Annotated in this window: 63 protein-coding genes and 1 tRNA gene (2 of these 64 running past the window's edge); 35 read left to right on the top strand and 29 right to left on the bottom strand. The window is 61.1% G+C overall.

The window, feature by feature from the left end; all coding sequences use genetic code 11:
- Positions 1–514: the 5' portion of a DUF1134 domain-containing protein gene (locus QN219_RS10655; protein ID WP_283999626.1), read on the bottom strand. The gene continues 71 nt to the left of window position 1, outside the view; the window shows 514 of its 585 coding nt (coding positions 1–514); its start codon is at positions 512–514; its stop codon lies beyond the left edge, outside the window.
- Between the two features lie 354 nt (positions 515–868).
- Here QN219_RS10655 and chpT point away from each other — a divergent pair, with 354 nt between their 5' ends.
- Both chpT and QN219_RS10645 read left to right on the top strand, forming a co-directional pair.
- Complete coding sequence (gene chpT / locus QN219_RS10650; RefSeq protein WP_173509218.1) at positions 869–1513, top strand: histidine phosphotransferase ChpT; 645 nt, start codon at positions 869–871, stop codon at positions 1511–1513.
- A 346-nt stretch (positions 1514–1859) separates the two neighbouring features.
- Positions 1860–2222: a PleD family two-component system response regulator gene (locus QN219_RS10645; RefSeq protein WP_283999625.1), complete on the top strand. Its 363-nt coding sequence runs from the start codon at positions 1860–1862 to the stop codon at positions 2220–2222.
- A 292-nt stretch (positions 2223–2514) separates the two neighbouring features.
- Here the strand turns inward: QN219_RS10645 and ctrA are convergent, their stop codons facing one another.
- Complete coding sequence (gene ctrA, locus QN219_RS10640) at positions 2515–3216, bottom strand: response regulator transcription factor CtrA (protein WP_136508054.1); 702 nt, start codon at positions 3214–3216, stop codon at positions 2515–2517.
- 444 nt (positions 3217–3660) lie between these two features.
- Between ctrA and QN219_RS10635 the strand changes: the two genes are divergently transcribed.
- Positions 3661–4011, top strand: coding sequence for a flagellar export protein FliJ (locus tag QN219_RS10635; protein WP_136508053.1), 351 nt, complete (start codon positions 3661–3663; stop codon positions 4009–4011).
- Between the two features lie 387 nt (positions 4012–4398).
- On the opposite strand, the gene QN219_RS10630 is transcribed toward QN219_RS10635, so the two are convergent.
- Positions 4399–4680: a GNAT family N-acetyltransferase gene (locus QN219_RS10630; RefSeq protein ID WP_283999623.1), complete on the bottom strand. Its 282-nt coding sequence runs from the start codon at positions 4678–4680 to the stop codon at positions 4399–4401.
- Positions 4681–4893: 213 nt separating this feature from the next.
- Complete coding sequence (locus QN219_RS10625; protein ID WP_003527546.1) at positions 4894–5169, bottom strand: DUF1153 domain-containing protein; 276 nt, start codon at positions 5167–5169, stop codon at positions 4894–4896.
- Between the two features lie 481 nt (positions 5170–5650).
- Here QN219_RS10625 and QN219_RS10620 point away from each other — a divergent pair, with 481 nt between their 5' ends.
- From QN219_RS10620 to QN219_RS10565, 12 genes are all read left to right on the top strand, one after another.
- Entirely contained in the window at positions 5651–6397 is a 747-nt protein-coding gene (locus QN219_RS10620; RefSeq protein WP_283999621.1) for a LuxR family transcriptional regulator, read from the top strand.
- A 188-nt stretch (positions 6398–6585) separates the two neighbouring features.
- The gene (mnmA, locus tag QN219_RS10615; protein ID WP_283999620.1) at positions 6586–7782 is read left to right on the top strand and encodes a tRNA 2-thiouridine(34) synthase MnmA; all 1197 of its coding nucleotides are present in this window, start codon (positions 6586–6588) and stop codon (positions 7780–7782) included.
- Between the two features lie 134 nt (positions 7783–7916).
- A tRNA-Met gene (locus QN219_RS10610) sits at positions 7917–7993 on the top strand.
- Positions 7994–8279: 286 nt separating this feature from the next.
- Positions 8280–8732: a helix-turn-helix transcriptional regulator gene (locus tag QN219_RS10605; protein WP_283999618.1), complete on the top strand. Its 453-nt coding sequence runs from the start codon at positions 8280–8282 to the stop codon at positions 8730–8732.
- 146 nt (positions 8733–8878) lie between these two features.
- On the top strand, positions 8879–9133 hold the full coding sequence (locus tag QN219_RS10600) for a type II toxin-antitoxin system RelE/ParE family toxin (RefSeq protein WP_283999617.1): 255 nt from the start codon (positions 8879–8881) through the stop codon (positions 9131–9133).
- 11 nt (positions 9134–9144) lie between these two features.
- Positions 9145–9525 carry a helix-turn-helix transcriptional regulator gene (locus QN219_RS10595; protein WP_283999615.1) on the top strand — a complete coding sequence of 127 codons (381 nt, stop codon included), beginning with the start codon at positions 9145–9147 and terminating at the stop codon, positions 9523–9525.
- 220 nt (positions 9526–9745) lie between these two features.
- Complete coding sequence (locus tag QN219_RS10590) at positions 9746–9964, top strand: helix-turn-helix domain-containing protein (RefSeq protein WP_283999604.1); 219 nt, start codon at positions 9746–9748, stop codon at positions 9962–9964.
- Between the two features lie 2 nt (positions 9965–9966).
- Entirely contained in the window at positions 9967–10419 is a 453-nt protein-coding gene (locus QN219_RS10585; RefSeq protein ID WP_283999603.1) for a type II toxin-antitoxin system HicB family antitoxin, read from the top strand.
- Positions 10420–10433: 14 nt separating this feature from the next.
- Entirely contained in the window at positions 10434–10796 is a 363-nt protein-coding gene (locus tag QN219_RS10580) for a hypothetical protein (RefSeq protein WP_283999602.1), read from the top strand.
- 340 nt (positions 10797–11136) lie between these two features.
- On the top strand, positions 11137–11505 hold the full coding sequence (locus QN219_RS33960; RefSeq protein WP_309486584.1) for a transcriptional regulator: 369 nt from the start codon (positions 11137–11139) through the stop codon (positions 11503–11505).
- Positions 11502–11681, top strand: a complete 180-nt coding sequence (locus QN219_RS10570; RefSeq protein ID WP_283999600.1) for a hypothetical protein — start codon at positions 11502–11504, stop codon at positions 11679–11681. Before QN219_RS33960 ends, QN219_RS10570 begins: the two co-directional genes overlap by 4 nt.
- A 59-nt stretch (positions 11682–11740) precedes the next feature.
- Positions 11741–12148 (top strand): helix-turn-helix transcriptional regulator, encoded by a 408-nt coding sequence (locus QN219_RS10565; protein ID WP_283999599.1) that lies wholly within the window; start codon positions 11741–11743, stop codon positions 12146–12148.
- Positions 12149–12152: 4 nt separating this feature from the next.
- Here QN219_RS10565 and QN219_RS10560 read toward each other — a convergent pair whose 3' ends face one another.
- The 4 genes from QN219_RS10560 to QN219_RS10545 form a co-directional block, all read right to left on the bottom strand.
- A complete protein-coding gene (locus QN219_RS10560) occupies positions 12153–12596 on the bottom strand; it encodes a hypothetical protein (protein WP_283999598.1) in 444 nt (147 codons plus the stop codon).
- A 1-nt stretch (position 12597) separates the two neighbouring features.
- Entirely contained in the window at positions 12598–12792 is a 195-nt protein-coding gene (locus tag QN219_RS10555) for a hypothetical protein (protein ID WP_283999596.1), read from the bottom strand.
- Between the two features lie 97 nt (positions 12793–12889).
- Entirely contained in the window at positions 12890–13174 is a 285-nt protein-coding gene (locus QN219_RS10550; protein ID WP_283999595.1) for a hypothetical protein, read from the bottom strand.
- Positions 13171–14025, bottom strand: a complete 855-nt coding sequence (locus QN219_RS10545) for a glycoside hydrolase family 108 protein (protein ID WP_283999593.1) — start codon at positions 14023–14025, stop codon at positions 13171–13173. The genes QN219_RS10550 and QN219_RS10545 overlap by 4 nt, the downstream gene beginning before the upstream one ends.
- A gap of 241 nt (positions 14026–14266) precedes the next feature.
- On the opposite strand from QN219_RS10545, the gene QN219_RS10540 reads away from it, so the two are divergent.
- Positions 14267–15199 (top strand): site-specific integrase, encoded by a 933-nt coding sequence (locus tag QN219_RS10540; RefSeq protein ID WP_309486572.1) that lies wholly within the window; start codon positions 14267–14269, stop codon positions 15197–15199.
- A gap of 809 nt (positions 15200–16008) precedes the next feature.
- Here the strand turns inward: QN219_RS10540 and QN219_RS10535 are convergent.
- On the bottom strand, positions 16009–16626 hold the full coding sequence (locus tag QN219_RS10535; RefSeq protein ID WP_283999592.1) for a hypothetical protein: 618 nt from the start codon (positions 16624–16626) through the stop codon (positions 16009–16011).
- A gap of 75 nt (positions 16627–16701) precedes the next feature.
- Between QN219_RS10535 and QN219_RS10530 the strand changes: the two genes are divergently transcribed.
- Together QN219_RS10530 and QN219_RS10525 are read left to right on the top strand one after the other, a co-directional pair.
- Positions 16702–17172 carry a hypothetical protein gene (locus tag QN219_RS10530; protein ID WP_283999591.1) on the top strand — a complete coding sequence of 157 codons (471 nt, stop codon included), beginning with the start codon at positions 16702–16704 and terminating at the stop codon, positions 17170–17172.
- Positions 17159–18250, top strand: a complete 1092-nt coding sequence (locus QN219_RS10525) for a nucleotidyltransferase family protein (protein WP_283999590.1) — start codon at positions 17159–17161, stop codon at positions 18248–18250. Before QN219_RS10530 ends, QN219_RS10525 begins: the two co-directional genes overlap by 14 nt.
- 39 nt (positions 18251–18289) lie before the next feature.
- Here the strand turns inward: QN219_RS10525 and QN219_RS10520 are convergent, their stop codons facing one another.
- The 6 genes from QN219_RS10520 to hutF form a co-directional block, all read right to left on the bottom strand.
- A complete protein-coding gene (locus QN219_RS10520) occupies positions 18290–18874 on the bottom strand; it encodes a HutD family protein (RefSeq protein WP_283999589.1) in 585 nt (194 codons plus the stop codon).
- Positions 18871–20358: a histidine ammonia-lyase gene (gene hutH / locus QN219_RS10515; RefSeq protein WP_283999587.1), complete on the bottom strand. Its 1488-nt coding sequence runs from the start codon at positions 20356–20358 to the stop codon at positions 18871–18873. The genes QN219_RS10520 and hutH overlap by 4 nt, the downstream gene beginning before the upstream one ends.
- Positions 20351–21178 (bottom strand): betaine/proline/choline family ABC transporter ATP-binding protein, encoded by an 828-nt coding sequence (locus tag QN219_RS10510; protein ID WP_283999586.1) that lies wholly within the window; start codon positions 21176–21178, stop codon positions 20351–20353. Before QN219_RS10510 ends, hutH begins: the two co-directional genes overlap by 8 nt.
- Positions 21171–22028, bottom strand: a complete 858-nt coding sequence (locus QN219_RS10505; protein ID WP_283999585.1) for a proline/glycine betaine ABC transporter permease — start codon at positions 22026–22028, stop codon at positions 21171–21173. Before QN219_RS10505 ends, QN219_RS10510 begins: the two co-directional genes overlap by 8 nt.
- A 150-nt stretch (positions 22029–22178) precedes the next feature.
- The gene (locus tag QN219_RS10500) at positions 22179–23213 is read right to left on the bottom strand and encodes an ABC transporter substrate-binding protein (protein ID WP_283999584.1); all 1035 of its coding nucleotides are present in this window, start codon (positions 23211–23213) and stop codon (positions 22179–22181) included.
- Positions 23214–23247: 34 nt separating this feature from the next.
- Positions 23248–24624 carry a formimidoylglutamate deiminase gene (hutF, locus tag QN219_RS10495; protein ID WP_283999583.1) on the bottom strand — a complete coding sequence of 459 codons (1377 nt, stop codon included), beginning with the start codon at positions 24622–24624 and terminating at the stop codon, positions 23248–23250.
- Between the two features lie 135 nt (positions 24625–24759).
- On the opposite strand from hutF, the gene hutC reads away from it, so the two are divergent.
- Together hutC and QN219_RS10485 are read left to right on the top strand one after the other, a co-directional pair.
- Positions 24760–25503, top strand: coding sequence for a histidine utilization repressor (gene hutC / locus QN219_RS10490; protein ID WP_283999582.1), 744 nt, complete (start codon positions 24760–24762; stop codon positions 25501–25503).
- A gap of 31 nt (positions 25504–25534) precedes the next feature.
- On the top strand, positions 25535–28462 hold the full coding sequence (locus QN219_RS10485; protein ID WP_283999581.1) for an aminotransferase: 2928 nt from the start codon (positions 25535–25537) through the stop codon (positions 28460–28462).
- 55 nt (positions 28463–28517) lie between these two features.
- On the opposite strand, the gene QN219_RS10480 is transcribed toward QN219_RS10485, so the two are convergent.
- Positions 28518–29459, bottom strand: a complete 942-nt coding sequence (locus tag QN219_RS10480; RefSeq protein WP_283999579.1) for an AraC family transcriptional regulator — start codon at positions 29457–29459, stop codon at positions 28518–28520.
- 220 nt (positions 29460–29679) lie between these two features.
- On the opposite strand from QN219_RS10480, the gene QN219_RS10475 reads away from it, so the two are divergent.
- Positions 29680–30720, top strand: coding sequence for an NAD(P)-dependent alcohol dehydrogenase (locus QN219_RS10475; protein ID WP_283999578.1), 1041 nt, complete (start codon positions 29680–29682; stop codon positions 30718–30720).
- Between the two features lie 21 nt (positions 30721–30741).
- On the opposite strand, the gene QN219_RS10470 is transcribed toward QN219_RS10475, so the two are convergent.
- Together QN219_RS10470 and QN219_RS10465 are read right to left on the bottom strand one after the other, a co-directional pair.
- On the bottom strand, positions 30742–31206 hold the full coding sequence (locus QN219_RS10470) for an Lrp/AsnC ligand binding domain-containing protein (RefSeq protein ID WP_136508815.1): 465 nt from the start codon (positions 31204–31206) through the stop codon (positions 30742–30744).
- 25 nt (positions 31207–31231) lie between these two features.
- On the bottom strand, positions 31232–32395 hold the full coding sequence (locus QN219_RS10465) for a M20 aminoacylase family protein (protein ID WP_283999577.1): 1164 nt from the start codon (positions 32393–32395) through the stop codon (positions 31232–31234).
- Between the two features lie 331 nt (positions 32396–32726).
- Between QN219_RS10465 and QN219_RS10460 the strand changes: the two genes are divergently transcribed.
- Together QN219_RS10460 and QN219_RS10455 are read left to right on the top strand one after the other, a co-directional pair.
- Entirely contained in the window at positions 32727–33767 is a 1041-nt protein-coding gene (locus QN219_RS10460; RefSeq protein ID WP_283999941.1) for a D-alanyl-D-alanine carboxypeptidase family protein, read from the top strand.
- Positions 33768–33870: 103 nt separating this feature from the next.
- Positions 33871–35022: a GTP-binding protein gene (locus tag QN219_RS10455; protein ID WP_283999576.1), complete on the top strand. Its 1152-nt coding sequence runs from the start codon at positions 33871–33873 to the stop codon at positions 35020–35022.
- A 45-nt stretch (positions 35023–35067) separates the two neighbouring features.
- Here the strand turns inward: QN219_RS10455 and QN219_RS10450 are convergent, their stop codons facing one another.
- From QN219_RS10450 to QN219_RS10425, 6 genes are all read right to left on the bottom strand, one after another.
- A complete protein-coding gene (locus QN219_RS10450) occupies positions 35068–35538 on the bottom strand; it encodes an isoprenylcysteine carboxylmethyltransferase family protein (RefSeq protein ID WP_283999575.1) in 471 nt (156 codons plus the stop codon).
- 98 nt (positions 35539–35636) lie between these two features.
- Positions 35637–35873, bottom strand: coding sequence for a sulfurtransferase TusA family protein (locus QN219_RS10445; RefSeq protein ID WP_283999574.1), 237 nt, complete (start codon positions 35871–35873; stop codon positions 35637–35639).
- Positions 35873–37315 carry a murein L,D-transpeptidase family protein gene (locus tag QN219_RS10440; protein ID WP_283999573.1) on the bottom strand — a complete coding sequence of 481 codons (1443 nt, stop codon included), beginning with the start codon at positions 37313–37315 and terminating at the stop codon, positions 35873–35875. The genes QN219_RS10445 and QN219_RS10440 overlap by 1 nt, the downstream gene beginning before the upstream one ends.
- Before the next feature lie 214 nt (positions 37316–37529).
- On the bottom strand, positions 37530–38483 hold the full coding sequence (locus QN219_RS10435; RefSeq protein ID WP_269281710.1) for an acetyl-CoA carboxylase carboxyltransferase subunit alpha: 954 nt from the start codon (positions 38481–38483) through the stop codon (positions 37530–37532).
- Positions 38484–38546: 63 nt separating this feature from the next.
- On the bottom strand, positions 38547–39500 hold the full coding sequence (gene xerD / locus QN219_RS10430; RefSeq protein ID WP_283999572.1) for a site-specific tyrosine recombinase XerD: 954 nt from the start codon (positions 39498–39500) through the stop codon (positions 38547–38549).
- On the bottom strand, positions 39497–39646 hold the full coding sequence (locus QN219_RS10425) for a hypothetical protein (protein ID WP_173509242.1): 150 nt from the start codon (positions 39644–39646) through the stop codon (positions 39497–39499). The genes xerD and QN219_RS10425 overlap by 4 nt, the downstream gene beginning before the upstream one ends.
- Positions 39647–39695: 49 nt before the next feature.
- Between QN219_RS10425 and QN219_RS10420 the strand changes: the two genes are divergently transcribed.
- Genes QN219_RS10420 through QN219_RS10405 form a run of 4 tightly spaced genes read left to right on the top strand, consistent with a single transcriptional unit; the run spans position 39696 to position 42904 of the window.
- Entirely contained in the window at positions 39696–39887 is a 192-nt protein-coding gene (locus QN219_RS10420; RefSeq protein WP_283999571.1) for a hypothetical protein, read from the top strand.
- Entirely contained in the window at positions 39884–40474 is a 591-nt protein-coding gene (locus QN219_RS10415; protein WP_283999570.1) for a shikimate kinase, read from the top strand. Before QN219_RS10420 ends, QN219_RS10415 begins: the two co-directional genes overlap by 4 nt.
- Positions 40467–41600: a 3-dehydroquinate synthase gene (gene aroB, locus QN219_RS10410; RefSeq protein WP_283999569.1), complete on the top strand. Its 1134-nt coding sequence runs from the start codon at positions 40467–40469 to the stop codon at positions 41598–41600. Before QN219_RS10415 ends, aroB begins: the two co-directional genes overlap by 8 nt.
- Positions 41597–42904 carry an HlyC/CorC family transporter gene (locus QN219_RS10405; RefSeq protein ID WP_283999568.1) on the top strand — a complete coding sequence of 436 codons (1308 nt, stop codon included), beginning with the start codon at positions 41597–41599 and terminating at the stop codon, positions 42902–42904. The genes aroB and QN219_RS10405 overlap by 4 nt, the downstream gene beginning before the upstream one ends.
- Before the next feature lie 7 nt (positions 42905–42911).
- On the opposite strand, the gene QN219_RS10400 is transcribed toward QN219_RS10405, so the two are convergent.
- Positions 42912–43193, bottom strand: coding sequence for a BolA family transcriptional regulator (locus QN219_RS10400; protein ID WP_173509247.1), 282 nt, complete (start codon positions 43191–43193; stop codon positions 42912–42914).
- Positions 43194–43425: 232 nt separating this feature from the next.
- Here QN219_RS10400 and QN219_RS10395 point away from each other — a divergent pair, with 232 nt between their 5' ends.
- The 4 genes from QN219_RS10395 (at position 43426) to QN219_RS10380 (ending at position 48253) form a co-directional block, all read left to right on the top strand.
- Positions 43426–44061 (top strand): DnaJ domain-containing protein, encoded by a 636-nt coding sequence (locus QN219_RS10395; RefSeq protein ID WP_283999940.1) that lies wholly within the window; start codon positions 43426–43428, stop codon positions 44059–44061.
- Between the two features lie 76 nt (positions 44062–44137).
- A complete protein-coding gene (gene cobS / locus QN219_RS10390; RefSeq protein WP_136508830.1) occupies positions 44138–45133 on the top strand; it encodes a cobaltochelatase subunit CobS in 996 nt (331 codons plus the stop codon).
- Positions 45134–45209: 76 nt separating this feature from the next.
- Positions 45210–47138 carry a cobaltochelatase subunit CobT gene (gene cobT, locus QN219_RS10385; protein WP_405052124.1) on the top strand — a complete coding sequence of 643 codons (1929 nt, stop codon included), beginning with the start codon at positions 45210–45212 and terminating at the stop codon, positions 47136–47138.
- Between the two features lie 119 nt (positions 47139–47257).
- A complete protein-coding gene (locus tag QN219_RS10380; protein ID WP_283999566.1) occupies positions 47258–48253 on the top strand; it encodes an esterase-like activity of phytase family protein in 996 nt (331 codons plus the stop codon).
- 81 nt (positions 48254–48334) lie between these two features.
- Here QN219_RS10380 and QN219_RS10375 read toward each other — a convergent pair whose 3' ends face one another.
- Together QN219_RS10375 and rpmB are read right to left on the bottom strand one after the other, a co-directional pair.
- The gene (locus QN219_RS10375) at positions 48335–48973 is read right to left on the bottom strand and encodes a VUT family protein (RefSeq protein WP_283999565.1); all 639 of its coding nucleotides are present in this window, start codon (positions 48971–48973) and stop codon (positions 48335–48337) included.
- A gap of 141 nt (positions 48974–49114) precedes the next feature.
- Complete coding sequence (gene rpmB, locus QN219_RS10370) at positions 49115–49405, bottom strand: 50S ribosomal protein L28 (protein WP_136508834.1); 291 nt, start codon at positions 49403–49405, stop codon at positions 49115–49117.
- Positions 49406–49793: 388 nt separating this feature from the next.
- Here rpmB and QN219_RS10365 point away from each other — a divergent pair, with 388 nt between their 5' ends.
- Together QN219_RS10365 and QN219_RS10360 are read left to right on the top strand one after the other, a co-directional pair.
- A complete protein-coding gene (locus QN219_RS10365) occupies positions 49794–50570 on the top strand; it encodes a DUF3108 domain-containing protein (RefSeq protein WP_283999564.1) in 777 nt (258 codons plus the stop codon).
- Positions 50571–50675: 105 nt separating this feature from the next.
- The gene (locus QN219_RS10360) at positions 50676–51566 is read left to right on the top strand and encodes a DMT family transporter (protein ID WP_283999563.1); all 891 of its coding nucleotides are present in this window, start codon (positions 50676–50678) and stop codon (positions 51564–51566) included.
- Positions 51567–51569: 3 nt separating this feature from the next.
- On the opposite strand, the gene QN219_RS10355 is transcribed toward QN219_RS10360, so the two are convergent.
- Together QN219_RS10355 and gloB are read right to left on the bottom strand one after the other, a co-directional pair.
- Positions 51570–52013, bottom strand: coding sequence for a cupin domain-containing protein (locus tag QN219_RS10355; RefSeq protein WP_283999562.1), 444 nt, complete (start codon positions 52011–52013; stop codon positions 51570–51572).
- The gene (gene gloB / locus QN219_RS10350; protein ID WP_283999939.1) at positions 52013–52783 is read right to left on the bottom strand and encodes a hydroxyacylglutathione hydrolase; all 771 of its coding nucleotides are present in this window, start codon (positions 52781–52783) and stop codon (positions 52013–52015) included. Before gloB ends, QN219_RS10355 begins: the two co-directional genes overlap by 1 nt.
- A gap of 99 nt (positions 52784–52882) precedes the next feature.
- Here gloB and QN219_RS10345 point away from each other — a divergent pair, with 99 nt between their 5' ends.
- Positions 52883–53653, top strand: a complete 771-nt coding sequence (locus QN219_RS10345; protein ID WP_283999561.1) for a class I SAM-dependent methyltransferase — start codon at positions 52883–52885, stop codon at positions 53651–53653.
- Between the two features lie 79 nt (positions 53654–53732).
- A protein-coding gene (hisC, locus tag QN219_RS10340) for a histidinol-phosphate transaminase (RefSeq protein ID WP_283999560.1) crosses the window boundary here: on the top strand, positions 53733–54099 show its start. Its footprint extends 740 nt past the window's final position; the window shows 367 of its 1107 coding nt (coding positions 1–367); the start codon lies at positions 53733–53735; the stop codon falls past the right edge of the window.

The following is a 54099-nucleotide window of genomic DNA, read 5'->3' as shown; positions in this document are numbered from 1 at the left end:
TGCCGGTGCGGATCGGCACGACAACAACGTGGTCGTCGGTCAATACCGTCATGCCGACGCCGGCGACGACATAGGCAGAACCGGAGACGCCGCCGAAGCGCTTGTAGAGCGCCGGAACGCTGGGCAGATTGTAGACGAGCATCATGGCGCGGCTCCCTTGGCCGCCCCAATCGAGCCCGAGAGAGGGACCCTGCCAGAAGACCGTGTGTTGGCCCACGTTCTTCGTATAGAGTTCGCCTTCGCCATAGGTGAGGCCGGCGATGAAGGCGCCGGAGCCTTCCTGCCCGAGGATGTAGCCATTCGGCAAGCCGTAGCGCTCAAAGGCGCGTTCGACGACCTTGGCAAGTCCGCCCGAGGTTTCGCCGAAGAAGCCGTGGCCAGCGTCCACGATTTCCTGCATCGTATACTGGCTGTTCGGGGACTGGGCGTGGGCGGCAGACATGGTGCCGGCTATCAGCATCATCGTCAGGATAGCGCGAACAACCATCGTGGTTGCCTTCATGAACGGCTGCATCGTTTCCTCCGTCAGGCACGAAAGTGACCTGCGCCGGCTGTCATGGCCGGCATTTGCATCGGTTGCGCGTCCGGCGCGGGTCTGGTCCAATTCCAGGGGCGGGCGCGGAAAAGTGTGAAAACTGGTTCCGGCCGCGCATCCTCCAGCGATTCAGGCTGAATTCGGGATGCTCCAGCAATTTGAACCGATCATCTTAACAATCGGTTTACCAAATGTGATGTCATTATGGCCTATTGATTACCGGCCGCGCCCGCGCGATTCATGGCCCATGCCATGGTCGTGCGGCAGCTTTGGTTGCGGGGCAAGAACGCGCGGCGGTGGCGCCGGCAGACGGATAGCGAACAAGGAAGAATGATGGCAAAGAATCCGAACCTGACACTGACGGGACCCGATCTGGCCGCACTGCTCTGCAGCCGGGTTTGCCATGACATCATCTCGCCAGTCGGCGCCATCAATAACGGCCTTGAACTCCTGGACGAGGGAGGGGCTGATGCCGATGCGATGGATCTGATCCGCACCAGCGCGCTCAACGCTTCCGTCCGCCTCAAGTTTGCGCGCCTTGCCTTCGGCGCCTCCGGTTCGGTCGGCGCGTCGATCGATACGGGCGAAGCCGAAAAGGCGGCCAAGGATTTCGCCGCGGCGGAAAAGAAGACTGAGGTCAACTGGAACGGCCCGCGCGCGATCATCGCCAAGAACCGCGTCAAGCTTCTCCTCAATCTCTTCCTGGTCGCCTACGGCTCCATCCCGCGCGGCGGCTCGATCGATATCACGCTTGAAAAGCCCGAATTCGACGCGACCTTCACGCTCGTGGCCAAGGGGCGAATGATGCGGGTGCCGCCGAAGCTCGTGGAACTGCTCTCCGGCACCCCGGAAGAGGCCGTCGACGCGCACTCGATCCAGCCCTATTACACCGTCCTGTTGGGCGAGGAGGCCGGAATGACGATCGACGTCGTTTCGACCGGCGAGGCGATCGTGTTCACCGCCAAGGCCGAGGCCTAGAGCATCCCGCTTTAGGTGGATTCACCGAAAGCGGATAAGATGCTCTAGAATCAAAGTACTAGAGCATCCTTTGTGCGTTCATTTGAACGCCCGGCGCTCAAGAGTATCCCTCTTTCATCGAAACGGCCCGCATCCGAACCCTCCGAAACGTAAGTCTGCCGGAGGGTTTTTCGTGTGCGGTCTTGGCGTTGCGCTCGCCTCTGCGCGATTAAGAAGCGTTGATGGATCGGCGCCAAGCCGAAAGGAAGTATTAAGCAATCGTCGTAACGGTTTCTTTGCCAAATCTGTATAGGCTTTGTTTCTTGGATGCGGGTGCGCGTGCAAGTAGGCGTGAAGGAGTTTGGACATGCGGCGCTTGATGATTGCTGACGGCTCGGATGTTGTCAGGAAGGTTGGGAAACGCATCCTCTCGGGCATGGGATTTCTGGTTTTGGAGGCACCAAGCAGCCTTGATGCGCTGGTGCGCTGCGAAGCCGAGTTGCCGAACATCCTGATCGTCGATGCCGCGCTGGACGGCGCGCTCGATCTGATCGCCAATATCCGGCACCTGCCGAACGGCACGTCGGTTCGCATCTATTATTGCGTTGTCGAGGCGGACCTGAGGAAGATGATGGCGGGCAAACGTGCCGGCGCCGACGACTTCCTGCTGAAGCCCTTTGACCGTAAGATCCTGACGAGTGTCTTCGCCAGCCAGTCGATGGCCGCCTGACGAGCGTTGAGAGCCTCGTTAGATCATTGGTGAAATAAACCAGTTGTTTGAAACACGGCCGCGGCAATGCTGCGGCCTTTTTTTGCGTGCGCCCTCTCGGCATGCCCGGCGCCGACCCGACATGAGACAGCATGGACGGGGGAGGAGGCGCTGCCGTCTCTTCATCGTATCGTGAGCGGGCAACCTGCCGCCAAAGAAAAACCCGCCCGAGAGAGGGGCGGGTTTTCGATCCGATAATAGCCGTCAGAGCGGACGAGGAAATGCGGGTTCTCGACCGCGATGCTATGGAAAATCAGGCCGTTTCCAGGTAGTCGTTGCCGTCGGGCTCGCGCAGCACGTAGCCGCGGCCCCAGACTGTCTCGATATAATTGGCGCCGCCGGCAGCATTTGCGAGCTTCTTGCGCAGCTTGCAGATGAAGACGTCGATGATCTTCAGTTCCGGCTCGTCCATGCCGCCATAGAGATGATTAAGGAACATTTCCTTGGTAAGCGTCGTGCCCTTGCGCAGCGAGAGGAGTTCCAGCATCTGGTATTCCTTGCCGGTCAGATGCACGCGCTGACCACCGACTTCCACAGTCTTGGCGTCAAGGTTGACGATCAGCTCGCCGGTCGAGATGACCGACTGGGCGTGGCCCTTGGAGCGACGGACGATTGCGTGGATACGCGCAACCAATTCGTCCTTGTGGAACGGCTTGGTCATGTAGTCGTCAGCGCCGAAACCGAGGCCCCGCACCTTGTCTTCAATTCCCGCCATGCCCGACAGGATGAGGATCGGGGTCTTTACTTTCGACAGGCGCAGCGTTCTCAGGACCTCGTAACCGGACATATCCGGCAGGTTCAGGTCGAGAAGAATGATATCGTAGTCATAAAGCTTGCCGAGATCGACGCCTTCTTCACCGAGATCGGTCGTGTAAACGTTGAAACTCTCGGACTTAAGCATGAGCTCGATGCTTTGAGCTGTCGCGCTATCGTCTTCGATCAGTAGAACCCGCATGTTTTTCCCCTTTTCCGCCGCCCAAGGTACGTCGTGGCCCCCTTACGCGATACGGATCCAGTCGTTGCCTGATTTGGAGGCTGCCACCAAATGGTTAACAAATTCTGATTCACTCTGGCAAGGTGTATCGAGAATGTTAAATATTTTTAGCAGTCTCCTGATTCAAAAGGTGAATCTCAAATGGCATCTCTCATGTAATACATGAGGAAATACCGCTATCTGACTCTTCCGACTCGTTAATGCGCGAAGTGCCACATTTCATGCTTCAGCATTTACGGAGCCTTAAATCATCACCCCTATGATTAACGATGCCCGTAAACGAAAGGTTACCAGCGGTAGGCCTTTGTTAAGGTCGCTTCTATTTTTTGTTTCCGGCCGCCACGGGGCCGGCACGACGGGTCAGGATCAGTAACCGGGGTCTCGCAATCCACGGGAGTATTGCGTATGAAAGCACGTGAGAGCCTTGTCCGCCTGAAGGAATTTCAGGTCCGGGAGAAGCAGCGTCAGTTGAACCAGCTTCAGATGATGATGGCTGAGTTCGAGCGAATGACCAAGGATCTGGAAAGTCAGATTGTATTCGAAGAGAAGAAGTCGGGAATTTCGGATCCCGCGCATTTTGCCTATCCCACCTTCGCCAAGGCCGCCCGCCAGAGAGCCGACAATCTCCAGGTCTCGATTCGCGAGCTGAAGGCGCAGCAGGATGCGGCCGAACTCGCGCTCGAGGAGGTTCAGGCCGAGTACGCGAAAGCGGCGGCGCTCGAAGAACGAGACACAGGCGCCCGCATGCGCGCCTGAGTCATTATGCTCCCTCGAAGTGTTACAGCGATCTTTCCGTATCTGATAAGACGTGCGGCGCCGCCGTCCCGCGTCATGCAGTCTGCTTGACGCGGGAGGCGTTTCTATTGCCGCCTGGAGCAGTTCCAGGAAAAGTATGTACGGTTTTCCGTCCGGAATTGTGTGGTTCCAAAGAGTTAGATCATTTCATTGTTTCAAGGGAACAATGAAATGATCTAGTCGACCCGCCTTGCATGCTCGGATGCCGGGCGTATCAAGTCGTCGATGGACGATCGACTCGTCGGAATGCAAAGGCGGACATGGACGGAAGAGCGCGTCTTCACGACCTCGCCTGCTTGTGGGCGCGCGGTACGCTGAGCCTCGAAAACGCCGGTCGCGCGGGCCCGTTTACGCCTGGATGACGTCCTGCCACTCCGGATGGCGCATCGCTTGCGCGCGCATGAAGGGGCAGAGCGGGATGATCTTCCAGCCGCCTTTTCGCGCTTCGTCGACTGCGTGCTTTGCGAGCGCTTGTCCGACGCCCTTGCCGCGCAATTCATCCGGCACCAGCGTGTGATCGATGATGATCAGTTTCGGTGAGGACCGCGAATAGGTCATCTCGCCGGTATGGCCCTCCACGGTCGCCGAATAACGGCCCTTCGAATTGATTTCCTCGTTGACGATTTCCATCGATCTTCGCTCCGCATCTGTTGCTGCCGGCGGGAATGCTACAGCATGTTTTCCGCGATCGGAAACATGCAGCAATTCAGAGTGCTACGCGTCCTTTGCGCGTCTGATGAGACGCGTGGCGCGGTAGCGGCGTCATGCGATCCAAAACAACACCGGCGGCTGCGGGCAGATCCCGAAGCCGCCGGTGTCGAACTATGGCCCTGTCGGGTGAAATCAGTGGCGATACTGTTGGATGCGCGTGGTCCGCAGGCCGGCGAGACCATGATCGTTGATGGAGGACTGCCAGGAAAGGAATTCCTCCACGGTCAGGGTGTACCGTTCGCACGCCTCCTCGAGGCTCAAAAGGCCACCGCGCACGGCGGCGACGACTTCAGCCTTCCGGCGGATAACCCAGCGCCGGGTGTTGGCCGGTGGCAGATCCGCGATCGTCAGAGGGCTGCCATCGGGGCCGATGACATACTTTACGCGTGGTCGCATCATTTCGGTCATGGGACTCTCTACACAAACTCAAGACCATATGACCGCGACCTTAGCTTGCCACATTTAACATTTGCCTAAGCCGCCGGTAACAATTTGCTCATAATTTGAGACACTTCGAAGCTGCGGCGTAACACCGGACGCCACAGAGGAGACCATTGCCGGGCGCGTTGTCTCGTTGCCGATATCTGCTGGCCTACGCATGGAAAAACCTAGGTTTCGCGTGGTTTTCACATGGGAGCCATGCAATTACCACATTTCACTTCAACTAAAATTTTTGATAGCGAGGCGCACAGCAAAGAATGAGCGTTCGCGTGTACGCTCCCGGAATCATCTCCTGGGCACAACATATTTTCTTGATCGGCCGCGTTGCTTGCGCGACCAGCTGATCGGTGCCGGCTGTATTGCAGCCGCCAGTTGAAGACTGTGCCGGGGTTGCAAGGACCATTCAATTCTCGACCAGGCGAACCCGCCGGCAACGTGGTGATAAGGTATGAAGGAATCGAGTGAACCGGCCTCGCGGCGCGAGGCTGATGACGACATGCTTTCGGAGTTTGATCCCGCATCGGTGCGCACCGAATACGAGCTGCTGCACCTGATGCGGCGACTGATTGCGCGCTACCGCTTCAGCCGCTTCATGATCGCGCGGCTGCCGCTGGCCGAGCAGCAGCGGTTCTCCGAACGTCTGGTGCTCAGCAATTGGCCCGCCGAACTGGTGCGCCAATACGACGCCTCCGGGGCCTTTCAGGCGAGCCTCCTCGTTGAGCGGCTGCGCCAGACGAAACTGCCGGTCGTGGGTGGCGCGGAGCTTCTGGACGTCGCACGCAAGGATGGAGAGGCGATGTCCGTCCGCCACCTTCAGGCCCATCCCGACATGACGCGTCATTTTTCCTTGCTTTTGCATACGACGTATGGGGAGCCGTTCGTCGTCATGCTTTCGGGCACGCGGGAGGAGCCGGTCGGCACGGAATGCGCAATGCTCTATCTGACGCTCGTGCAGCTCTTCGAATGTCTCGAGCGCACCTTCGATACCGGGAGCGCGGTGCGCGAAAAACTGTCCAGCCGTGAGATCGAGTGCCTGCGGTGGGCAGCGGCCGGCAAGAGCAGCGACGAGATCGCCATCATTCTCGGCATTTCCGCCTACACGGTCAGCAGCTATTTCAAGAGCGCGACCCGCAAGCTCGATGCGGTCAACCGCATGCAGGCGATCGCGCGCGCGATGCGGATGAAGCTGATCTGACGGCTTGATGCGGCTGATCCGCAGCCAACCTCCGCCCTTGCCGCAGGGCGGACAAGTTTCTATATGTCGCGGCACAGAAAGCTTTGAAATGCCGTTTGGCGCCGTTTTACGGAAGGCCCAAGGCATGAGCGTGAAAACAGGGCGGCGCAGGCGATCGACGCGTGCCCCGCAATGCCGGATTGGATCCCGTGAACAGTCTCGATTTTGATCGCAAGCCCGAAGATACGCGCGTCGTCGTCGCCATGTCCGGCGGCGTCGATTCCTCCGTCGTGGCTGGCCTGCTCAAACGCGAGGGCTATGACGTGCTCGGCATCACGCTGCAGCTCTACGATCATGGCGCGGCCGTGCACCGCGCCGGCTCCTGCTGCGCCGGCCAGGACATCGACGATGCGCGGCGCGTCTGCGAGACGCTCGGCATTCCGCATTATGTACTCGATTATGAAGCGCGCTTCCGCGAAACGGTGATCAATCCCTTCGCCGAAAGCTACATCGCGGGCGAGACGCCGATCCCTTGCGTTGCCTGCAACCAGACGGTCAAGTTCGCCGACCTGCTTGCGACCGCCAAGGAGCTCGGCGCGGATGCGCTCGCCACCGGCCATTACATCCGCTCCCGGCCGAGCCCGAAGCCGCGCTATGCCTGGCAGCGGGCGCTTTACCGGCCGACGGACGCCGAGCGAGACCAGAGCTATTTCCTATTCGCGACAACGCAGGAACAGATCGACTATCTGCGCTTTCCCCTCGGTGGTCTTTCCAAGACCGAAACGCGGGCTCTGGCCGAAGACATGGGCCTGATCGTCGCCAAGAAGGCCGACAGCCAGGACATCTGTTTCGTACCGCAGGGCAAATACAGCGACATCGTTTCGAAGCTGAAGCCGAATGCGGCTCTCGCCGGCGAGATCGTCCATCTCGACGGGCGCGTGCTCGGCAGCCACGACGGCATCCTGCACTATACGATCGGCCAGCGGCGCGGCATCGGGGTCGCCACCGGCGAGCCGCTTTACGTCGTCTATCTCGATGCCCGCTCGCGCCGCGTCATCGTCGGCCCGAAGGAGGCGCTGGAGACGCGCCGCGTCTATCTGCGCGACGTCAACTGGCTGGGCGACGAGGAACTCGAGGACGCGGCCGCCCGGGGCTTCGACTGCTTCGCCAAGGTGCGGTCCACTCGCCAGCCGGCGCCGGCGGTCCTGAGAAGCGACGCAGAAGGTCTCTACGTCGAGCTTGCCGAAGGGGAGGCCGGCGTCGCGCCTGGGCAGGCCTGCGCACTTTATTCCGGCACCGGCGAAGACGCGCGCGTCTATGGCGGCGGTTTCATCCGCAAATCCGAACGCGAGCCCGGCGCGGAAGCGGCGCTCAAGGCGCTTTTGCAGGCACCGGCGGCGGCTTGAGCAGGTGCGACCAGGAACGTCGGGAAAAGTTCACATTTTCCCGCAGACTTTGCTTGACACTAGCCGGAACAGCACCTTATAAGCCGCCCGTCCAGCCGAGACGGGCTTCCTTGGGGAAGCTTCACGGTGCCGGCGGCGGAGTAGCTCAGTAGGTTAGAGCAGAGGAATCATAATCCTTGTGTCGGGGGTTCGAATCCCTCCTCCGCTACCATCGAATTCCCTAAGAAATACAGCGGTTTAGAAGAAAAAGGCTCCGGGATTTCCGGGGCCTTTGTGCCATCTTTGTGCCTTGGAATTTCCCTTATTTTCCGGGGTTTCCTTTTCGGTCCCGGCAAGTCACTGGCACAAAGAATGGCACAAAGCGGCACAAAGAATCGGCCGCGACCGATGCGCCTTTTCACTCTAGCTAAGGCGCCGCCCTAAATTTCTACGGTTGCCTCAATGATGATGCCGGGAGGATGATCCGGGGTTTAGCCGCCAGGAAAACGGAGGAAAGAATGAAGCGCTTTTTCTTTAAGGAGTGGAGGGAGAACGCCGGGTTCGCGTCTCAGAAGGCGCTGGCAGAGGTGATTGGTTTCACGCCCGCGATGGTATCCCGTGTTGAAGCCGGGAAACGTGATGGCAGCGTCGATTACCTCGTTGCGTTCGCCAAGGCGTGTGGATGCAGGCCCGGTGACCCTCTTAATCGACCGCCGTCAAGCCTTAACCTCACCGAAGCGCTTAGTCGAGTGCCACCGCAAATCGCGAAGACCTTTCACAATGCTGTAGACGGACTCGTCAAAGCAGCGCTTGAACCGGAGGCGAGAGAAGTCCCGCCGCTGTCAAGGAGGATCGAGCCGGACATTGCAGTGATCAATAAGAAGAAGGGCATATGTTTCGAGTTTTTTTTCAAACAGTACCAATCGGCGTTCAAACATAGAGAAGAAAAGTTCATTAGCCCGTTTGGATAAAGAAAAAGGCCCCGCCGGGAGTGGCGGGGCGAGGTGGGCGCGGGCGCCAGGAGGGTATACCTGCCCGCGCCGCTGGGAGCCAAATTAGTTAGCTACTTGCAAACACCTTGATTGCAATTATGTTTGCTATTTGCTAATGTCGAAGTATGAAAACGATCCGCTATTCCCGCGACGCTCTCAAGACCTTAATGCAGATTCCAGTGAACGTCGCTAAGCGGCTCCGCTCGAAAATTGAGCAATATGCTTCGGACCCAGCGAGCCTTGCCAATAACGTCAAGGCTCTCAAGGGGCAGCAAGGTACGTACCGGCTGCGGGTAGGCGACTGGCGGATAGTCTTCACCGAGGACGGTGAGATTATCGCCATCATCAGGATCGCCCCTCGCGGCGGTGCGTACGATTAGGAGGGCAAACCATGGCGCTACAGTTCATCACTACTCCGGCCGGTGACCGCATGGTGGTCATGCCGGAAGACGAATACAGGAAGCTCGCCAAGGCCGCCGAGATGGCAGAGGATGAAGCCGATATTGCCGCCGTCGAACGCTTTCATGCTCGTCTGGCAAGCGGCGATGAGGAGTTGATCCCGGCTGAGTTCGTCAACCGCATGCTCGACGGCGAAAATAGGATCAAGGTTTGGCGAGAATATCGAGCAATGACGTTGCGTGACCTCGCCGCCAAAGCCGATGTAAGCCCGGCCTATCTCTCACAAATCGAGAGCGGCAAGCGCGATGGAACCTTCGACACTATAAAGAAGATAGCTGCTGCGCTGGACATCACCGTGGACGAGCTGGCTTGAGCGATATCATCCTCGCCCAACGATGGTTCCCCTTGGGGTACACCTTCGAAACCATGGGGCAAGCCTAAGACACTGGTAAACCGTGGGATCGGGCCGCCGCCCCGCCGAGGCGTGGTGCCCAAGGGGTAACATTCTAACCATTTGTTTTTATTGGTTGATTTCCGTCCGGGTTATTTTGTATCTTCCGAGTGTCCGACGACGGCAATCAACGGGAGAGGCAATGACCGACGACAACGACGGCTATCTGACAAGCAGCAGTGTCCTAAAGCGTTTCGATAATATTTCACGCAAAACACTGCGGCGATGGGTCCGCGATCCCTGTCTCGGCTTTCCGCAACCACTAATCATTGGGGATCGCTGGTATTTCAAGAAAATCGAACTGGATGCGTTTGAGGAACGTCGAAAAAGAGAAGTCGCGGTTCTGAGGGAAGGAGCATAACTATGGGGCGCCTGACTGTCGATATCAGTGATAGCCTGCACAAGCGCGCGCGGCTCGATTGCGCAAGGGACGGCAAATATCTTTCCGATGTAATTCGGGCTTATCTCTATAAGGAATTCCATAATTCCAAACGCTCCGATCAAAAAGAGGCGGAAATACAAAGGTTGATGGAGCCGTTTAAGATGAAGACCTACATTGCACTTGTAGAGCCGGGCGACAAAGCGACCGCCTACGGCATTTCGTTTCCTGATCTTCCCGGCGTTTACTCCGCCGCCGATGACGAAGGCGGCATCCTCCACAAAGCAATCGAGGCGTTGCAGTTGTGGGCGGAAGACGAGAGTATGCCGGAACCGTCAACCATGGCGGCGGTCTTGCAGCGCAAGGAAGTCCGGGCGGCGATGAAGAAAGGCTGTTACCCTTTGGCGGTTCCCTTCATCGAAAACGACAAAGGTTGATGGAGCGGTTTAAGATGGCGCTGGAAACAATCCGTTTCGACATTCAGGATTTCCTCAAAACCCCGGAAGAACAGGCCGGCATGCTTGAGGCCGCTCTTGAAGACGGTGACCCTGAGCTGATCGCAACCATAATCGATGAAATCGCACGTGCACGGGGGACGACCATGGTAGAGCAATGGGTGAAGGACATGACCGAAGAGGTCCTGGGGAAATCCAGTATGGAGGTCGGCAAAACAGTCCGTCACCCTGACGGGCGTAACGTGCTGATCGTCAGCGGCCAATATTGGGGCACCCACGGGCTCTCAAATTTCTGGCACTGGAAAGAGGTCCGTGAAGACGGAACCTATGGACCCGAGGAGAGCGGTTACGGGTGGTGATCCGGCATGAGCCGTCAGCCGGGAAATGGGGGTTGTCATGGATGAGTTGCAGGAAATCGCTCGCGACATGGCAGAGGTTCGGCGGCTGTTGATGACGGTTGCCGAAACCGCCGAGCGCATGACTAGCGACGTGCATGCAATGCGCGCTGATACGCGGTTGAAGGACGAAATTCGGGCCGTGTTCAAGAGCGAATTGGCAAGCCTCGACAAGCTAGCCGAGCCCACTTTCGCCCGCATGGATGCGCGGCTCGCCGAGGTCGATGCCGCCCTTGCCGACATTTTGGGGCGGGTATCGGCGGCCGGGGGGAGGGTTAATCGGACGGGTAGAAAGGACGCTCAAATGACGACATTACATGTTCGATTGGGTGGCGGTATCGATGAAATGCGCCAGCAGTTTATAGAGACAGCGAAGCGTATCGATGCCGGTGAGAATGTCCCGGATGCCGAGTCGTCCTATTATTTCGGCAGTTACGACGACATGCATCGCATTCTGACACCATCTCGGCTTGCTATTGTCGTGACGCTCGCCGGGCAGGGGCCGCTGTCGATCCACGAAGTCGCACGGCGAGTCAATCGCGACGTAGAGGCGGTCAAAGGTGACGTGACCACGCTCATCAACACAGGCGTCATCGACCGGACGGCGGACGGCGTTGAGTTCCCATATGACCGCATTCATTTCGAATGGTCCGCCGGAGATCAACGAGAATGATGGGACATCGAGAAAAGCTGAAAGGCGGCGACGAGTGGGACGCCTTCACCGGTTGGCGCAAGGTCATGTGCTACCTTGACCGCCCGCGCGTCAAGCATAGCATCAAGAAAAAGTTCTCCCGCCGCGTGCGGAAGGACGCGAAGAAGACCATTGAGGAAAAGTTAACTTTTGATTGATTTACGGGTCTAGCCCGGCAACCATGACGGCTGTCGAGTTTGAGTAAAGGACCCGCATGATGCAGAAGGTTTCCAGAACCCGCGCCCCACAAGGCGCCCGCTCAGAAGAGCGAGAAAAGCAAATCAGCGTTCTCGTCGGTCAGAATATAAGAACGCTGCGCACCCTCAACGACATTTCACAGACCGCGCTCGCCGAGAGGCTTGGGGTTACGTTTCAGCAGGTGCAAAAATACGAAAGCGGCATGAACCGCGTCAGCGCCCCGAAACTCCTGTTGATGGCCGAAATCTTCAACACGCCGATTTCCACCTTCTTCTCCAATATCGAGACAACAGAGCCGCAGGACGCCGCACTGCCGACCTTCGGGAAACACGGGCTCCGCGCTGCTCGGATAGTCGAGACAATGCCGCCAAGGGTCCAGGGCACGGCGCTCCGGGTCTTGCAGTCACTTGCCGATCCCGGCGAGTGATCAATCAGCGGGGAGGCGGGACCGCCGCCTCCATCCTTTGAAGCGTTTGGTTCGTCAACGCAATCTGCGTCGAGATCGATGAGAGCTGAGTCCGCATATCGGCGAACTGGTTGCTGTAACTTTCCGCGATGCGATTGACCCGCGTGTCCATCGCCTCGATTCCCTTCTCATTAGTGGTGATGCGGTACGTTAGCTGATCCAACTTTGCCAGGTCGGTGCGCAACGCGCTGATCTGCTGTTCGATAACGGCATCTTGAGTGCGGATGTTTGCCGCCAGATCACGGTGCACCGCCTCGTGACCCAGCTTCCATTCTTCCAGTTCACGGATCGCGGATACAGATGTGCCCCAGGCGACGCCGATCATGACAAAGGTGGCGAGGAAGCCAGCGACAGAAATCACCGTGTTGATGTTGACTGTCCGCGTATCGACTTGGAGTCCGGTCTGCATTTTAGATGGCAACTCCTAGAAAGCGCAGCGAGTACAAGATGATCACGAGCACCGCGACGACGATCACGAGGTATTCGGCCCATTGTCCGAACGGCGCCGGGATGAACGGCGCGCGGCGAATGGGGAAGACGATCAGGCCGGTGACAAGCCCGACAACGAGAATGGAAATCGCCAGTGCTATAAGACCTTCGATCATGGTTGCCTCCTATTTCCAGCACTTCTGAGCCCGCCCGAAGGCGTTGTGTCCGGCGATGCCCCGGCCGGTCGGGATCAGTTCAGGATCGCCCGCCAGCTTAGCGGCGCCGCCCGGCGTTACGTCGATCTTCCTCCACCCCGCGCAGTTGAGCGCACTCGTCGTGCACCCCACCACCAAGAAGCTCGTTGCACAGAGCAATACCGTCCAGGCCGTTGACCCTTTCATCGACTCGCTCCCTTTTCTCGATTGCAGCGATTGTGTCCTTGAGCTGTTCGACGCGGCTATCAGATCGCCCCTTCCAATAGCCGGCGCCCAATAGAGCGATGACGAACGCGGCCACTGCCAAGGCTTTGCCGGCCGGACCCGTGAGGAAGGCAATCATACCGGCACCTCATCAAGCGCATCGGCGAGCCGGGTTTGCTGCCGCTTGGCATACCAGCGGTAAGCGATGCCGCCGGCAGCGAGCAAAGCGCCACCAACGGCGAGAGCGACGACCAGATTGGTAATCCAATCACCGGCCACTCTGAACGGCGTGAGTTGTTCCTGGAGCCCCTGCAATGTCCCGGCAATGCCACCCGCGCCGACTCCGCCGCCGGTCGCCGCGTCGGCCGGTGCCCTCGATGGCGCTCTGCGTGCGTCCTCGATCAGCGCCTTTGCGTTCGCATTCGGAATTTCGACCGCCTTCAAATCGATTGTCTGACGTTCCACATCCGCCTTTGCCATGGCCCGGACGCTGGCAACGCGCTTTTCCCAGCCGCGTCCGAACGTGCTCCATGTTTTTAGAGCGCGGAGGAATGCCATGCGGCGGTCGCAGATGCGGTCAATAAGCGCGGCGTGATTTGCCGTGGCATCGAGCGCGGCGAAGGTTGCTATCCCCATCACGCCGTCGATCTGACCTTGATAGGCTGCGCCTAACCCCCTCTGTAGCCACTTAATTGACTGCTTGGGGCCGGAGTGCACGGCTCCGTCCATCAGCACGTAATCGATGCCCGCCGGCAGCTTGTCGCCCTTGATCGCATCCCAATATTGCCGCTTGTAGATCGCGTCCCGTTCAGCCGCGACCATTGCCTTGACGGAGCGCGTGCGCTGCTTTTTGCTCCGCCGATAGGCGTCATAGGTCCGCTGAGTAACACCCTGATTTGTGGCTCCGCCGGGATCACGCGGATGATCGACAAAGCCGCCTTCATGGACGAGCACTCGCGCGAGTGCCGCCTTGAAGCCGCTGGCTGTCATGGCTGACTCCTGTTTAGGATTTCTTAGAGAAAGTTGATGTTTTGAACCCGGCGCTTGGCCGTAACCGGCTGCGGCTCAGAGCCGGGCAATTCCGGCTGGAAATCTGCCTCGTCGGGGCCGAGCACGGCATAGACGGTCACTATGGATCGCAACCGGCGAGGGGGAGGGGCTTGAGCGGAGCACCATCGATCAGCGAAAGCGCCACCTGAAATTCCACATCGAAGAGTTCATAGGCGATACTTTGGTTTCCAAGCTGTCAGTGCCGTCGATACGGGAGTTTGAAGACAAGCTCAGGGAGAACGGACGCTCAGCGGCGATGATCAAGAAAGTGCTCGTCTCGCTCGGCGGTATTGTGGGGGATGCAGTTGAACGCGGGCTTGCGACGCGGAATCCCGTCAGGGACATGCGTCAGAAGCACGGCGGCAAAGAGACCCGGATCGAGAAGCGTCACAAGGTGAAGCTAAAGGTCGGGGTGCATATTCCAACGCCGGCCGAGATCAGGACTGTCCTCTCTGTCCTCGATAGCATGGGTCATTGGCGTCCGCTGCTGATAACCGTGATCTTCACCGGCATGCGTTCCTCGGAGCTGCGCGGATTGCGTTGGGAGGATGTCGATCTGGAGGGGCGCTCTATTAGCGTTACCCAGCGGGCGGATGAGTACGGCAAGATCGGGCGACCGAAAACAGAAGCGGGAGAAAGGACAATTCCGATCCCACCATTCGTCGTCAACACCCTCCGGGAATGGCGCCTCGCTTGCCCACGTCGTGACACCGGCCGGGTTGATGCTGCCGACAACCCGATTCGTGAGCTTCACTATGTCTTCCCCAACGGGAACGGCAACATTGAAAGCCACGCTAACATCATCAACCGGGCGCTAATTCCGGCGATGATCAAGGCCGGCGTTTCCTATCCTTCGGAGGAGTTTGATGACGACGGTAAGCCGATCACGGTTATCCGGGCGAAGTACACCGGCCTTCACTCACTTAGGCACTTCTTCGCCTCATGGTGCATCAACCGGAAAGTTGACGGCGGCCTGGAGCTGCCGGTCAAGTCGGTGCAGGAACGGCTTGGTCACTCCTCGATACAGATGACTCTAGACACCTACGGGCACCTGTTCCCGCGCGGCGATGACTCTGATGAACTAGCCGCCGCAGAACGTTCATTGCTGGGTTAAAGGTACGGCTGGCACAGCGACGGCACAGATGGCACAAAACTGGCACAAAATGGGAAAAAACATAATAAAAACACAGCTGACACGGGAATCATAATCCTTGTGTCGGGGGTTCGAATCCCTCCTCCGCTACCAACTTTATCATTGTCTAGCCTCGATCAACTCGACTGGTCCCTCTCGGGCAATGCTCTTTCTCGTGGCAACTTGCCAAACTTTCAATGTTTTCTCTGAAGCGCTTCACCGCCTTGGGTCCGATCTCGATCGGCGCCGGCGCCTGGTTTCTGCCATTCATCCGTCGCGGCAGTTCGTTTGGTGAGGCGGACGAAATCTTACGGTCCAAATAGCGAGTGAAGGTCCCAGAGCGGTGCAGACCATTGGGCGTCGCTCTGAGACCCCTCTCACGCCCGCGACGCGACGGAGTTGTTCGTTGTTCCGCGGGCGCGGATCTGCCGCAATATGTATCGGGAGAAGTATTCGGCAACGGGCCTAAGACGTTTGCCCGCAGCGCGCGGGACTAAGGTCCCATGGATTGAAGTTGACGACACCCTAGCTCCAAGGAATTCGCCGCGGTGAAGCAACCACAAGAACCTAATTATTTCAGAAAAGAATTAGGCGGGTCCCCTGCCGCAACGGTACGGGGTCCCGCTTGTGTAGGGTCTGTGGGTTTGAAAGCGAGGTAAGCAAGTCGACAACTGCCCTATCGGACCACGCTCACTCAACTGTCGTCTTCATCGACGGTAGCAGCCATCAAGGTCTTCAGGCATCCTAAGTTATCGGGCTGGACTGTTTTCCGGCTAGCAGGAAGGCGGATTTTAGATCAGAAGTAAGTGCAGCCGTTGCATGTTTCCGACCAGCGTACAAAGGGGGTTGGAATGAAGTTCCGCGTCTCTGACGGCGCAGAGTTTTTCCTGCTTGGGAACCGCAGAACGATTTTCGTCGAATCGTTGCAACGGATTTTTGAACTCGACGACCTGACGGCGTATCTGACCTGCAATCTCGCCGAAGCCATGTCGTTTCAACAACTCGTGTCCGACCTGGTGGCGCGTGGCGTCAACCGGAGTTCCGCCGGTGCATTCGTGAGGAAATATCTCCTTTCCTGGTCCCGTCAGGGATTGCTGGACATTGTGCTTGACGAGAGCGACGGACCGCCTGTTGACACACATGTGCTTGATCTCGCCGCGACTGCTGCCTCGGTGGCATATTACGATCAAGGTGCCGTCGATCTCGTTCGGCCGGTTTTCGATCATTTGGCGGTGAAGGGCATCGAGGCCCCTTTTTGCTACAATGTGGCAAGGTTCGGCGACCGGCTGTGCATCAGCAGGAATGGCTCGCCAGGAATGATCGTCACTGGCGCCGAGGCGGCGCCAGCATTGAAGAGCTTTCTCACCGAAGACGTCCTGGCGGCGGTCGGCACCGATATTGCGCTTCACGCGGCGCTTCTGGTGAAGAACTCGCGGGGCCTTTTGATCTGCGGTGCGCCGGGAGCGGGGAAGACGACACTTGCTATGGCGCTCGTTGACGCGGGCTTTGATTACGGCGGCGATGATATTGCATTGATGGACGACCGGGGTCTGGTGCGCGGGGTGCCCTTTGCGCTCGCGCTCAAGTCCGGCTCGTGGAGTCTCCTTGAGGGGTCTCGCGATGCGATCATGTCCTGCCCGGTGCACCGCCGCCTCGACAACAAAAGTGTCCGGTATGTCGCGCCGGTTCGACAGGCGCCGCGCGAACGTGTTCCGCTGCACACGATCGTGCTTATCCGCCGCCGGAAAAAGGGGCCGGCGGTGGTTTCGGCGGTGGAGCCGGTGCAGGCTCTGTCTGAACTGGTCGCAGGCGCGTTCACTCCCGAGCGACGGCTGGACATGACCCAATTCCAGAGCTTGCTGAATGTCGTTTCCGGCGCACGCTTGGCCGAGCTTACTTTTTCACGGCTCGATGAAGCCGTTGCGATCCTGGACCGGTATCATGAAGCGGAGTAGCTACAGGGATCTTCTCGCTCTTGCTTCCTGCCTTGATGGCCGCCTTCCCGACGAGATAGACTGGGACGCCGTCATAGACCTGGCGAACAAGACCATGACGATCCCGTCGCTCGCCCTGGCGGTGGCCAGATTTGCGCGCCAGAACGATATCCCCGAGGAGGTTCGGACCTATCTTGCGGCGATTTACCAGAGAAATTCACAGCGCAATTCACGGCTGAATTCCCAGCTGGAAGAAGCGGTAAGCTGTTTGAACGACATTGGCATTGAACCGGTTGCCATGAAGGGCGCCGCAATTCTGGTGGCGCAGAGACAGGAGGAGATCGGTGCCCGGATGCTTACCGATCTGGATATTTTCGTTCGACCCGCCGAGATGGCCAGAGCGATTGGAGCACTGCAAAGTGTTGGCTATGAAACCCGCGAAGACGCCGGTGTGGGTTCCTGGCCCGGAAATCCAAAGTTCCGTCTACCTGTCGTGCTCGCTCGTCCCGCTGATGCCGGCAGCATCGACCTGCACTGTCGCCTGAAGGGTCCGACCTCCTTCAGCGACATCGAGTGGCTGTACCGCAACGGCAGCCGAGTGGCACTCGCCGGAGGCCACGTCTACATCCCTTCGCCGTTCGCCCAGGTAGTCTGTCTGATGCTGCACGATCAATTTCAGGATGGAGATTACTGGCGAGGTTTGGTCGACCTGCGCCATCTTCTCGACATAGCAAACATTGCGCGTTCCACAGGTGAGATACAATGGGAGGTGTTGAGGTCGTTGTTTTCAGCGGGATATGAAAGAAATGCAATCGACACACAAATTCTGACGATAAGTGCATTGTTCAATATCGGGAGTACTCCCACGCCGTTATTCGGCAAGGCCGCGCATTTCCAACTTTGGCGGCGAAAAATCCAGATAGAACGACAATACCTCCGCGCGTCGTTGACGCTTCTGACGCTTCTGACGGAATTGTTGCATTATCCATCCTGGGATCGCTTTGGAGGCGAGCCCCATTCTTCCCGGCGGCAGGAAACGAAGCGAAAGCTTCGCGAGCTGCGGCGTATTTTTCGCCCAGTAGCCCCGGGCAAGGCGTAAAACGCGCGCAAAAATCGCCAGTTGCCGGAAGGCATTTCCTCAGGTCGCGCCGCCGGGCATCATCTCGACAAGGAAAAGCCCCGACGCGATGTCTGCCGATAGCGTGAGAGGAGGCGGTTGGACGAGGATCGCCGCGTCCAGTGCATGGAGCGTCGCGGTCACCCCTTCCGCCGCCAGTGTGACGCTTCCGCGGTGGCAGAAGACGATGAGCTCCCGCGCATGGGATTCGAGCGATTGCGAGCCCTCGACGTGAAGCCGCCGCACGCGGTGTTTCAGCGCGCTGCGTCGCGTCATGACATTGAGGTCGATAACCGGGCCGTCGCGAAGCGCAGCCGATGTCGGCGTATCGGCGGGGAAGGACAGTGGCGCATCGGCGACCGTCAGCAGTTTCGGCTGTCGCCCTTCGATCGCGAGTGTCATGCCGGCGCCTTCGAGGATCGAGAGCGTGCGGTCGATGCCGGGGAACGTGGAAAAAGAACCATCGCTCGCCACCGTCGCCATGCTGATGCGCCAGTCGAAATCGGAAAGCGACGCGCGCTCCGGGGAGACGGCGATTTCGACGGTCTCGCCGCCGCCGTTCTTCCACGGCATGCGCCTATATTCGTTCGAACGCAGGATCTTCATGGCGTAGCTCCTTGCATCAGATTGCGCATCCGATCGACGTCCTCATTCATAGGCCGGTCGTCGGCATAGGTCGAGATCGTTTCGCGGATGCGGCCATAGAGGGAGGCCGTCCGTGTCGCCTTGGCTCGGGATCGTGGTTGCAGATCATAGGCCTGGGCGGCCGCGAGCAACTCGATCGCCAGAATTTGCTCAAGATTGTCGAGGATCGAGAGCACCTTCCAGGCTGCGGGTGTCGCGTGGGTGAGAATGTCCTCCTGAAGCGCAGAAGTGATGCCGCCATCGAGGCTTGCCGGCGCCGCCAGGCGGCGGTTTTCTGCCGCGAGCGCCGCGGCGGTGTATTGCGCTATCATGTAGCCCGAAGAAACGCCGCTGTCGCCCGCGAGAAAGGCAGGCAGACCACTGACGAGCGGATTGACCAGCCGATCGACGCGGCGCTCCGAAATCGCCGCGATCTCGGCCGCCGCGACCGCGAGACTGTCCATGGCGAGACCGAGGGCGGCACCGACGGCGTGCGCCTGGGAATGCACCTCCGGTGCTTCCGGCGTGCCGGAAACCGCCGGATTATCGGTGACGCTCGAAAGCTCTCGGTTCACGACCTCGGCGACGTGATCGAAGGTGTCACGCGCGGCGCCATGGACATGGGGTACGGCGCGCAGGCTCAATGGGTCCTGGGTGCGGGTGCCCGCCGTTTCGGCAAGCATCGGGCTTTGTGCCAGCCAGTCGCGCAATGTCGTGCCGACCGCCTGGAGGCCGCGCGATTTCCGCAGCGCCAGCGGCCCCTCGGCGAAGGCATTCGCCTGACTGCCCAGGTTTTCGTAAGTCATCGCAGCGGCCGCATCCGCCCAGTCGAGAAGCCGCTCCATACGGGCAAGGGCCAGGGCAGCCTGGCCTGTGGCGCAAGGTGTGCCGTTGACGAGACTGAGGCCTTCTTTCGCCTCGAGCAGCAACGGTTCCAGCCCGATGCTTTCAAGCGCATCGGCGCCACTCAGCCGGTCTTTGCCATACATGGCCGCACCTCGTCCGATCAGGACGAGCCCGATGGCGGCGGCATGGGTGAGATAGCCGACCGAGCCACGCGACGGGATCAGCGGAATGATGTCGGCATCGAGAAGTGCAAGCAGTGCCTCGACGGTTTCCATCCGGACGCCGGAGAAGCCATGGGCGAAGTTGGCAATCTGCGCCGCCATCACGGCGCGCGCCTCGGCGTTCTCGAGCGGCTCACCCACGCCGCAGGCATGGCTGAGAATGATGTTGCGCGACAGGGCTCGCTGGTTCTCGCGGCTGATCACAACGTCACAGAGCGCACCGACACCGGTGTTGATGCCGTAGCCGCGGATACCACGCTCGACCAGAGCATCGACGATCCGTCGCGCTTCGACGATCCGCGTGCGGGCGGCATCGGACAAGGCGAGGCGCGCTCCCCCGGCGACAGCGGCAATCTCTCGCCAGGTGAGGGGGCCGTCGATCGTGATTGTCTCAGTCATGGGCTTCGGGTCTTCCCTGCCGGCGCTGAACAAAGCGCGCGACATAGTCGTTAGCCGGATTGCCCAGAATATCATCCGGCGTCCCGACCTGCACGACCTGACCGTCCTTGAGGATCGCAATTTCCGAGCCGATGCGCAGCGCTTCATCGAGATCATGGGTGATGAAGACGATGGTTTTCGAGAGATTTTGCTGCAATTGCAGGAGCTGGTCCTGCATGTCGGCGCGGATCAGCGGATCAAGGGCGCTGAAGGCCTCGTCCATCAGGATCACGTCGGTATCGGCGGCAAGCGCCCGTGCGAGCCCGACGCGCTGCTTCATCCCGCCGGAAAGCTGATGCGGGAATTTCGCGTCGTAGCCGGCGAGTCCCACCGTTTCGATCCATTTCATGCCGATGCCGCGGGCGTCCGCCTTCGACACGCCACGTACGCGCTGGCCGTAGACGACATTCTGCAGCACGGTCCGATGCGGCATCAGGGCGAAACTCTGGAACACCATGCTGACGCGGCGCATGCGAAACGTCCGCAGCGTCTTGGCATCCAGATCGAGGATGTTGCTTCCGTCGAAGACGACCTCGCCGCTCGTCGGCTCGATCAACCGGTTGATGTGGCGTACCAGCGTCGACTTGCCGGAGCCAGAAAGCCCCATGATGACGAAGATCTTGCCGGCGCCAATGTTGAGGCTGACATTGTTGAGGCCGACGCTGCAGCCGGAGCGGGCAAGAATATCGGCCTTGTTGAGGCCATCCTTGGCCATGGCGAGCGCCGTCTTCGCGTCGTGCCCGAAGATCTTGTAGACGTTGCGGATTTCGATATCAGCCATTGCGGGCATCCTCCGTTCGGGCCTTGCCGAAGCCCTGCGTAATGCGGTCGAGCACGATCGCCAGGATGACGATGCCGATGCCAGCCTCCAGGCCCTTGCCGACGTCGAGAGTCTGAATGCCGTTCAGAACCTGCTCGCCGAGACCGCGCGCACCGATCATCGAGGCCACCACCACCATGGAAAGCGCCATCATGATCGTCTGGTTGAGACCCGCCATGATGGTCGGCGTCGCAAGCGGCAGCTCGACCCCGAAAAGGATCTGCGACGGGCTGCCGCCGAAGGCGGTCGCTGCCTCGACAACCTCCGTGTCGACCTGGCGGATGCCGAGATCGGTGAGACGGATCAGCGGCGGTACGGCATAGATGATGGTGGCGAGGATGGCCGGCACCTTGCCGAGGCCGAAAAGCATCAGCGCCGGAATGAGATAGACGAAGCTCGGCATCGTCTGCATGACGTCGAGCACGGGCAGCGTGATGTTGCGGACGACCCGGCTCTTGGCGACAAGAATACCCATCGGCACGCCGATCACCACCGAGACGATGGTGGCCATCAGCATCAGCGCCAGCGTCTGCATGGTCAAATCCCAGAGGCCGAGCACGCCAACGGCAAGCAGCAGGGCGCCAACGGCGATCGTCAGCGACCAGCGACGCGAACTCTGCCAGGCGAGTGCCATGAAGGCGAGAATGACGAGCCACCAGGGCAGGCCGCGCAGGATCCATTCGATGAACAGCACCGCTTTCAGGATGACGCCGCTGATCGCCTTGAAGACCCAGCCATAGTTGGTGACGAGCGCTTGGATGAAGTCATTCACAGGCGCCCGGATGGAGAGATTGAGAGAGTCCGGAAACATCGGATGTCGTTCCTTGTTCAGGCACCTTGGCGGTCTTCAACCGCAAACCTGCCTGCTCTACGGAAACAGCTTTTAAGCCATGGCTGCCACGCCCCCGTCCCGCGCTGAAGGCGGAAGGGGCGTGGCGGGCACGGTTCGGCAAAACTGTCGTTACTTCAGGCTTGCTTCGATCTTGCCGCGCGCCTCGTCGGAGACCCACTTGCCCCAGACGTCGCCCTTGGTCTTCAGGAACTCGGCAGCAGCCTCCGTGGCGTCGACCTTGTTGTCGGCCATGTAGGCGAGGCTGCCGTTGACATCCTCAAGCGGGAAGGTTGCCTTTTCGAGAATCGCGACGATTTCCGGCGCTTCCGCAGCGAAGGTGCTGTTCACGCCATAGGCAACGTCGACCGAGGGGAAGGCGCAGCCTTCGTCACGCTTGCCGTTGGCGCTGCTCAATTCCTTCCAGCAGGCTTCGTTGTAGGCCGGCTCTTCGAGCTGGACCAGCTTGAACTTGCCCATGATTGCGGTGGGAGACCAGTAATAGAAGAGGATCGGCTCGCCCTGCAAATAGGCCGAGGTGATCGCCGAATCGAGCGCCGTGCCGGTGCCGGGGCGGAAGTTCACATAGGTTTCGCCGAGTTTGTAAGCTTCGAGCTTGGCGGAGCTTACACCTTCGCAGGTCCAGCCGGATGGGCAATTCAGGAAACGGCCCTTCGACGGCTCCTCCGGATCTGCAAAGATCTCGGCGATCTTCGGATCGGAGAGCTGCGAGACACTCTTCAAGTCCGGTGCCTTCGCCTCGATATTGCGCGAGGGGTCACCGTGAACCACATAGTCCGGCACGAACCAGCCTTCGCTGGCGCCGACGAAGGTCTTGCCGACGGCGACGACCTTCTTTTCTTCGACGGCCTTGTTCCACACGTCCGAGCGGCCGAGCCATTCTTCGGCGAAAATCTGGACGTCGTTGTTGGCGGTCGCCTGTTCCAGCGTCACCGAGTTGCCGGGGATGGAATCCACCTGGCAGTCGTAACCCTTGGCAAGAATCGTCTTCATGACTTCGGTGATGAAGGCGCCGCTCTCCCAGTCTATGCCGGCAAAGGTCACGGTCTTGCCGTCGCCGCAATAGGAGGCGTTGGCGCTGACGGTCGAGGCCGCAAGCATCAGGCCGGCGGCGGCAAGAGTGAGTTTCATAGTGCTGATCGACATGCGCATTCCCCTTTTTTGATCGTAGCTTCGATGACTATTTCAGTTTCGTCAGAACCCGCGCGAAGGCGCGGTCGATGTCTTCCTCCCGATCATGGCGTCCATTGCGGATCTTCCATTGGCCAGCGACCATGACGTCGCGGACCGTCTCGCCGCCGAGCGCGAAAAGCCAGCGGTCGAGAATCTGGTTGCCGCTTGCGGCAGCGATGTAGGGGTTGTCGCCGTCGAGGACGACGAGGTCCGCACGCGCGCCTGCCTTGATGCCGGGGGCATCGAGACCGGCCGCTTGCGCTCCGCCGGCAAGGGCGGCCTCGAAGATCGACCGCCCGACGGACGCGCCGGGCCCGGCGGCAAGCCTGTTGCGCCGGCGATCGCGCAACCGCTGGCCGTATTCGAGAAGCCGCAGTTCTTCCGCGACGCTCGTTGCCACGTGGCTATCGGTGCCGATGCCGACGCGGCCACCCTCGGCGATAAAATCGACCGCCGGAAAGATGCCATCGCCGAGATTGGCCTCGGTCGCGGGGCAGAGGCCGGCAACCGCCCCGGAGTGTGCCAGGCGCTTCGTTTCCTCCGCCGTCATGTGCGTCGCATGAATGGCGCACCAGCGCGCGTCGACGGGCATCTCATCGAGAAGCCATTCGACCGGCCGCCTGCCGCTCCATGCGAGGCAGTCGTCGACTTCGCGCGTCTGCTCGGCCACGTGAATATGAATGGGTCCGGAGACCGGAGCCGTGTCGAGGATCGTCCGCATCTCGTCCGGTGTCGCGGCACGCAACGAATGAATGGCATAGCCGAGCCTGGCTCCGCTCTTCGAGCAGGCGGGAACGAGGCGATCGAGAAGAGCGAGAAAGCGATCCGAATCATGCAGGAACGGACGCTGACCGGGATTGGGCGCCACACCGCCGAAATTGGCGTGGGCATAGAAGACCGGCAGATGCGTCAGGCCGATGCCTGTCGCCTCAGCCGCATTCAATATCCGAAGCGACATTTCCGCCGGGTCGGTGTAGGGCGTGCCATCCGCCTGGTGGTGAAGATAGTGAAACTCGACCACGCGGCCGAAGCCACCCTTCAGCATCTCCATGTAAAGCTTGGCGGCTATGGCCTCGACGTCCTCGGGGTCGACGAGGCTCACCGTGCGATACATTTCCTCGCGCCAGGTCCAGAAACTGTCGCCGCCGGCACCAGCCACTTCGGCAAGACCAGCCATGGCGCGCTGGAACGCATGGGAATGAAGGTTGGCGATCGCTGGAACGACAGGTCCGGAAAGCCGCTCGTCACCTTCCGCAGGCGCTTGGTCCGTCACAGCCGACGCGATACCGCCGTTGCCGTCAAGAGTAATTGCCACGTTTTCGGCCCAGCCGGTTGTAAGAAGAGCGCGCTCCGCGAAGAGCCGGGGGACGGGAAAAGTTGGCACGTGCGTTTTTCCTGTACGTGGTTGTATATGGAACTATAGATATTTTATGGTGGCGCGCAAGGCTAAAATGGACGAAAAGAATCATCGATGCCGTGAGGGGCCGCAGCCTTCATCGGCATAAGATGGGAGTAGACAATGACGCCACCGGGGCGGACGAGCGACATGTCGGCCTTCGCGGAAGGGCCTGTGCCGCGCTATGAGGCGGTAAAGCAGTTCATTCGCAGCCGGATCGAGAGCGGGGAATGGCCCGCCAATCACCGGATACCGTCGGAAAACGACATCGTCGCGGATCTCGGCGTCAGCCGGATGACGGCGAACAGAGCGTTGCGCGAGCTCGCGAGCGAAGGCGCGATCACTCGGGTTCAGGGCGTCGGGTCCTTCGTCGCGGCGCATAAGGGCAGCACGGCGCTCCTCGAGGTCCGCAATATCGCGGACGAGATCCGCGAGCGCGGCCATCGGCACACCTCCCGGCTGACCCTGTTGCAGGAGGAGCCGGCGGGCCCGGAGATCGGCCATGCGCTCGGGCTTCCGACGGGCGCCAGGGTGTTCCATTCGATCATGGTCCACTGCGAGAACGAGGTGCCGATCCAGATCGAGGATCGGTTCGTCAACCCGGCGGTCTGTCCAGACTACATGGCGCAGGATTTCCGGACCATGACCCCGAACGCCTATCTGACCTTGGTGGCGCCGATCACCCGCACTGAACAGATCGTCGAGGCCGTGTCGCCCAAGCCGTGGGAATGCAAGCTTCTCGCGATCGGCCGCAACGAACCGTGCCTGATGATCCGCAGACGGACCTGGTCGGAAACGGCGAGCGTGACGACCGCGCGGCTGCTTTATCCAGGCACGCGCTATCGCCTTGAAGGCGCCTCGCAGTGAGGCGGTCCCGCGAATAGACAGGGATGGAAGAATGGACGGAGAGTCGCTCAAGCTCCGCACGCAACTCGCAAGGCCGGATGTGTCCGTCGAGGAGGCGAAACGCATCCTGTCGGAACACTACGGTCTTTCCGGCGCCCTCACAGAACTCGGTAGCCAGCAGGACCAAAACTATCGGGTGGACACCGATGACGGCCGTTTCGTCCTGAAAATCTGCCGGCTGGAATATGCGCGGGTGGAACTGGAGGCGCAGAACGCGGCCCTTCATCATCTTGCCGCCAGCGCGGGTGCTCCGAAGGTGCCGGCTGTAGTAGCCACACTGAATGGCGAGGAGATTGTCGACGCAATTGTCCGGGACGTGCCCTATCAGTTTCGGCTGCTCACCTATCTCGATGGCACGCCCTTGACCCGGCGCAAGCACCTTCCGGTGCAAACGGTCGCCGAACTCGGCGCTCTCGCCGGGCGGCTCGCCTGGGAGCTTCGCGAGTTCGACCATCCAGGGCTCGATCGGGAACTGCAATGGGACCTTCGGCGGGCGGGACCGGTCGCGCTGCATCTGCTGTCGACGATGGCTCACGTGGATCTGCGCAAACGCATCGCCGAAGCGATGATCGGCGCCATGCGGCGTGTGCAACCGCTCATGCCGCAGTTGCGGGTGCAGGCGATTCACCAGGACGTCACCGACGACAACGTCGTGAGCAGGACGGAGGCGAGCGGCCGGCTCGTGCCTGAAGGCGTGATCGATTTCGGCGATATCCTCAAGGGGTGGCTCGTCGCCGAACTCGCGGTTGCCTGTGCATCGCTGCTTCACCACGCGGATGGCGATCCTTTCTTCATCTTGCCGGCGGTCAGGGCTTTTCACGCAGCGTTCCCGCTGACGGATGCTGAACTGAAGGCGCTCTGGCCGCTCATCGTGGCACGAGCGGGCATCCTGGTCGCGAGTACGGAGCAGCAGCTGGAGATCGATCCCGACAACGCCTACGTGCGAGGAAACGCCGCCCACGAGCGCGAAATCTTCGATGTCGCGCTTTCCGTGCCGTTCGGCTTGATGGAGCAGGCATTTCGTCAGGTCGTGGGAAAGGGGGCGGCATTAACCGTACCTCTGACGGACGGCCGGCTGCTGCCGGACATCGCCCCCGGCCACGTCGGTATTGTCGACCTTTCACTTCTCGGCCCCCATCTCCCCGCCGACCGCTGGCATTATGAGGACACGGAAGCGCTGCTTTTGCAATCGGCGGCGCGGGCGGCCGGCGCTTCGGCGACACGCTACGGCGAATTTCGTTTGACAGAAACGCGGCCTGTCCAGGCAAAGTCGCCTGCGACCTTCGCGCTGCACGTCGATCTTTGCTTGCATGGGCAGACGACCGTCCACGCACCCTTTGATGGGCAGTTCGCGCGACGCGGCGAAAAACTGGTTTTGTCGACCAACGGGCTGCATCTCCATCTCAATGGCGTCGAGCCGGTCGATGGCGCGGAAGGGGCCATCGAAACCGGCGCGCCGATCGGCGTCGTTCCCGGTGATCGGTCAGCACTGGGCTTCATCCGCGTCCAACTGTCAACGGAGGCGGAAATAGACCCGCCGCCCTTTGCGACGGCGAACCAGGCGGAAGCCTGGCGGGCGCTCTGCCCGTCGCCGGCCCAAATGCTCGGTTTCGATTGTGATGCGCCCCTGCCGGCGGCGGGTGAACTGCTTCAGCGCCGGCAACGTCATTTCGCGCGGCCGCAGAAGAATTATTACCGGCAGCCGCCGCAGATCGAGCGTGGCTGGAAGGAACATCTCTTCGACGTCGAGGGCCGTGCCTATCTCGACATGGTCAACAATGTCACGATCGTCGGCCACGGCCATCCGCGCCTTTCGGCGGCCGTTGGGCGCCAATGGTCGCTGCTCAACACCAATTCGCGCTTCCACTATGCGTCCGTGGCGGAATTTTCGGAGCGGCTCGCGGGGTTGGCGCCCGAGGGACTCGACACGGTCTTTCTCGTCAACAGCGGCTCGGAGGCGAACGACCTCGCGATCCGGCTCGCCTGGGCCCACTCCGGCGCGCGCCACATACTCTCTCTGCTCGAAGCCTATCACGGCTGGACGGTCGCGAGCGATGCGGTCTCGACCTCGATCGCCGACAACCCGCAAGCGCTGAGGACGCGGCCCGATTGGGTGCACCCGGTCGTTTCCCCGAACACTTATCGCGGACCGTTTCGCGGAGAAGGCTCGACCGTCGACTATGTTCGCGCCGTTACAGAGAAACTGGAGGAGCTCGACGAGAGCCGCAAGGGTCTCGCGGGCTTCGTCTGCGAAGCGGTCTACGGAAACGCCGGCGGGATCCCGCTGCCGCCGGGATATCTCGAGGCCGTCTACGCCATGGTCAGGGAGAGGGGCGGCGTCTGCATCGCCGACGAAGTACAGGTGGGTTACGGCCGCCTCGGCCACTATTTCTGGGGGTTCGAAGAGCAGGGCGTGGTTCCGGACATCATCACGGTCGCCAAAGGCATGGGCAACGGCCATCCGCTCGGTGCCGTCATCACGCGGCGCGAGATCGCGGAGGCGCTGGAAAAGGAAGGCTACTTCTTCTCGTCGTCCGGCGGCAGTCCGGTAAGCTCCGTCGTTGGCCTCACCGTTCTCGACATTCTCCATGACGAGGCGCTGCAGGAGAATGCGTGCACGGTCGGTGACCACCTCAAGGCGCGGCTGCAGGCGCTTGGCGAGCGCTTTCCGATCGTAGGCGCGGTCCACGGCATGGGGCTTTATCTCGGCGTCGAGTTCGTCCGTGACCGCGAAACGCTGGAGCCCGCGACGCAGGAGACGGCGGCGATCTGCGACCGCCTCCTTGAACTCGGCGTCATCATGCAGCCGACCGGCGATCACCTGAATGTCTTGAAGATCAAGCCGCCGCTCTGCCTCAGCCGCGAGAGTGCCGACTTCTTTGCCGGGATGCTGGAGCGGGTGCTGGAAGAGGGCTGGTGAACAGAGCTCTCCTCAAGGGTGGCCGCGGCCGGACACAGGATTTGCTGAGCTGGACTTAGCCCTCGCTCAGCATCTCCGCCTCGCCACTCAAACGTTCGACGAGGCTGCGGCGAACGCGGCCGATATGGCGCGCCGGCGGCTCGCCGAACTGGCGGGAATATTCGCGGCTGAACTGCGACTGGCTCTCATAGCCGACCTGATGGCCGGCATCGCCTGCATCGAGGCGCTCTTCCAACATCAGGCGCCTCGCTTCCTGCAGCCGGAGCTGCTTCTGATACTGCAGCGGACTCATCGCCGTGATCGCCTTGAAGTGGTGATGAAGCGAGGAAACGCTCATGCTGACGCGGCTCGCGAGATCGTCGATGCGCAAAGGGTGCGTATAGTGCTCCTTCAGCCATGCGACGGCGCGACCGATCTGGTGCGGCTGACTTTCCGCCGTCATCATCTGCCTGAGCCTCGTGCCGTGCGGCCCGATGAGCAGGCGGTAGAGGAGTTCCTGCTCGATCAACGGCAGAAGGGCGGCGATGTCGTCCGGGCGCTCGAGCAGCCGCAGCAGACGGAGCGCTGCGTCTTCGAGATCGGGCGTTATCTTGCTGACCATCATTCCTCGGGCGGAGGCCGACGGCTTCGCCGGGCGGTTACCGATCAGATCGAGCAGTGCCGGGATCTTTCCGGTATCGATCTGGAACGCCAGGCTCATGTACGGCTCTTTCGGCGACGCCTGCGAGATCTGGGAGATGACCGGCAGATCGATCGAGGTCAACAGGTAGTCCGAAGCGCCGTAGACGATGGTCTCGTCGCCGACTACCACGCGCTTGGCGCCTTGCACGATGATCGCCAGGCTCGGCTTGTAGGCTGCGCAGTTCGGTTTCGCTGTGCCTGAATGCCGATGGATGCTGAGACCCGGCACGATCGTTGCGTGGTCTCCATCCTTGTCGGCGATACGGGCAATGATGTCGATCATATCGTGGCGTGGCGTCTGTTGTGTGGTCGTCATATTCAGCGGCCTTTACAGTATCTTAAGTCTACGCGGTATGCCGTTCAGATAGGTTGCCTGCGCGGCCTCGCCACGGCAGTGCCTTCATTCATGCAGGATCGTGCAAAACTCTTGCAGGATCGCTCTAACGCATCATCGCTCGGGGACAGCATAGTCCGCCCTGTCGCTCAAGGTCCACACCTCACGAGCGCATTGTTCCCAAGACATCAAGGACAGACCCATGGCTATAGCTAGAGGATATGCGGCGACCGATGCTTCGAAGCCGCTTACACCTTTCACATTCGAGCGCCGCGAACCGCGTGACGACGATGTGGTCATCGACATCAAATATTGCGGCGTCTGCCATTCCGATATCCATCAGGCCCGCAACGAATGGGGCAATTCCACTTTCCCCATGGTGCCGGGTCACGAGATCGTCGGCATCGTTTCGGCGGTTGGTTCCAAGGTCACGAAGTTCAAGGTCGGCGACCGTGCCGGCATCGGCTGCTTCGTCGATTCCTGCACGACCTGCGCCACCCGCGATCTCGATCTGGAACATTATATGCCGGGTCTGGTCGGGACTTATAACAGCGTCGAGGCCGACGGAAAGACCCCGACCCAGGGCGGCTACTCGGATCATATCGTCGTCAAGGAAGGCTATGTGCTTTCGATTCCCGAGAACCTGCCGCTCGACGCGGCCGCCCCGCTGCTTTGCGCCGGCATAACGCTTTACTCGCCGCTCCGCCACTGGAAGGCGGGACCCGGCAAGAAGGTTGCGATCGTCGGCATGGGTGGCCTCGGGCACATGGGCGTGAAGCTTGCCCACGCGATGGGCGCCGAGGTCACGGTGCTGAGCCAGAGCCTCTCCAAAAAGGAGGACGGGCTGAAACTCGGCGCGGATCATTATTACGCGACCAACGATCCGGAGACGTTCCAGGCGCTTGCTGGGAGCTTCGACCTCATCATCTGCACCGTTGCCGCCGAGGTCGACTGGAACGCTTATCTCAGTCTCCTGAAGGTCGACGGCGACCTGGTGCTTGTCGGCATTCCTGAGAATCCGGTGCCGGTCCACGCCTTCTCGCTGGTTCCGGCCCGGCGCAGCATTTCCGGCTCGATGATCGGCTCGATCAAGGAAACCCAGGAGATGCTGGATTTCTGCAGCGAGCACGGCATCGTCTCCGAGATCGAGACGATCGAGATTGGTCAGATCAACGAGGCCTACGAGCGGGTGGTCAAAAGCGACGTGCGCTATCGCTTCGTCATCGACATGGCGTCACTCTGAAACAGAGGTCCGCTGTCGCCTTCAGACGAGCGGCAGCGGACCGTCGTTCTTGATCTCTTCCATGACCGCGTAGGTGCGGGTTTCCTTGACGCCGGGCAGCGTCCAGAGCACCTGCCCGAGGAAGTTGCGGTAGGCAGTCATGTCCTCGAAGCGGGTCTTGACCAGATAGTCGAAGCCGCCGGCGACCATGTGACATTCGAGCACGGCGGGAGCCTGCTTGATGGCGATCGCAAATTGGTCAAAGACTTCCGGCGTCGTCTTGTCCAGCATGACCTCGATGAAGACGAGCAGACCGAAGCCGAGCTTGTGCGGATCGAGGCGTGCACCGAAGCCCGAGACATATCCTTCCTTCAGCAGGCGCCGCAGCCGCTCGCTGGTCGCGGTCGGCGACAGGCCGATGCGGTCCGCCAGTTCGAGATTGGTGATCCGCCCATCCGCCTGCAGGATGTTCAGGATTCTGCGATCCGTCTTGTCGATCTGGTGCATTGCCGCCGCCTCCCGCTCGCGTCTCTCAGGCGGCCAGTCGCGTTTCAGCGAGCTTCACCCAATAGGAAATCCCGTGCGGGATCGCCTCGTCGTTGAAGTCATAGGCCGGATGGTGAAGACCGGCCGTGTCGCCGTTGCCCATGAAGATGAAGGCGCCCGGCCGGGAGAGCAGCATATAGGAGAAATCCTCGCCACCCATCATCGGATCGAGCGATGGATTGACCTTGGCCGCTCCGGCAACCGTCGCTGCGGCCGCAAGCGCGTGGGCGGTCTCGTCGGCATGGTTGACGGTCACGGGATAGTTGCGGCCGTACCAGACGTTCACCGTCGCACCATAGGCGCCGGCGATGCTTTCGGCGATCTGGCGGATGCGCGCCTCGCCGGTGTCGCGCACTTCCGGCATCAGGGTGCGGACGGTTCCTGCAAGGACCGCCTGCTCGGGAATGACGTTGTGGGCGAAGCCGGCGTTGAACTTCGTGACCGAGACGACGACGGATGCGAGGGGATCGACGGTGCGCGAGGCAATCGTCTGGAGCGCGTTGACGATCTGCGAGCCGATCACGATCGGGTCGATCGTTTTGTGCGGCTGGGCCGCGTGGCCGCCGCGGCCGTTGATGGTGATGGTGAACTCATCGGTTGACGCCATGATCGGGCCGATGCGGCTGCCAAAATGGCCGACCGGCATGCCCGGCATGTTGTGCATGCCGTAGACCTCCGCGATCGCGAAACGCTCCATCATCCCATCCTTGACCATCTCGTTGCCGCCGCCGCCGCCTTCCTCCGCCGGCTGGAAGATGACCGCGACGGAGCCCGCGAAATTACGGGTCTCCGCGAGATATTTCGCCGCACCGAGCAGCATGGCCGTGTGACCATCATGGCCGCAGGCGTGCATCTTGCCGGCGGTCGTCGACGACCAGGGCTTGCCGCTCGTCTCGGTGATCGGCAGCGCGTCCATGTCGGCCCTCAGCCCGATCGTGCGACCGTCGCCAAGATTGCCGCGGATGATGCCGACGACACCGGTCCTGCCAAGACCAGTCACGATTTCGTCAACGCCGAATTCCTTCAGTTTCCTTTCCACAAAGGCTGCCGTATTTTCGACCGCGAACAGGAGTTCGGGGTTCATGTGCAGGTGGCGCCGCCACTCGGTGACTTCGTTCTGGAGTTCGGCAGCGCGGTTGAGAATCGGCATAGGGTCGTCCTGTCGGTCTGTTCGGTCACTACTGCATGATTCCTTAAATCGGAATCGATTTGAGGACAAAGTCACGCAGAAACTCAAAGCTCCACAGCGACTTTGCGTGTCCGATTGGACGCGCGGCGCTGTAAGGGCGCAGTGGATTGGCGCGGCAGCCAAGGATTGGGCTTTGCCATCTCCTCGCCATATAGGCTAAATACCGGGACAAGACGAGGCAATTGCGGAATTTCGAGGTTGGATTGTGGTGACAGGTGGATTCTTGAGGCGTGATGGGGCGAGCACGGTGGGCGTTCTCGCGGGAGCCTGTGCGGCATTTCTGGCAGTGGTAATGCCGGCATTTGCCAATCCGCGGCTGGTCGTCGACGTCAACTCTCTCAAGGTCTACGAGCATCAGGACATCTTCCGGAAGTGGTACCCGGCATCGCTGACCAAGCTTATGACGGCCTATACGACCTTCCGGGCGATCAAGACGGGGCAACTGACGCTGGAAAGCCCGGTCGTAATGACGAAGAACGCCGCGTCCGAGCCGCCGAGCAAGATGTTCTACAAGCCCGGCCAGGCGATGACGCTCGACAGCGCGCTGAAGATGATGCTGGTGAAATCGGCAAATGACGTCGCCGTTGCCATCGCGGAAACGGTCGGCGGCTCCGAACCTGCCTTCATCGAGCGGATGAATGCCGAGGCACGGCGTATCGGGATGACCTCGTCCCATTTCATCAATGCCAACGGGCTGCCGGGCGAGGGGCAGTATACGACGGCTCGCGACCTTGCTGTGCTGGCGATCACGTTGAAGCGCGAATTCCCCGAATATGCGGCCTATTTCTCGCTGGAAGGCTTCACCACCGGCAAGAAGGACTATGCCAATTACAACATGCTGATCGGCCGCTTCGACGGCGCGGACGGCATGAAGACCGGCTTTATCTGCGCGTCGGGCTTCAACCAGGTCTCGTCGGCGACGCGCGATGGCCGGAGCGTCGTTTCGGTCGTTCTCGGTGAAGACAGTCTCGGCGCCCGCGCCGAGGAGTCCGCCCGGCTCTTGCAGATGGCGCTGACGACCAGCAGCGCGGGCAAGCAGTCTCTGACGCAGATCGCTCCCTATGGAGAGGGCCGCGACACGGTTACGGACGTCAGTAAGCAGATCTGCTCCAAGACCGCCGCGAAGGTGCGCAGTGAAGGTCGCGACGAAGCCGGGCGCCAGAAGCTGCTTTCTCCTTACATCCACGAAATCAATCGCCCGCTCAAGCTTGCTTTTGCCGGGCTTATCCCGGGCAGTGGCGACAAAATCGCCACGGCCGGCAGCGATATCGCGGGGCAGGGCGACGTCGAGATCGCCAACGTGCCCATCCCGGTTCCTCGCCCGAGTTTCTAGAGCCGGATAACGAGAGGTGCGCGGTCTTCGGCCGCATCGCGCGTCTCAAATTTCATGGTTTCGAGTCGATCCGAAACCAGCGTGATCTACGATGGAGTCCGCCATGAACGGTCCCCTGCCGGTGGTGCCGGTATCTATCCTCACCGGCTTTCTCGGTGCGGGCAAGACGACGCTTCTCAACCGTCTGCTTAAGGATCCGGACCTCGCCGATACGGCGGTTATCATCAACGAATTCGGCGATGTCTCGATCGACCACCTGCTGGTCGAGGCCTCGAGCGACGGCGTGATTGAGCTTTCCGACGGCTGCCTATGCTGCACGGTGCGCGGAGAGCTTGTCGACACGCTCGCCGACCTCATGGACCGTATGCAGACCGGCCGCATCAAGCCGCTGCGGCGTGTCGTAATCGAAACGACCGGGCTTGCCGACCCGGCGCCGGTGCTGCAGTCCGTGCTCGGCAATCCGATCCTCGCTCAGAACTTTCGGCTGGACGGCGTCGTCACGGTCGTGGACGCGGTGAACGGTCTGCAGACGATCGCGAACCACGTGGAAGCGTTGAAGCAGGTCGCGGTCGCCGACCGGCTCGTCGTCAGCAAGACCAAGCTCGCGACTGACGCAGAGCGCGAGACGCTTCTGGAACGGCTCAGGGACCTCAATCCACGCGCGCCGGTGATCGACGGCGATACGGACGGGGCCGGCCGAGCGGATCTGTTTGCCTGCGGTCTCTACGACCCGTCCACCAAGGTCCCCGACGTGGGCCGCTGGCTTCAGGACGAGACGCACGCCGATCATGATCATGACGACCACGATCACGACCATCACGATCACGACCATCGTTACCATCATGGCGATCACCACCATCACGATGTCACGCGCCACGGTTCGGATATCCGTTCCTTCAGCATCATTCACGACCGGCCGATCGAACCGATGGCACTCGAAATGTTCATCGACCTTCTGCGCTCGGCCCATGGCGAGAAACTGCTGAGGATGAAGGCGGTCGTTTCCGTGGCAGACAATCCCGAACGGCCGCTCGTGTTGCATGGCGTGCAGACCGTCTTTCATCCTCCGGAGCGGCTAGCCGCCTGGCCAGATCCCGCCGACCGGCGCACGCGCATGGTGCTGATCACCAAGGGTCTTGAGGAAGCCTTCGTCCGCGACCTCTTCGATGCCTTCACCGGCAAGCCGCGGATCGACCGGCCGGATGCGCAGGCACTGTCGGACAACCCGCTCGCCGTTCCGGGCGTGAGATTTTAGATCGGCACAGAGTTGGTTGAAGCGCTCGGGAGGCCCGCATTGCCGCTATAGCCAGCGGCGGATGCGGCTCTTGTACGCGCGATAGGCGTCGCCGAACTTGCGTTCGAGATAATCCTCCTCGCGGGCGACCACACCGTAGCGAATGACGAGATAGAACGGCACCAGCAGGATGAGGAGCCACAGGCTGTCGAAGCCGAAGGCGAAACCGATCAGGCCGAGAAACATGCCGGTGTAGATCGGGTTGCGGCTGTAGCGGTAAGGCCCCTCTTCGACAATCGTCGTCGTCGGCTGCGTGGTCTGGATATGCGTTCCCGCCCGGCGGAAGGTCGTCGCAGCCCAGATCAGCAGTGCCAGACCGGCAAGGAAAACGACAGCGCCCAGCCAAGGTGCCGGCACCGCCGCCGGTAGGAACGGCAGCGGGTAGAGTCCGTCGAGCACGAGCCCCGCCACGACCGCCAATGCCCAGGCGATCGGCGGCCGCACTACCGCGCCGGAACTGTCGCTTGCCTCGTTCATCCCGCAGCCCCGTCTGGTACTCCGCTGGGATCATAGCAGGAATCCCGAGCCTTGGAGCCCCCCAACCCGGCGGCAGGGCGACGATTTCGCCCGATCGGCTACGCTTTCTTGCGAATGATGAAGCGATGTCCGCCTTCGGACGGCTCGGCCCTCTCAAGCCGGTGCCCGTCCTCGTTGCAGAAATGCGGAATGTCGATCACCGCCAGAGGATCCGTGGTCTCGATTTCGAGCAGGGCCCCGGGTGCGAGCGCCTGCATGCGCTTGCGCGTCTTCAAAACGGGAAGGGGGCACTTAAGCCCCCTTAGGTCATAGACGATCCTGGGTTCGTCCGGCATCAATTGCCCCAGATCTTCCAGAATGGACGCTTCTTCGGCTGCTGCTCGGCGACGGCCTGTTCGGTTGTCGGCGCCTGCGGATTTTCCGCCGGGGCCGCAGCCATTTGTTCATCGCCTTCGGCCGGCGTACGTCCCTGCTTCTGGTCGGCGGCTGCCGGCTGCTGGTTTGCCGCGGGCTGCTGCGCCGCCGGCGCGGAGGCCGGCTGTGCGGGCGCCTGTGCCGCAGGTGCAGGCGTCGCGGCTTCCGGTTCGCTCGCCGAGAACAGATTCCAGAAGGATTTTCTCGCGGGCGGCGTCTGGACGGCCGCCTGCAGAACAGGCCGCTCGATCGGGCTTGCCTGCGGTACTGGCACGCTCGCGCCGCCACGGGTCGCCTTCTCAAGCGCCTCCTTCTGGATCAGCGCCGCCTGCTTGGCTTCCTCGGCCGCCTTCTGGTCCGCGAGCTGTTTTTCGAGGTCGCTCACCTTCATCAGCTTGCCGGCATCGAGCGAATTGCCCGTGGGGGCATAGGCGAGTTCGCGGCCCTTGCGCTGGTCGGCGACGATCGCCTTGCGCTCCGCCTCGCTCGGTTCATACCAGACCATGCCTTCGTACTTCTTCAGCGCCTTGTCGTAATCGCGCTGATAGTCCTTCTCGAAGTTTGCCATTGCCACTTGTAGCGCAGGCGGCGTCGACATCGCCGGGCATTGGCCCGTCGGATTGAACGTGCCGTCGCTCTGCCGGTTGAAGACGTATTTCCTCTCGCAGAAATTCACTTCCGGCGGACGCTTGGTCACCTCGAACTGGTCGTAGCCGGCCTTCAGCATCTTCCAGAACTCGATATTCGAATTGTCGCGATGGCGGGCCATGTTCTCCGCGGTCATGCGGAAGGGGAAAGCCTGGAGCTGGACGCTTTGCTGTCCACCCCTGAAGGCATCACGCGCGAGCGCGAAGATCTCGATGATCTGCTCGTCGGTCATCGAGTAGCAGCCCGACGAAGAGCAGGCGCCATGGATCATCAGATGCGTACCGGAGCGGCCGTTCGCCTTGTCGTAAGTATTCGGGAAACCAGTGTTGATCGCGAGGTAATAATTGGAATTGGGATTCATCTGGTGCGGGAACAGCGGGTAGAATCCTTCGGGCGCCTGCCGGTCGCCTTCCTTCACCTTGGGACCGAGCTTTCCGGACCACGCGCAGATCTTGTAGCTCTTCAGGAGTTGAAAGCGGTTCGCCGCGTTGGCCTTCCAGACTTCGAGCGTGCCTTCTTCCTTGAAGATCCGCAGCGCGATCGGCGACGTCTTCTGCATCCCCAGTTCGCGCATCTTCGCGGTCATCTTGCTCGAAAGCTGATATTCCGTCTTGTTCTTTACCGAGGAGAGATTGACAGAATCCAGCGTCTCGTTGGTGCAGCCGGCAAGCGCGGCTGCGATAGCGGCGGTGGCAACAAGGTTCCTGAAACGCATCGGCAGAGGCCCGTTAAAAAACAAAATCCGTCATTGAGCGCCGCACCCGTCGAGGAGGCGCCCTCAACGAATCAGTAAGCGATTATTCTTCACGAAATCTTAACCCTGCAGGATCCCCCTGCGCACGCCATCTTTCATGACCGTACGAATATGGCCAAGATTTGGCCACAGTCCGATTTCCGGTTGCCGATGCCGCCGTTTTAATCGCAAAGGTTCAGAGATTTCGACCGATATTCAGGTATTTCTGCCGGCGGTCCGTCCGCAATTCGTCGCCGCTGCGGCCGGACAGGTCCTTAAGCGCGTCGGCGATCACGGTTCCGGTGCGGCCGATGACAGACAGCGGGTCGCGGTGGGCGCCGCCGACCGGTTCGGGAATGATGCCGTCGATGATGCCGAGCGACTTCAGGTCCTCGGCCGTAATTTTCATGCTGCTTGCCGCTTCCTTGGCGCGCGCTGAATCGCGCCACAGGATCGAAGCCGCGCCCTCCGGCGAGATGACGCTGTAGATCGCATGCTCCAGCATATAGACGCGGTTGCCGGTTGCGATCGCGATCGCGCCGCCGGAGCCGCCTTCACCGAGGACCACGGTGACGATCGGCACCTTGACCTTGAGACACATCTCGGTCGAGCGGGCGATCGCCTCGGCTTGACCGCGTTCCTCGGCGTCGACGCCCGGATAGGCGCCGGCCGTGTCGACCAGCGTGATCAGCGGCAGGCTGAAGCGGTCGGCCATCTCCATGACGCGGATCGCCTTGCGATAACCTTCCGGGCGCGGGCTGCCGAAATTGTGCTTGATGCGCGATTTGGTGTCGTTGCCCTTTTCCTGGCCGAGAACGGCGACCGGCATGCCGCGAAAGCGGGCAAGGCCCGCCTGGATTGCATCGTCGTTGCCGAAGTTGCGGTCGCCGGCGAGCGGCGTGAATTCGGTGAAGAGTTCGGCTGCGTAGTCGAGAAAATGCGGGCGTGACGGGTGGCGGGCGACCTGGGTCTTCTGCCACGGCGACAGCTTGGAATAGATCTCGGCCATCGCGTCGCGTACACGCACCTCAAGCCGTGCGATCTCGTCGGATGTATTCACACTCTCATCTTCACTGGCGAGTTTCTTCAGTTCGAGAATCTTGCCTTCGAGATCAGAAATGGGTTTTTCGAAATCGAGATAGTTGTGCATGAGATGCGTTTCCGATCAATTTGCGACAGGGCTCTCCGGTCGAAGCCAGCCTGCCCGGCGGTCCTAATCCTGTTTTTTCGCCTGTTTGGCAAGGGGGTGATGGTTCTGCACGAGGTCATGCAGCCGTTCTTCCAGCACATGTGTATAGATTTGTGTCGTTGAAATGTCCGAATGGCCGAGCAGTTCCTGCACGGCACGCAGGTCGGCGCCGTTGGCGAGCAGGTGGCTGGCGAAGGCATGGCGCAGAACATGCGGCGAGATCGCCGCGATCCTTATGCCGGCGCGTGCCGCGAGGCCCTTTAGGTCGCGCGCGAAAACCTGGCGCGGCAGAAAGCCGGTCTTGCCATGGGAAGGAAAGAGCCAGAGGCTTTCCTCTGGCGGGTCGGCCTCCGCGTTCCTGACCCGCAGGGCTTCTCCATAAGCGCGCATGGCGCGCAAGGCGGCCTGCGACAACGGCACCAGCCGTTCCTTGTTGCCCTTGCCGCGAATGACGAGGAAGCGTCCGTTCTGCGACAACACGCTCGCCGGCAGCGAGACGAGTTCGCTGACCCGCATACCGGTTGCGTAGAGGAGTTCGATCAGCGCATGCATGCGCAGTTTCGCCACCGCGTCTTCACCGCCGGTGGCGGCTTCCGCTTCCGCCTGGCCGATCAGCCTGGACACATCATCGATGCTGAGCGTCTTCGGCAGCGCGCGTCCTTTCTTCGGCGCATCGAGAATACCGGTCGGGTCGTCGCCCCTGAGGCCCTCGGCGTAAAGAAACTTGTAGAACTGCCGCAACGCCGATAGGCGGCGTGCCTGCGACGAGGATTTGAAGCCCTCGCAGGCGAGATGCGAGAGATAGCTTCGCAAATCGTCGGCCGAGGCATCGATCAATCGCGTGCCGCGGGTCCGCAGAAACGAGAGTGCATCTTTCAGGTCGCGCTCATAGGATTGCAGCGTATTGGCCGCCGCGCCACGCTCGGCGCTCATCATTTCCAGAAAGGATTCGACATAGGCGGCGGAGAGATCTGTCATTTCGGTTTGTTGACCCGTTCCGATGGAATGCGCACCGTTACATCCCGCTCGACCGGCTCGACGAAAGTCACGAGCGCCACCATCGTGCCATAGACGATGCCGGCGAAGACGGCCAAGAAGAACAGGAAGCGGAAAAGGGTCGGCATTTCGGTCTCCTCTGCATGACTCCCTTAAATCAGAGCTGGTTTAGAAATCATGCAGTCGTTCTTCAAAGTGCTGCAGCAATCCCTGTATGTCTGGATGGACGTGCGATTGCTGCGGATGCGCGAACTATATGAACGGCCGCGCCGCCGAGTTCAAGAAGCGTCGCCCGGCACGCGCGACGACTTGACGCTCCCCGCCGATTTGTCGATATCGGAGGGGAATGGGGAAAATGAAGTGCAATGAACGACGTGACCGAACCGGTTTCCGCGACACTTGCCGAACGGGCGAAGCTCGCCCTCGGTAAGCGCAATCTCGTTTTCATCGGATTGATGGGGGCGGGAAAATCGGCAATCGGTCGCCTGACCGCACAGGCGCTCGGCGTTCCATTCATAGATTCCGACCATGAGATCGAACGGGTTTCCCGCATGACGATCAGCGAGCTTTTCGCGGCTTATGGCGAGGAAGAGTTTCGCGCTCTCGAGGCCCGCGTGCTGAAACGTCTGCTAAGATCCGGTCCCCGGGTCGTCTCGACCGGTGGCGGTGCCTACATTAACGAACGATCGCGCCGGCAGATCAAGAAAGGCGGCGTTACAATCTGGCTCAATGCGGAGCTCGACGTGCTGTGGGAGCGGGTGAGCAAACGCGATACGCGGCCGCTCCTGAAAACCGAGAACCCGAAGCAGACACTCGAAAACCTGATGCGCGCGCGTTACCCGATCTATGCCGAGGCGGATCTGACGGTCCTCTCGCGCGATGTGAAGAAGGAGATGATCGTCGAGGAGGTTCTTACCGCCATCGCCGATCGCCAGAAAGCTCGAAGCCATGACTAGCCGTGTGATACCCGCCGCCGAGCGCAAGGTCCGTGTAGACCTTGGAGATCGCTCCTATGACATCCTCATCGGTCCCGGCCTCATCGCCGCGGCGGGCAAGGAAATCGCGTCGCGCCTCAAGGGCCGGAAGATGGCGGTCATAACCGACGAGAACGTCGCCCCGCGCTATCTTCAGCCGCTGATGGCGAGCCTCGGCGAAAATGGCATCGAGGCGGTCTCGCTCGTCCTCCCCGCCGGCGAAAAGACCAAGAGCTTCGACCACCTCATTCCCGTCTGCGAGACCGTGCTTGGCGCCAGGATCGAGCGGAACGACGCGGTGATCGCCCTCGGGGGCGGCGTCATCGGTGATCTCACCGGGTTTGCGGCCGGTATCGTCCGCCGCGGCTCGCGCTTTCTCCAGGTTCCGACATCGCTGCTGGCACAGGTCGATTCCTCCGTCGGCGGCAAGACCGGGATCAATTCGCCTCACGGCAAGAACCTGATCGGTGTCTTTCATCAGCCCGATCTCGTCCTCGCCGACACGGACGTGCTCGATACGCTGAGCCCGCGCGAGTTCCGGGCTGGCTACGCGGAGGTCGCCAAATACGGCCTGATCGACAAGCCGGAATTCTTCGATTGGCTCGAACGGAACTGGCAGGCCGTCTTCGCCGGAGGGCCGGCGCGGATCGAGGCCATTGCCGTCAGTTGCCAGGCCAAGGCCGACGTCGTTGCTGCGGACGAACGCGAAAACGGTCTGCGTGCGCTTCTCAATCTCGGGCATACCTTCGGCCACGCTCTGGAGGCGGCGACGGAATACGACAGCGCGCGCCTGGTGCACGGCGAGGGCGTTGCGATCGGCATGGTTCTGGCACATGAGTTTTCCGCCCGCATGAACCTCGCAAGCCCCGACGATGCGCGGCGCGTGGAAGCCCATCTGAAGGCAGTCGGCCTGCCGACGCGGATCGCCGACATACCCGGCAAGCTGCCGCCGGCCGAACGGCTGATGGACGCGATCGCCCAGGACAAGAAGGTGAAGGGTGGCAAGCTCACCTTCATTCTCACAAGGGGCATCGGCCAGTCCTTCGTCGCGGATGATGTGCCGTCCTCGGAGGTGCTGGGCTTCCTCAAGGAGAAGCACCCCCAATGACCGGCGACGCGTTTCTGGCCTTTCTGGCGGAATACTGGCTGTCTCTCGTTTCGATCATTTGCCTTCTGCTGCTCTCCGCCTTCTTCTCGGGCTCGGAGACCGCGCTGACGGCTGCCTCGCGGTCACGGATGCATATGCTGGAAAGCAATGGCGACCAGCGCGCCGGTCTCGTCAATCGGCTGACCGAGCGGCGCGATCGTTTGACCGGCACGCTGCTCATCGGCAACAACCTCGCCAATATCCTTGCCTCTTCGCTGGCGACAAGCTTGCTGATCGGCCTTTTTGGCGACATGGGCGTGGCGATTACGACGCTCGTGATGACCGTGCTGCTCGTGATATTTTCCGAGGTGCTGCCGAAAAGCTGGGCGATCGCTTCGCCGGATCGCTTCGCGCGCGCCGTGGCGCCGGTGGTGAGCCCCCTGGTCGCCGTGGCTGGCCCGGTATCGGCGCTCGTCAATGCGATTGTCCGGCGCATACTCAATCTCTTTGGCGTGAAGCTTTCGTCGGACATGCCGATGCTGTCGGCGCATGAGGAACTGAGGGGCGCGGTCGATCTGCTTCACCGGGAAGGATCCGTGATCAAGGCGGACCTCGACCGGCTCGGTGGCGTGCTCGACCTCGGCGAGCTCGAGGTCTCCGACGTCATGATACACCGTACGGCGATGCGTGCGATCAACGCGGAGGAGCCGCCGGAGGTCTGCATTCGGGAAATCCTCGAGAGCCCCTTCACGCGCCTGCCGCTCTGGCGCGGATCGACCGACAACATCGTCGGCGTCGTCCATTCCAAGGACCTCCTGCGCGTACTGGCTGAGCCGGACGTCGAACCCGAGCGCCTCGATATCGTCAAGATCGCGCAGAAGCCGTGGTTCGTGCCGGATACGACCAATCTCAAGGATCAGCTCAATGCCTTCCTGCGGCGCAAGCTGCATCTTGCCATCGTTGTCGACGAATATGGTCAGGTCCAGGGTCTCGTTACACTCGAGGATATCCTTGAAGAGATCGTGGGCGATATCGCCGATGAGCACGATATCGACATCCAAGGCGTGCGGCAGGAGGCCGACGGTTCGATCGTCGTCGATGGATCGGTACCGATCCGCGATCTCAACCGGGCGCTGGACTGGTCGCTGCCTGACGAGGAGGCGACCACCGTTGCCGGTCTTGTCATCCATGAATCGAAGAGCATCCCGGAAGAGCGGCAGGCCTTCACATTCTACGGCAAGCGTTTCATTGTCATGAAGCGGGTAAAGAACCGGATTACAAAGTTGCGCATCCGCCCCGCCGAGGACGATGCGCCAATCGGCTAGCACCTCGTCACCAGCGCGTCGGCTCTCCCGGCGCGAATGGTTCGACGGCGAGCGCATGCAGACCCGCATCGAGCTCAGGCTTCAGGAGATCATTGATCGCGCGGTGGCGCGCCACTCGGCTCATGCCGTCGAACGCGCTGGAAACAATCCTGATCCTGATATGCGTTTCGCCTCCGCCGTCGAAACCGGGCTGGTGACCGGCATGCAGATGGCTCTCGTTGATCACCGCGAGGCGCTCCGGATGGAAGGCTTCGATGAGTTTCTGTTCGATCCGGCTTTGCAGCGACATTCTTCCGTCCTATTTCCCTGCTTGCTGCGAGGCGAAATGCTGTCCGCATAGGCCGTGCAGCGCCGCGCGTCGTATCAGACGCGCAAAGACGCTGTAGCACTTTGAAGTGCAGCATGTTTCCATAAATCGTAATCGATCTAAGGAAACATGCTGGGGCGGTGCAAAATGCTCGCACAAAGCCAGCAACATTCCGCTTTGTCAATTCTTGTTGTGGGGGCCTCCAAACCCCATAATGTCGGCTATGAAACTCGATTCAAAATACTTCGATCGCATCCGTACGCGCCGCAAGGTGGAGCCGCGCGCAGAGCCGTCTGCGCCCGTATGCCAGTGGGACGGCTGTGACAAGAAGGCGATGCATCGGGCCCCCGTCGGCCGCAATGCCGAGGGTGAGTACTTCATGTTCTGCTTCGAGCACGTGAAGGAGTACAACAAGGGCTACAATTATTTCTCCGGGCTTTCCGATACCGAGATTGCGCGCTACCAGAAGGAAGCCGTGACCGGCCATCGCCCGACCTGGACGGTGGGAGTCAACAAGAGCGCCCGCAGCGGCCCAACTCAGTCGCAGATGCGCTCGGGCACGGCAGGGGCGCAGGCCCGCATGCGTGATCCGTTCGGCTTTTTCAACGAGGCTCGTGCTCGCTCGGCCCGGCACGAACCGCGCCTGCGCAAGCTGAAAACGCTCGAAGCCAAGGCGTTCGAGACGCTCGGCCTCGCGGCCTCGGCAACGGCCGCCGATATCAAGACGGCCTACAAGGATCTCGTGAAGAAACATCACCCTGACGCGAATGGCGGAGACAGGGGATCGGAGGACCGTTTTCGCGCGGTTATTCAAGCCTATCAATTGTTAAAACAGGCTGGTTTCTGCTAACAACGCGGATTATGACAGAAAGCACTTTTTGCAGGCGAATGCGCGGGTGCTGACCGGCGGCCGCTCTGGAGACATGATGAGCAAGATTGACCTCGACATTTCGAACCTCCCCGACACGACGATCTCTGTCCGGGAGGTCTTCGGCATTGACACGGATTTGCGCGTTCCTGCCTATTCGAAGGGCGACGCCTATGTGCCCGATCTCGATCCCGACTATCTCTTCGATCGCGAAACGACGCTCGCCATTCTTGCAGGATTCGCTCACAACCGACGCGTCATGGTCGCCGGCTATCACGGGACCGGCAAGTCCACCCATATCGAACAGGTTGCCGCACGGCTCAACTGGCCCTGCGTGCGCGTGAACCTCGACAGCCATGTCAGCCGTATAGACCTCGTCGGCAAGGATGCGATCGTCGTCAAGGACGGGCTGCAGGTCACCGAGTTCAAGGACGGCATTCTCCCCTGGGCCTACCAGCACAATGTGGCGCTCGTCTTCGACGAATACGACGCGGGCCGCCCGGACGTCATGTTCGTCATCCAGCGCGTGCTCGAGTCCTCCGGCCGCCTGACCCTGCTCGACCAGAGCCGCGTCATTCGTCCGCACCCGGCCTTCCGTCTGTTTGCGACGGCGAACACGGTGGGTCTTGGCGATACGACCGGTCTCTACCACGGCACGCAGCAGATCAACCAGGCGCAGATGGACCGCTGGTCGATCGTCACCACGCTCAACTATCTGCCGCATGATAAGGAAGTCGACATCGTCGCCGCCAAGGTCAAGGGCTTTACCGCCGACAAGGGGCGCGAGACCGTCTCGAAGATGGTTCGCGTCGCCGATCTCACGCGCGCAGCGTTTATCAACGGCGATCTTTCGACTGTCATGAGCCCGCGTACGGTGATCACCTGGGCGGAGAATGCCTATATCTTCGGCGACATTGCCTTCGCCTTCCGCGTGACTTTCCTCAACAAGTGCGACGAGCTGGAGCGGGCGCTGGTCGCCGAGCACTACCAGCGAGCCTTCGGCGTCGAGCTCAAGGAGAGCGCCGCCAACATCGTGCTGGAAGCCACCGCCTGAGGGTTTTCTGCTGCCGGCTTCGGGCAGAAGCCGGCCTCCGCGGACTTTCACAGTCAAGCGGACTTGAGCGCCCCGGATGTCACCGTATCTGGCTGAAAAAGGAATTGTCGTGAGCTCGAACTCCAAGGCGAAGCCGAACGCGAGGGAAAACGCCGCTGAGCCGTTCAAGCGGGCGCTTTCCGGCTGTATCCGGTCGATTGCCGGCGACGCCGAGCTCGAGGTCGCCTTTGCGAACGAGCGCCCCGGAATGGCGGGCGAGCGCATCCGGCTACCGGAGCTTTCGAAGCGCCCCACGCGGCAGGAGTTGGCCGTGGCGCGGGGCCTCGGCGATTCCATGGCGCTACGCAAGGCATGCCACGACGCCCGCATCCACGCGACGATGTCGCCGCAGGGGGCGGACGCGCGAGCCATCTTCGATGCTGTCGAGCAGGCGCGCGTCGAGGCGATCGGTGCGCTGCGGATGACCGGGGTCGCCGACAATCTCACCTCGATGCTCGAGGAGAAATACGCCAAGGCGAATTTCTCGGCGATCGACAGCCAATCTGACGCGCCTCTCGAAGAGGCGGTGGCGCTTCTCGTGCGTGAGAAACTGACCGGGGAGAGGCCACCGACATCGGCCGGCAAGGTGCTCGATCTCTGGCGCGATTTCATCGAGGGCAAGGCCTCTGCGGATATGCGCAATCTGTCGGCTGCAATCAATGATCAGCAGGCCTTCGCCCGCGTCGTGCGCGACATGCTGTCGTCGATGGATGTCGCCGAAAAATACGGCGAGGACGATATCGAACCGGACGAGCAGGAAAGCGAGACCGACGAGGACCAGCCGCGCAGCCAGGAGCAGGACGAGAACGCCAGCGACGAGGAAGAAGGCTCCGACGCCGCGCCCGCCGATGAAAACCAGTCTGCCGAGGAGCAGATGGAAGAAGGTGAGATGGATGGCGCCGAGATTTCCGACGACGACCTCCAAGATGAGGGCGACGAGGAGAGCGAGACGCCAGGCGAAGTCAAGCGGCCGAACCATCCCTTTGCGGATTTCAACGAGAAGGTCGACTACACCGTCTTTACGCGCGAATTCGACGAGACGATCACCGCCGAGGAGCTTTGCGACGAGGCGGAGCTCGACCGCCTCCGTGCGTTCCTCGACAAGCAGCTGGCCCACCTGCAGGGGGCAGTCGGCCGCCTCGCCAACCGGCTGCAGCGTCGGCTGATGGCCCAGCAGAACCGCTCCTGGGAGTTCGACCTCGAGGAAGGGTATCTCGACACGGCCAGACTGCAACGCATCATCATCGACCCGATGCAGCCGCTGTCCTTCAAGCGTGAGAAGGACACGACCTTCCGCGATACGGTGGTGACGCTGCTGATCGACAATTCCGGCTCGATGCGCGGCCGGCCGATCACGGTTGCAGCGACCTGCGCCGACATTCTCGCACGCACACTGGAGCGTTGCGGCGTCAAGGCGGAAATCCTCGGCTTCACCACCAAGGCTTGGAAGGGCGGGCAGTCGCGCGAGAAATGGCTCGCGAGCGGCAAGCCGCAATCGCCCGGCCGCCTCAACGATCTCCGGCACATCGTATACAAGTCCGCAGACGCGCCGTGGCGTCGCGCACGCCGCAATCTCGGGCTGATGATGCGCGAGGGCCTGCTCAAAGAGAACATCGACGGCGAGGCGCTGATGTGGGCGCATGACCGCCTGCTGGCGCGACCAGAGCAGCGGCGCATTCTGATGATGATCTCGGACGGTGCTCCGGTCGATGATTCCACCTTGTCGGTGAACGCCGGAAACTATCTCGAACGCCATTTGCGTGCCGTCATCGAGCAGATCGAGACCCGCTCACCGGTCGAGCTTCTGGCGATCGGCATCGGCCACGACGTGACGCGCTATTACCGCCGCGCCGTGACCATCGTCGACGCGGACGAACTGGCCGGTGCGATGACGGAGCAGCTTGCAGCGCTCTTCGAGGACGAAAGCATGCATCGGCGCCCGGGGCGCACGCGCCGGGCGGGCTAGGAGCCGGTCGGATCTCCATGGCCCCGATACCGACGGCACCGATGGCTTGGGCGGCCCCTCCTGCGAAGTCGTTCCCTGCCTCACCAGGCCCCATCCTGTCCTCCGAAGGTCCCTCTCATATGCTCCGTCGAAGCCTTGTTGTCCTTTCCCTTCTGGCATCGGCCACGATCGCCGGGGCGGGGCCGGCGAGCGAGATCGTGCCCGTTCAGAGCCGGCAGGTGACGCAATTCAAATCCGGCTCCGATCAAACGATGTTTGGCGGGCTCGAATTCATCGGCGGCATCGAAATGACGTCGCCCAACCCGCTGCTCGGTGCAATTTCCGCGATCCGGTTCCGACCGGGCGGCGATTCCTTCGTCGCCGTGATGGACACCGGCCACTGGATCGAGGGGGCCGTTGTCCGCGACGGTGCTGGCAGGCTCCAGAGCCTGACCGAGCTGACCGTGACATCAATGACCGATGGAAATGGTGGTGCTGAGCTCAAGAAGTGGAGGGTAGACTCGGAGGGCCTGGCTCTGCGTGAAGGGGAGGCGATCGTCAGTTTCGAGCAACTGGCCCGTATCGAGATCTATCCCGATCCGGGCTTTGCGCGCTCGAAGCCCGTCCGGCAAATGGCCCTGCCGTTCCCCGTCGAGGAATTGCGCATCAATGGCGGTCTCGAAACCATAGCGATCGCGCCAAAGGACAGTCCCCTTCGCGGTGCTGCGGTCATAGTTGCGGAACGCAGCGTCGACAACGCGGATAACCTTCTGGCGGGGATTCTGGAGGGGCCGATGAAAGGTGCGTTCACGGTGGTTCGCGAGGACCCCTATGCTGTTACCGACGGTGACTTCCTGCCGAATGGCGACCTGCTTCTCCTGGAGCGTCGCTTCAATCTCGCCTCCGGTCTCGGCATGCGCATTCGCCGGATTGCCGCCGGCGATATTCGTCCGGGCGCCGCGGTCGACGGCGAGGTGTTGCTCAAGGCCGACATGAGCTATCAGATCGACAATATGGAGGGGCTGGATGTCGTCGTTCGGCCCGACGGCGAGGTTCGCGTGGTCGTCGTTTCCGATGACAATCATTCGATTCTCGAACGCAACCTGATGCTTGAATTCCGGCTGATCCTGGATTGACGGGACTAACTCGTCGCCTCGCAAAATGAAAACGGGGCCGCATCGCGACCCCGTCAACATCCATTCTGTTCTCTACTGGTCTTATGCGGTGGCGCTGGCTGCCGGCATCGGCTTGATGATGCTCATCAGCGCTCCATAGGGCAAGAGCAGCACGATGCCGCAAAGGATCTTCACCAAAAGATCGCCAAGCGCCCAGGAGATCCAGCGCGGTGCCTCCGCAGCAAGCGCGCCGAGCAGGGGAGCGGTCTCCAGCGCAAAGCTGTCGTTCGGTCCAAAGAACACGAAGAACGGTGCGAAGGCGAAGGAGAAGAACATCGCTGTGTCCAATGCCGAGCCGATGAGAGAGCCGGCGAGCGGTGCATGCCACCAGGTCTGCCGGCGCAGCCGGTTGAACACGGAAATGTCGAGGAGCTGTCCGAACAGGAACGCCGAACCGGAAGCGATCGCGATGCGCGGCGTCGCGAGGTAGATCGAGAAGGTAACGCCGACGACAAAACCGGCAACCACCACGCGGCGCGCAATCCGCGGTCCGAAATGGCGGTTGGTGAGGTCCGTGACAAGGAACGCGAAGGGATAGCTGAAAGCGCCCCAGGTCCAGAGATCGCCAAGGTTCATGCCGGCAACGGAGCCTGGAAGGGGATATTGGACGAGGAAATTCGACGCCACGACCACCGAGGTCATGAGCGCGACATAGATAAAGAACGTGCGGTTGGTCAGCATTTTTTTATCCTGGGTGATGCCACCAGTTGGAGACGACATAGCCGGGACAGTCCCGGCGGATGAATATGTGGCGACACGAGAAAAAGGCTTGCCGGTCAGAGCCCGCAAGCCTTTAAGTCTTGTCAGAAGCGCTGGCGGCGATCAGGCTGCTTCAGCGGTCTTCTTGACGATCTGGCGGCGCAGCAGGCGAGCGCGCATGCTCAGCTCGTTCTCGTCAGCCTTCAGCAGGAAAGCGTCGAGACCGCCGCGGTGCTCGACCGAGCGGAGAGCGGCTGCGGAAACGCGCAGACGGAAGCGCTGGCCGAGAGCATCGGAAATCAGCGTGACGTTGCACAGGTTCGGGAGGAACTTGCGCTTGGTCTTGTTGTTGGCGTGGCTGACATTGTGGCCCGACTGGACGCCCTTGCCGGTCAATTCGCAACTACGGGACATGGTACACCTATTCTCTTATCGCCGCCGGACAATGCGGTAGCGGGCCCAGAGCCCAGGCCGCGTTCCTGTTGGCCATTATTGGAAAGTCGCGGTTCTATAGTCAGAGAAGGCCTGCCAGTCAAGCCAAACACTGCGCATTCTCGAAAAACCGCAGATTTTCCAGCCGGTCTCGCAAGGCGATCGCTCATCTGGATACATTAATCGGCGCCCATACCCATTCCAAGCCGTTCTTCACTGCGCTATTTCTCTCACAAAGACCGTGGAATGAAGAGGCGACGCTTGTTCTCCATTGCCGCGGTTGTATTTTAAGGATTTGGCGCGAAAAAAGCCGCAAACTGCTTGCATCCCAGAGGATTGCAACGACGGCAGAACGACAGGGCTTTCGGGCATGAACAGGCGCAATGGCTTCCGGGCGTCAGCATTGCTGACTGCGATGATGTTTTCCACAGCATCCTTGGCTGCGGATATCGCGCATCAAACGGATTACAGCATTTCGCTTGCCGGCCTGCCGCTCGCGCGGGCCACTTTCCACACCGAGCTCGAAAAGAATCGTTACACGATTTCCGGCACACTGAATTCGGCCGGCCTCGTCGACATCATCAGCCGCACGTCCGGCCAGACACGCGTTTCCGGGGTGATCGGGAACGATCATCTGCGCGCCTCGCAATATTCGATGTCCTATCGCAGCGGCAGGAAGTCGCGTGCGATCAGTGTCACCTTCCGCAACGGCAATGTCGTGCGTGCGAGTATGACCCCGAAACGCAATCCGCTCCCGAAGAACTGGGTGCCGGTAACGAGCCGCGACATGCGCAACGTTCTGGATCCGCTCTCCGGGCTGATCATTCCGGGGAAGAGCCGGGTCTGCCCCAATACGCTGCCGATCTTCGATGGCGAATCGCGGCTCGACATCAAGCTGTCGCCCAGGGGGACCCGAGCCTTCAAGACCCGGGGATTTAACGGCGAAGTCATTGTCTGTGGTGTCCGCTTCGTGCCGAAGGCGGGATACAGGAAGGGTCGCGAGGACGTCGAATATCTGCGCCGGCTGGAGACGATGGAGATCTGGTTCGCAAAAGCCGAGACCGTCGATGTCTATGCCCCGGTCTATGTCCGCATCCCGACCAAGCTTGGTCCCGTGACGGTTTCCGCGACGCGATTCGGCGGGTGATCGATCCCGATCGTCTCTTTCGCTCGTCGCGAACGGGCGCTAACTATGCAGGGCATGATTGATTTGACGCGGCTTTCACGAAGGTGAGCGGGCGTGGGGACAGGAATGAAGTTCAAGGCAACGTTGATCGGTTTTTCCGCGATCCTGATGTGGTCGCTGCTGGCGCTCTTTACCGCGGCTTCGGGCAAGATGCCGCCGTTCCAGCTTTCGGCGATCTGCTTCCTGATCGGCAGCCTGCCGGGCATTGTCGTACTGGCTGTGAAGCCGGAGCGATTCGCGCTTTTGAAACAGCCCGCGAAGGTCTGGATCACGGGCATTGCCGGGCTTTTCGGCTATCACTTTCTCTATTTCACTGCACTGCGCAACGCCCCGGCGGTCGAGGCGGGACTGATCGCCTATCTCTGGCCGCTGCTGATCGTGGTCGGCTCGGCGCTGCTGCCGGGAGAGAGGCTTCGCTGGTATCATATCGCCGGTGCGCTCGCAGGACTTGGCGGCACCATCCTGATCGTCGCCCGCAATGGCGTCGCCTTCGACGACGCCTATACACTCGGTTACGGCGCCGCATTCCTCTGCGCCTTCACTTGGTCGGGTTATTCCTTGCTGACGCGCCGCTTCGACGCGGTTTCGACTGATGTCGTGACCGGATTCTGCCTGGCGACTTCGATCCTTTCATTCCTCTGCCACCTCGGTCTCGAGACGACGATCTGGCCGCAGACGGCTTTCGAATGGTTTGCCGTCGCCGGGCTTGGCCTCTTGCCGGTCGGCGCGGCGTTCTATGCCTGGGACTTCGGCGTGAAGAACGGGGATATCCAGCTTCTCGGCGTTGCAAGCTATGCGGCGCCCGTCCTCTCGACGCTGGTCCTGATCCTCTTCGGCTTTGCGGAACCCTCATGGCGAATAGCTGCAGCCTGCCTGCTTGTGACCGGCGGCGCTGTGCTGGCGGCGAGGGACATGGTCTTTCGCAAGAGCAGGACTGCCCCGCAGCCGGCGGAATAGGCGTCAGTTCTTTGGCGGCTGCCAGTCGGGAGCCGCCATCTCGAATGCGGAAAAATCGAATCCCGGCGCGACGGTGCAACCGACGAGTGTCCAGTCTCCGAGCGAGGCGGCCGACTGCCACCAGTTGGCGGGGACGACGTGCTGCGGCCTTTGTCCATCAAGCAAATCCGGTCCAAGGCGAGAGCGCGAAGCCGGCTTGCCGGGCTCTGCGATGCTGAGTTCGAGAGGGGCGCCCGCGTAATAGTGCCAGATTTCGGCGGCGTCACGGACGCGGTGCCAGTGCGACCGCTCGCCTCTTTCGAGAAGATAGTAGATCGCCGTCGAATGGCTGCGCGGCGTGCCGACGTCGTCGCGGAAGGTCTCCACGTACCAGCCGCCCTCCGGATGTCTCGCCAATCCAAGCGCGTCGACAATCGCGGCTGGCGTGAGATCCCGTGAGACGTCCATCAGAAATTATCCTTGCGCCTGCGGATCTCTGCAAACACCTCCGCGTCGCTGGCGCCCTCCATGCCGAGATGCTTGCGGATCTTTTGATCGCCCGCGCGAAGGAACGGATTGGTCCGCTTTTCGAGGCCGATGGTCGTCGGCGCGGTGAACCCGCCATCCGAGCGCGTCTCCTCGATTTCAGCGGCGCGCGCCTTGAGGGCGGCGTTTTCGGGATCGACCGTCACGGCGAAATGCGCGTTGGCAAGCGTGTATTCGTGGCCGAAAAAGACCGACGTGTCATCGGGGAGCGCCGTCAGCCGGTTCAGCGACTGCCACATTGTCTCGGCAGTTCCCTCGAACAGTCGCCCGCAGCCGAGTGCAAACAGCGTGTCCGCGGCAAACAGCATCTTGTCCTGTGGGAAATGGAAGCAGATGTGGCCCGCGGTATGTCCCGGCGTTTCGATGACCTCGACCGGATGGCCGGCAAAATCAAAGCGGTCCCCTTGGCCGACGCTCCTGTCGATGCCGGGGATCTTCGATGCCTCGCCCTTCGGCCCTATGATCGTAACGCCGAAGCGTTCCTTGAGACTGACATTCGCCGCCACGTGATCGCCATGGTGGTGGGTCGTCAGGATGTGTGTGAGGCGCCAGCCCCGCCGCTCCAGGGTGTCGAGGATCGGTTGCTCCTCCGGTGCATCGATCGATGCCGTTGCGCCGCTCTCCGGATCATGGAGAAGCACACCAAAATTATCGGTACGGCAGAGGAAGAGGTCGAGTTCGAGCGCGGCCATGATGAGGTCCTCCGATCGGGCGTGATGCGGGCTGCGGGCGGAACCGCTCCAGCCGAATGTAGCGAGGCTCGCCTTGAAGTCTACCGTTCCAAAGCTAACATGTTGGCCATGCACACGGATATCGTCGATCTTCGCCAATTTTATCATTCCGAGCTTGGCCGCATGGCGGAGCATTCCGTCAGCATGGCGCTCTCCTCGGTCTGGGCGCGCTTGCCGGAGGAGCGGCTGGTCGGGCTCGGCTATGCCGTTCCCTATCTCGAGCGCTTCCGGGCGGATACCGAGCGGACTTTCGCCTTCATGCCGGCCGGGCAGGGTGCGGTGAACTGGCCGGTCGCCGAGTTATCGTCGACGGCGCTGGTCTTCGACGAGGAACTGCCGCTGCCTGACGCGTCGATCGACCGCGTGCTGATGGTGCATTCGCTGGAATTCGCCGAAAGCCCGCGCGAAACAATGAAGGAAATCTGGCGGATCCTTGCGCCCGGTGGCCGGCTGGTTATCGTCGTGCCGAATCGCCGCGGCGTCTGGGCGCGGATGGAACACACCCCCTTCGGCTCGGGACGACCCTATTCGCGCGGTCAGTTGACGGCGCTGCTCCGCGAGACGAATTTCACGCCGGGCGCTACCTCCGAGGCGCTGTTCTTTCCGCCGTCGAAGCGCAAGATCGTCCTTCGCCTCCGGCACAGCCTGGAGCGGTTCGGCCGTTCGCTTTGGCCGGTGTTTTCCGGGGTGATCATCGTCGAGGCGCAAAAGCGGCTCTATCAGGGCCTACCGGTGGCTGTCCGCGCTTCGCGCCGCGTCTTCGTTCCGGTGCTGGCACCGCACGGCGTGCCGAGCACGCGCAAGCGGTTACCAGAGGTCAAAGCCCCATAAGACAGGGCTGTCGCACTCGACAAATTTCCTCTGCCCGGCTATTGGCTTTGCCACATTTCCTCCCGTGAAAGCCGATCCGATGAACCTTGTTTCAAAGAGCCCGCAACCGCGTCCCGGCATTCTGGACATCGCCGCCTATGTGCCGGGCAAGGAGCATGCGCCGGGTGTTGCCAAGGTTCACAAGCTCTCGTCGAACGAGACGCCGCTCGGCGCAAGTCCGAGCGCGCTCGAGGCGTTCCGGAACGCAGCCTCCAATCTCGAGCGCTATCCAGACGGTCAGGCGCAAGCGTTGAAGGACGCGATCGCTGCGGTTCACGGCCTGAACCCGGCCAATATCGTTTGCGGCAATGGTTCCGACGAGCTGCTCGGGCTTCTCTGCCACACCTATCTCGGTCCGGGCGATGAGGGGATCATCACCGAGCACGGATTCCTCGTCTACAAGATCC

The organism is Sinorhizobium sp. 8-89 (genome assembly GCF_030124325.1).
Classification (GTDB): domain Bacteria; phylum Pseudomonadota; class Alphaproteobacteria; order Rhizobiales; family Rhizobiaceae; genus Sinorhizobium.
Note: the sequence above shows the minus strand (reverse complement) of the source record. Positions and strands in the feature narration are given on the sequence as shown.

Coding starts and splice junctions, on each gene's coding strand:
- chpT (WP_173509218.1), top strand. CDS start 869: ATGGCAAAGAATCCGAACCTGACACTGACGGGACCCGATCTGGCCGCA.
- QN219_RS10645 (WP_283999625.1), top strand. CDS start 1,860: ATGCGGCGCTTGATGATTGCTGACGGCTCGGATGTTGTCAGGAAGGTT.
- ctrA (WP_136508054.1), bottom strand. CDS start 3,216: ATGCGGGTTCTACTGATCGAAGACGATAGCGCGACAGCTCAAAGCATC.
- QN219_RS10635 (WP_136508053.1), top strand. CDS start 3,661: ATGAAAGCACGTGAGAGCCTTGTCCGCCTGAAGGAATTTCAGGTCCGG.
- QN219_RS10630 (WP_283999623.1), bottom strand. CDS start 4,680: ATGGAAATCGTCAACGAGGAAATCAATTCGAAGGGCCGTTATTCGGCG.
- QN219_RS10625 (WP_003527546.1), bottom strand. CDS start 5,169: ATGACCGAAATGATGCGACCACGCGTAAAGTATGTCATCGGCCCCGAT.
- QN219_RS10620 (WP_283999621.1), top strand. CDS start 5,651: ATGAAGGAATCGAGTGAACCGGCCTCGCGGCGCGAGGCTGATGACGAC.
- QN219_RS10605 (WP_283999618.1), top strand. CDS start 8,280: ATGAAGCGCTTTTTCTTTAAGGAGTGGAGGGAGAACGCCGGGTTCGCG.
- QN219_RS10600 (WP_283999617.1), top strand. CDS start 8,879: ATGAAAACGATCCGCTATTCCCGCGACGCTCTCAAGACCTTAATGCAG.
- QN219_RS10595 (WP_283999615.1), top strand. CDS start 9,145: ATGGCGCTACAGTTCATCACTACTCCGGCCGGTGACCGCATGGTGGTC.
- QN219_RS10590 (WP_283999604.1), top strand. CDS start 9,746: ATGACCGACGACAACGACGGCTATCTGACAAGCAGCAGTGTCCTAAAG.
- QN219_RS10585 (WP_283999603.1), top strand. CDS start 9,967: ATGGGGCGCCTGACTGTCGATATCAGTGATAGCCTGCACAAGCGCGCG.
- QN219_RS10580 (WP_283999602.1), top strand. CDS start 10,434: ATGGCGCTGGAAACAATCCGTTTCGACATTCAGGATTTCCTCAAAACC.
- QN219_RS33960 (WP_309486584.1), top strand. CDS start 11,137: ATGACGACATTACATGTTCGATTGGGTGGCGGTATCGATGAAATGCGC.
- QN219_RS10570 (WP_283999600.1), top strand. CDS start 11,502: ATGATGGGACATCGAGAAAAGCTGAAAGGCGGCGACGAGTGGGACGCC.
- QN219_RS10565 (WP_283999599.1), top strand. CDS start 11,741: ATGCAGAAGGTTTCCAGAACCCGCGCCCCACAAGGCGCCCGCTCAGAA.
- QN219_RS10560 (WP_283999598.1), bottom strand. CDS start 12,596: ATGCAGACCGGACTCCAAGTCGATACGCGGACAGTCAACATCAACACG.
- QN219_RS10555 (WP_283999596.1), bottom strand. CDS start 12,792: ATGATCGAAGGTCTTATAGCACTGGCGATTTCCATTCTCGTTGTCGGG.
- QN219_RS10550 (WP_283999595.1), bottom strand. CDS start 13,174: ATGATTGCCTTCCTCACGGGTCCGGCCGGCAAAGCCTTGGCAGTGGCC.
- QN219_RS10545 (WP_283999593.1), bottom strand. CDS start 14,025: ATGACAGCCAGCGGCTTCAAGGCGGCACTCGCGCGAGTGCTCGTCCAT.
- QN219_RS10530 (WP_283999591.1), top strand. CDS start 16,702: ATGGCGCTCGTTGACGCGGGCTTTGATTACGGCGGCGATGATATTGCA.
- QN219_RS10525 (WP_283999590.1), top strand. CDS start 17,159: ATGAAGCGGAGTAGCTACAGGGATCTTCTCGCTCTTGCTTCCTGCCTT.
- QN219_RS10520 (WP_283999589.1), bottom strand. CDS start 18,874: ATGAAGATCCTGCGTTCGAACGAATATAGGCGCATGCCGTGGAAGAAC.
- hutH (WP_283999587.1), bottom strand. CDS start 20,358: ATGACTGAGACAATCACGATCGACGGCCCCCTCACCTGGCGAGAGATT.
- QN219_RS10510 (WP_283999586.1), bottom strand. CDS start 21,178: ATGGCTGATATCGAAATCCGCAACGTCTACAAGATCTTCGGGCACGAC.
- QN219_RS10505 (WP_283999585.1), bottom strand. CDS start 22,028: ATGTTTCCGGACTCTCTCAATCTCTCCATCCGGGCGCCTGTGAATGAC.
- QN219_RS10500 (WP_283999584.1), bottom strand. CDS start 23,213: ATGTCGATCAGCACTATGAAACTCACTCTTGCCGCCGCCGGCCTGATG.
- hutC (WP_283999582.1), top strand. CDS start 24,760: ATGACGCCACCGGGGCGGACGAGCGACATGTCGGCCTTCGCGGAAGGG.
- QN219_RS10485 (WP_283999581.1), top strand. CDS start 25,535: ATGGACGGAGAGTCGCTCAAGCTCCGCACGCAACTCGCAAGGCCGGAT.
- QN219_RS10480 (WP_283999579.1), bottom strand. CDS start 29,459: ATGACGACCACACAACAGACGCCACGCCACGATATGATCGACATCATT.
- QN219_RS10475 (WP_283999578.1), top strand. CDS start 29,680: ATGGCTATAGCTAGAGGATATGCGGCGACCGATGCTTCGAAGCCGCTT.
- QN219_RS10470 (WP_136508815.1), bottom strand. CDS start 31,206: ATGCACCAGATCGACAAGACGGATCGCAGAATCCTGAACATCCTGCAG.
- QN219_RS10465 (WP_283999577.1), bottom strand. CDS start 32,395: ATGCCGATTCTCAACCGCGCTGCCGAACTCCAGAACGAAGTCACCGAG.
- QN219_RS10460 (WP_283999941.1), top strand. CDS start 32,727: ATGCCGGCATTTGCCAATCCGCGGCTGGTCGTCGACGTCAACTCTCTC.
- QN219_RS10455 (WP_283999576.1), top strand. CDS start 33,871: ATGAACGGTCCCCTGCCGGTGGTGCCGGTATCTATCCTCACCGGCTTT.
- QN219_RS10450 (WP_283999575.1), bottom strand. CDS start 35,538: ATGAACGAGGCAAGCGACAGTTCCGGCGCGGTAGTGCGGCCGCCGATC.
- QN219_RS10445 (WP_283999574.1), bottom strand. CDS start 35,873: ATGCCGGACGAACCCAGGATCGTCTATGACCTAAGGGGGCTTAAGTGC.
- QN219_RS10440 (WP_283999573.1), bottom strand. CDS start 37,315: ATGCGTTTCAGGAACCTTGTTGCCACCGCCGCTATCGCAGCCGCGCTT.
- QN219_RS10435 (WP_269281710.1), bottom strand. CDS start 38,483: ATGCACAACTATCTCGATTTCGAAAAACCCATTTCTGATCTCGAAGGC.
- xerD (WP_283999572.1), bottom strand. CDS start 39,500: ATGACAGATCTCTCCGCCGCCTATGTCGAATCCTTTCTGGAAATGATG.
- QN219_RS10425 (WP_173509242.1), bottom strand. CDS start 39,646: ATGCCGACCCTTTTCCGCTTCCTGTTCTTCTTGGCCGTCTTCGCCGGC.
- QN219_RS10420 (WP_283999571.1), top strand. CDS start 39,696: ATGCAGTCGTTCTTCAAAGTGCTGCAGCAATCCCTGTATGTCTGGATG.
- QN219_RS10415 (WP_283999570.1), top strand. CDS start 39,884: ATGAACGACGTGACCGAACCGGTTTCCGCGACACTTGCCGAACGGGCG.
- aroB (WP_283999569.1), top strand. CDS start 40,467: ATGACTAGCCGTGTGATACCCGCCGCCGAGCGCAAGGTCCGTGTAGAC.
- QN219_RS10405 (WP_283999568.1), top strand. CDS start 41,597: ATGACCGGCGACGCGTTTCTGGCCTTTCTGGCGGAATACTGGCTGTCT.
- QN219_RS10400 (WP_173509247.1), bottom strand. CDS start 43,193: ATGTCGCTGCAAAGCCGGATCGAACAGAAACTCATCGAAGCCTTCCAT.
- QN219_RS10395 (WP_283999940.1), top strand. CDS start 43,426: ATGTCGGCTATGAAACTCGATTCAAAATACTTCGATCGCATCCGTACG.
- cobS (WP_136508830.1), top strand. CDS start 44,138: ATGAGCAAGATTGACCTCGACATTTCGAACCTCCCCGACACGACGATC.
- cobT (WP_405052124.1), top strand. CDS start 45,210: ATGTCACCGTATCTGGCTGAAAAAGGAATTGTCGTGAGCTCGAACTCC.
- QN219_RS10380 (WP_283999566.1), top strand. CDS start 47,258: ATGCTCCGTCGAAGCCTTGTTGTCCTTTCCCTTCTGGCATCGGCCACG.
- QN219_RS10375 (WP_283999565.1), bottom strand. CDS start 48,973: ATGCTGACCAACCGCACGTTCTTTATCTATGTCGCGCTCATGACCTCG.
- rpmB (WP_136508834.1), bottom strand. CDS start 49,405: ATGTCCCGTAGTTGCGAATTGACCGGCAAGGGCGTCCAGTCGGGCCAC.
- QN219_RS10365 (WP_283999564.1), top strand. CDS start 49,794: ATGAACAGGCGCAATGGCTTCCGGGCGTCAGCATTGCTGACTGCGATG.
- QN219_RS10360 (WP_283999563.1), top strand. CDS start 50,676: ATGAAGTTCAAGGCAACGTTGATCGGTTTTTCCGCGATCCTGATGTGG.
- QN219_RS10355 (WP_283999562.1), bottom strand. CDS start 52,013: ATGGACGTCTCACGGGATCTCACGCCAGCCGCGATTGTCGACGCGCTT.
- gloB (WP_283999939.1), bottom strand. CDS start 52,783: ATGGCCGCGCTCGAACTCGACCTCTTCCTCTGCCGTACCGATAATTTT.
- QN219_RS10345 (WP_283999561.1), top strand. CDS start 52,883: ATGTTGGCCATGCACACGGATATCGTCGATCTTCGCCAATTTTATCAT.